This window comes from Pseudomonas sp. JH-2, from assembly GCF_036231725.1.
Lineage (GTDB): Bacteria > Pseudomonadota > Gammaproteobacteria > Pseudomonadales > Pseudomonadaceae > Pseudomonas > Pseudomonas delhiensis.
Window position 1 is genome coordinate 1 of record NZ_JAZAQP010000032.1, and the last position, 55,441, is coordinate 55,441.

A 55,441-nucleotide genomic window follows, 5' to 3' on the forward strand; every position below is an offset into this window, starting at 1 on the left:
CATGCCGGACATCCCGGTGGCACGGCCAACGGCGGATAACCGCGAACGGTTATTCGCCCTACGGCATGGGAGGGCTTGGCGTAGGGCAGAGAGGGGGCTCGCGTTCCCCACGCTTTTCGCAAAAAACCTTTGCTGATTCGGCTATTTCGTTAGCTGGCTAATTAAGTGAATCTGACTCCGCCTTGATGCAAGTCAAACAACGGAGAAGAACGATGAGCGTAGTTGTCACCGAGCGCGACGAAGACCACAAATCCCGCGAATTCCGCGCCCTCGGCCGGCGCTGCTGGGACGTGCACCAGCAGGGCCTGCTGGTCGGCGTGTTCTACAGCGAGCAGGAAGCCCATGCCTACCGCGAGCGCCTGGAGCAGGACGAGGTGCGACGCCACGCCCAGGCGGCGGAGCGCTTCTGAGGGCCGGCGGGGCCAGGCGTGAGTCCGGCCCCGCCGCCCGGCTCAGAAGTAGTAGCCGATGTTCAGGTTGGTGCGGAAGTACCAGTCGTTGCTGCCCGAGGAGGTGGTCGAGGTCCAGCCCGTGCCGTTCTCCGCGCCGCCCCAGGGGTTGGCGTTGCGCGCCCAGGTGAAGTCCAGCCAGGCCATCACCGGCAGGGCGAAGAACTGGATGCCGGCGGTGTACATCTGCGAGTCGTCCCAGCCGCTCTTGTCCTTCCACAGCCGGCTGTAGTCGTTGTACAGCTTCACCTTCTTCACCGGCCCCAGCCAGGGCGTGGCGACGTCGTAGCCGACGTTGAGCCCGCCAATGCTGCCCTTGGCCGCGATCAGGAAGGCCGGCGTCAGGCCGTTGCCGCCCATGAGCACGGCATCGTCGCTGACGCCGCTGGGGTTCTTCGGGTCGTACTCGTAGCGGATCGCCTGGGTCGAGATCGTCCAGGGCCCGTTCTTGAATACCCCGAGGGCGCCGGCGGCCCAGAAGCTGCCGTTGTCGTCGGTGGTGGCGTTGTACAACCGCGAGGCGGCCAGCGAGGCGCCCAGCTCGTTGTTCCAGTCGCCGGCCTGGAAGCTGCGCGCCAGGCGCAGGTTGACCTGGTCGCGCTTCTCGTTGTCCTGGCGGCCGTGCAGCGCCGGGATGGCGTTGTCCTTGAGGTCCGCGTAGCGCCCGACTTCCGGGGCGTAGCGGATGCTCGAAGGCAGCATCCGCGGGTAGTAGGCGGCCTGGAAGTCCCAGTTGCTGTCCTTGTAGCCGTACTTCAGGCCGGTGCCGGTGTTGACGCCGAAGCCGAGGAAGAACGGGATGTGGTAGCTCCAGCCGAACTGCGGGTAGGGCAGCAGGCCGAAGGGCCTGGCCGGGGCGCCCACCTGCAGGTCGGAGCGCTCGTCGAAGCGGTAGCCGAGGTAGGCGCGGTCCACCGCGCGCTTGTTGCGGTCCTGGAACCAGTAGCCGGCATCGACGCTGAACTGCTCGTAGCGGCCCTGCACGTCCAGGCGGAAGGTGTCGAACAGCCAACGCGCCGGGCGGTTGATGCTGCTGTCCCAGTCCTCGTAGCGGTAGTTGGCGCGCAGGGCGCCGCCGATGTCCAGGCTGGCGTCGCCGTCCTCGCTGCGCCAGGAAATGTGCGGGAAGGGCTTGTCCTTCATGCCCTGGCTGATGGTCGGCGCCGGGCCGGGCTCGGTGGCGAACAGCAGGGGAGCGTACGCCAGCGCGAATGCGGCCAGCAGGGTAGGTCTCGACATGGAAGCATCACCTCGGAAAAGGCGGCCCCGGAAGTGGGTCCTGGCGGACCGCACGCAGCTTCGCGAAGGCCGGTTGTCTTGTTTCTTGTATGAATCAACGTTTCAATTTCCAGCTCGAGGAAGGGAGCAGTTTCCATGCCATGGACGAATGGCTGTTTTTCTTAATATTTCCTTTATCTATCAATGTGTTACTTGTGAAACACGGGCGTTTTGACCACCCGTGAAACGGCCCGGAATCGGTGTTACACGGATGCACAGGCGCGGGGCGCTGGGGCCGAATCTGGTGCGTTGGGAAACGCTGGAGGAAACGAAAACGGCAGCCATGGGCTGCCGTTTCGTGCAGGGCGGGGAGGGCTACAGGTCGAGGACCAGCCGTCGGCTGCGGCAGCCCGAGACGCAGACCATCATCGACTGGTTGGCCGCGCGCTCGGCCTTGGTCAGCACGCCGTCGCGGTGGTCCACCTCGCCTTCCAGCACCTTCACCTCGCAGGAGCCGCAGACGCCTTCGCGGCAGCTGTAGTCGAGGTCGCAGCCCTGTTCCAGCAGGGCGTCCAGCAGCACCATGCCGGCTTCCATGCGCAGGTGCTTGCCGCTCTTGCGCAGCTCTACCTCGTAGCTGTCCAGCGCATCGTCCGCGGCGGCCTGCTCGACGGCGGCGAAGCGCTCGATGTGCGCGTTGGGGTAGCCCAGGGCCTCGCAGGTGCGTTCGAAGGCGTCGAGCATGGGCGTGGGGCCGCAGCAGTAGAAGTGCGCGTCGGCGGGGCGGCCGGCCAGGTAGGTGGCCAGGTCCGGCGGCACGCCTTTCTCGTCGTCGAAGTGCAGCTGCAGCCGGGCGTCGAGGCTGCGCAGCTCCTCCAGCAGCGCGGCCTCGCGGCGCGAGCGGGCGCAGTAGATCAGCTCGGCGGAGCGGCCGAGGGCGAGCAACTGGCGGAACATGCAGTAGATCGGCGTGATGCCGATGCCGCCGGCCACCAGCACGCTGTGGCTGGCGCTGGCGTCCAGGGCGAAGTTGTTGCGCGGCGCCGAGATCTGCAGCTGGGTGCCGACCCGCAGGTTGTCGTGCACCCAGCGCGAGCCGCCGCGGCTGTTGCGGTCGCGCAGGATGCCGACCACGTAGCGCCCCTGGTCGCTGGGCGAGTTGAGCAGCGAGTAGCTGCGCACCAGGCCGTTGGGCAGGTGCAGGTCGATGTGCGAGCCGGCCTCGAACGGCGGGAAGCGGGTGTCGCCCCAGGGGCGCAGTTCCACGCTCATGATGCCTTCGGCCTCGTGGCGCAGGGTGTGCACCAGCGCCGGGATGGTTGCGTTGCTCATGGCAGTACCTCGGCGGTGCGCAGATCGACGTCCAGGCGCGCGCTGGCCTCGATCTCGACGCGCAGTTCGGGGAACACCAGGCCGCTGACCTCCACCAGGGTGGAGGTGGGGTAGCAGGCCTGGCCGGCGAAGAAGTCGCGGCGGGCGCGGCCGACCTCGTCCTTGGCGGCGATGTCGGTGAGGTACACGTTCAGCCGGTAGAGGTTGCCGACGTGGCCGCCGGCGGCCTCGACCAGCGCCTTGCACTTGCCCAGCACCAGCAGCGTCTGCTCGTAGGCGCCCAATGCTTCGCCGCGCTCGGCGGCCTGGCGGGTGGCGGGATGCCCGGTCATGCCGGACATCACCACTTCGTTGCCGATGCGCAGGGCGTTGGACCAGCTGGCGCCGGCCGGCTCCGCCAGCGCCTCGGCCTTCACGTGGACGACTTCGCTCATAGCTGGCGGGCCTCGATCAGCTCCAGCTGTTCCTTGGCCTTGCTCTTGAGGTAGCGGCGGATGCGCACCACGCCCAGGTCGTGCTGGTAGAGGTTCTCGCGCTGGTTGGCGTCCGGCTCCATGTGCTCTAGCAGCACCCGGTCCTGCTCCAGCACCGCCCAGTGGCGCGCCTCCAGGCGGTTCTTGTAGAGGAAGCGCCAGGTGTCGCGCTGCCAGCCGGTGAGCGGGCGGCAGCGCCAGTGGAACACCGCGCACAGCTGCGGGCTGCTCGGCGTGTAGCTGCCGACGATGGTGAAGTTGCCGCCCGGGCCGCCGGTCTTCGGGTAGGGGATTTCCAGGCGCAGCCAGTGGCAGCCGTTGTCGACGAACTCGGTCCAGTCGAAGTTCACCCCGCGCTGGCCTTCCTTCTCGAAGAAGAAGCCCTGCTCGGTGTCGCGGGTGACGAACTTGGCGCTGGCCGCGCCTTCGCTCATGGAGTGGGACATCTTGTGCAGGTAGGTGCCGTGCATCGGGTCCATGACGTTGTCGATGACGTAGCGGTAGTCGCCGCGCCATTCGGTGTAGCAGATGAAGCTGCTCCATTCGGGCGAGGTCAGCTGCTCGGGCAGCACCAGTTCCGGCGGGTTCTCCAGGTGCGGGTCGGCGGCGTTGTAGAGGAAGATCGCGCCGGCCGCCTCGCGAACGTGGAACATGCGCGTCGGGCGGCTGCCCTCGAGCTTGCAGCCGGGGCTGCCGGGGACCTTGGTGACGGTGCCGTCGCAGCGCACCTCGACGCCGTGGTAGGGGCACTGCAGGCGGTCGCCCAGCACCGGGCCGAGGGACAGCGGCGCACCGCGGTGCGGGCAGTGGTCCTCGAGGGCGTGGACGCTGCCGTCGTTGTCGCGCCAGAGGGCGATCTTGTAGCCCAGGCGGCGGACGGACAGCGGCTTGTCGCCGAGCAGTTGTGAAGGGAGGACGGGGAACCAGAGGTTCTTCAGGCCATTGGCCAGGATCTTCTCGACAGGATCGACGGTCAGCTGTGCGGTCATTTTTCTCGTTCCTCGCCCGTTATTCGCCCAGGCGGGCCATCAGGGTCTTGTAGGCGTCTTCGGTCCACTCGCCGCTGGTCAGCGGGCACGGCGGGCCGGCCAGGTTCAGGTGCTCCAGCAGGCTCGGCAGGTCGTGCCTGCCGGCGGCGTAGGCGCGCTCGATGGAGTCGCCCAGCAGGTCCTCGAAGGGCGTGCTCGGGCGGCTGCGCGACTGGTGCGTCTCGTTGTAGGGCTCGGTCATTTCATTGGCCTCCATTGCGGACCCGTTCGCGGATGCTTTCGCGCACCGGGACGAAGTCGTAGGTCGGGTAGCATTCGGTGCGGAACACGCCCCAGGCGGAGCGCTCCAGTTCGACGTTGACGCGCGGCAGCAGCGCCGGCGGCAGGCGCAGGGTGACGATCTGGCCCAGGCCCATGGCCACGGTCCAGGAGACGATCTCCACGCCTTCGCCGGGGAAGCGTTCCCACCACGCCATCTTTTTCATGTGGGCCTGGATGTCCTCCAGGTTCTTCGACTGGTCGTGGCGCAGCAGCACGGTGAGCAGCAGGGTTTCGCTCATGCTCGTTTCTCAGGCCGCGTGGTCGACGGGGATGGCCCAGGCGTCGTAGCCGTAGACCCAGTCGGCGTTGCCGCCGGCCTTGAGCCACTGGTTGCCGCGCGAGCCGATCTGGATCTGGCTGGTACGCTCCAGGCGGGCGTCCTGGTAGGCCTTGAGCGCCGCCGAGACGCCGGCCGGGGCGCTGACACCGGCGAGCATGCGGCCGAGCACCACGGCGTCCTCGATGGCCTGGCCGGCGCCCTGGGCCATGAACGGCATCATCGGGTGGCAGGCGTCGCCGAGCAGCACCAGGTTGTCGCGGGTCCAGTAGGGCAGCGGGTCGCGTTCGTACAGCGCGGTCTTCAGGACTTCGTCGCAGGCTTCCAGCAGGGCGCGGGCGTGCGGGTGGTAGTGGGCGTAGCTTTCGCGCAGTTCCTCGACGCTGCCCTGGGTGGTCCAGCTTTCCAGGTGCCAGCTGTCCTGGGCTGTGGTGGCGAAGATGAAGATGTCGCGGCCGCGGTTGAGCGGGAAGGTGACGATCTGGCTCTGCGGATTGGGCCCCCACCACTTGGTGAAGGCCTGGATGTGAGGCACCTGGGCGACCTTCACCGCCGGCACCACGGCGCGGTAGGCGACCACCCCGGTGAAGCGCGGGTGTTCCTCGCCGAACAGCGCGCTGCGCACCACCGAGTGGATGCCGTCGGCGCCGATCAGCACGTCGACGCGGTCCTGGCCGCCGTCGGCGAACTCGATGTGCACGCCATCTGCCGCCTGGCGCACCGACTGCGCGCGGTGGGCGAAGCGCACGCGCTCCAGGGGGAAGGCCTCGGCCAGGGCGGCCAGCAGGTCGGCGCGGTGGATGGTCAGCTGCGGCGCGCCGTATTTGCGCTCGGCGGCGTCGGCCATTTCCAGGCGCGAGGTTTCCTCGCCGCTGTCCCAGGTGCGGCTGATGCGGTGGGTGGGGCGCGCCGCGCTGGCGCGCACCGCTTCGCCGACGCCCAGGCCGTCGATGGCCTTGACCGCGTTGGGCGTGAGGTTGATGTCGGCGCCGACGCGCAGGAACGCCTTGGCCTGTTCGTAGACGATGACGTCATGCCCGGCGCGCAGCAGGGCGATGGCGGCGCACAGGCCGCCGATGCCGGCGCCGAGCACGCCGATCTTCAGCTTGGACATGGGCTTTCTCCTCAGCTCTTGTTCTTTTCGGTCAGGAATTTGCCTTGCGGGCCTTCGGCGCCTTTCTGCCGCCGGGTGACGCCGTCGAGGCCGCCGGCGATGGCCCATTCGGCGAACACCGTGGGGCCGGGTTCGAAGCTGCGCGGCTGCCAGGCGCCGGTCAGCTGGTCCTCGTCGGCGTAGTACTCCACCAGCGCCCCGGCGGGGTTCTTGAAGTACCAGAAGAACGCCGAGGACACCGGGTGGCGGCCCGGGCCGATCTCGGTGTCCCAGCCGCAGCGGGCGATGTGCATGCCGCCGCCGAACACCTCGTTGATGTCGCGCACGGTGAAGGCGACGTGGTTCAGCCCGGCGCGCGGCGCCGGCAGCTGGAGCATGAACAGGTCGTGGTGGCCGCCTTCCTCGGCGGTGCGCAGGAAGGCGCCGCGGCCGGGGTAGCGGTCCGAGGTCTGGAAGCCGAAGGCCTCGCGGTAGAAGGCCTCGCAGGCGTTGACGTCCTTGACGAAGAACACCACGTGGCCGACCTCCACCGGGGTGGCGCGCTCGTAGACCGGGCTGGGCCTGTTGATCCGCGCCTTGCTGTTCCAGGTGTTGTGCGCGCCGCATTCCTCCAGCAGCAGCTCGCGCTTGCGGGTGACCTGCAGGCGGATCGCCAGGCCGTTGGGGTCGGTGCAGCCGATGCGCCCGCCGCTCTCGACGAAGCCCGGCGCCGAGGCGATGCGGCCGGCGTAGCGCGCCAGGTCGTCGGCGCTTTCGACGCCCCAGACCACTTCGCGCACCGTCGAGCCGGGCTCGATGGCTGGCGGCAGGCCGGGCTTGTCCAGGTCGGCGAGCACCACGCGGCAGCCGTTGAGGGTTTCGAAGACCACTTCATCGGGCTGCTCGCCGACCAGGGCCAGGCCCCAGTCCTCGAAGAAGCGCCGGCAGCGTGGCAGGTCTTCCACGCCGTAGGTGATCTCGTCGATGCCAAGTACGCTCATGCTGTCGCTCCGGCCCAGGCGATGGGCTGCTGGTTGAGGCCCCAGTACAGGGCTTTCTGCTCCATGTACTGGAGGATGCCCAGGCGCCCCTTCTCACGCCCCAGGCCACTGTCGTTCCAGCCACCGAAGGGGGTGGCGATGGAGAATTGCTTGTAGGTGTTGATCCACACGGTGCCGGCCTGCACGGCGCGGCCCAGGCGCCAGGCGCGCTGGAAGTCGCGGGTCCAGATGCCGGCGGCGAGGGCGTAGACGCTGTCGTTGGCCTCTTCGATGAGCTGGCGCTCGTCGTCGAACGGCAGGGTCGTCAGCACCGGGCCGAAGACTTCCTCCTGGCACAGGCGCGCGCTGTTGCGCAGGCCGTCGATGATGGTCGGGGTGTAGAACCAGCCACGCTCGAAGGCGCTGCCCTGCGGGCGGCAACCGCCGGCGAGCAGGCGCCCGCCCTCGGACAGGCCGAGGTCGACGTAGCGCTCGACGCTCTCGCGGTGGCGCTCGCTGATCAGTGGCCCCATCTGCGTGGCCTCGTCGGCCGGGTCGCCGATGCGCAGGCGCTCGGCGCCTTCGACCAGGCGCTGCAGGAAGGGTTCGTACAGCGGCCGGGCGACGAACAGCCGCGAGCCGGCGATGCAGGATTCCCCCGAGCTGCTGAAGATGCCGTAGAGCACCCCGGCCACGGCGTGGTCGAGGTCGGCGTCGTCCAGGACGATGGTCGGCGACTTGCCGCCCAGCTCCATGGACACCGGCATCATCTTGTCCGCGGCGATGCGCGCGATGTGCTTGCCGGTGCGGGTGCCGCCGGTGAAGGACACGCGCTTGACCAGCGGGTGGCGGGTGATGGCGTCGCCGATCAGCGAGCCCTTGCCCGGCAGCACGCTGAGCAGCCCGGCCGGTACCCCGGCCTGGATGCACAGGCGCGCCAGGGCCAGGGCCGCCAGCGGGGTGATCTCCGCCGGCTTGATCAGCACCGCGTTGCCGGCGGCCAGGGCCGGCGCCAGCTTCTGCGCCTCGGAGGCTATCGGCGAGTTCCACGGGGTGATGGCGGCGACCACGCCCATGGGCTCGTACACGCTCATGCTCAGGAAGTCGCCGCGCGAGGGGGTGATGCTTTCCTCCAGTGTCTCGCAGGCACCGGCGAAGAACTGGAAGGTGGCGGCGGCGCTGGCGACCAGGGCGCGGGTCTCGCGGATCGGCTTGCCGTTGTCCAGGCGCTGCAGTTGCGCCAGTTCCTCGGCGTGCTCGCGGATCAGCTGCGCCACGCGGTACAGCACCGCGGCGCGTTCGTGGGGCTTGCGCTGCGCCCAGCCGCTGTGGAGGAAGGCGCGCTGGGCGCCCTGGATGGCTTCCTCCACGTCGGCCAGGCCGGCGGCGTGCAGGTGCGCGACCACCGAGCCGTCGGCCGGGTAGTGGCTGGCGTAGAGGTCGCCGCTGCCCAGGCGCCACTGGCCGGCGATGCAGATGGGTTGGATGGCGTCGAGATCGAGCATGGCGCTGTCCTCAGATGGAAACGGCGTGGGCGTGGTTGCCCAGCGCGCGGACGATGCTGAGCACGGTCAGCATCGAGGTCTTGGGGTTGGCCGCCAGCGGCTTGCCGCGCAGGGTCATCTCGAATTCGCCGAAGGCGCCGCGGGCCTGGTAGTGGTGCACGTTCTCCTCGCTGGTGGGGTCGGCGATCAGGCGCACGCGGGTGGCGTCCAGGCCCAGGCCGGCCAGCGACAGGGTGGCGGCGACGTTGGCGTTCTTCGGGTAGCGCGAGGAGGCCTCGCGGGCGCTGCCTTCGAAGATCACCGTGGGTTCGGTGAGGCCGTCGAGATCGAAGCGCTCGTCGGCCGGCGTGCCCTTCCAGGCGCGGCTCGGCTTGCGTCCGCTGTAGATCACCGAGTCCAGCCCGGCGACCTTGGCCGCGGCCAGCGCGTCGATGCCGCCGATGGCCCCGGAGAGCAGTTCCACCCGGGTGCCGCCACGCCGCGCGGCGTCTTCCAGGCGCGCGGCCAGGCCGTCCTCGGAGAGCGCGCCGATGGACACCAGCAGGCACGGGATGCCGCGTTCCAGGGCCGGGATCACGTGCTCGGCCAGGGCCGCGTGGCCGGCGCATTCCACCAGCAGGTCGGGGCGCCGGGCGTAGTCCAGCGCCTCGCCGACGCGGGCCTGCGCGGCGATGCCGGCCAGGCGCTGGCGCGCCTGGTCGAGGTGGCCGGCGGGGACCACCACCTGGTCGAGCGCCAGGTCGCGGTCGTCCTTGAGCAGTTCCAGCACGCTGAGGCCTATGGCGCCGCAGCCGATCATGGCGATGTGCAGCATGGCGGGGTCCTCAGGCCGTGGCCTTCTGGTGGCGGGTTTCCATGTTCGGCGGGCCGGCGAAGGCCTTGGCGAAGTTGCCCACCGCGCACATGTCCACTTCCAGCAGGAAGGGGCCGTCGCTGGCATGGGCGCTTTCCAGCACGCCGGCGAAGTCCTTGAGGTCGTTGATGCGCGCGTGGCGCAGGCCCACCGACTCGGCCAGGCGCGCGTAGTCCGGGGTATGCAGGTCGACGTAGCAGTGGCGGCCGCCGTACACGGCGTCCTGGATGTTGCGGATGACGCCGTAGCGCTGGTCGTTCATCAGCAGGATCACCACCTTGGCCTTCTCCTGTACCAGGGTGGCGATCTCGCCCAGGTTGAGGATGAAGCCGCCGTCGCCGCAGAGGGCGAAGACCTTGCGCTGCGGGGCGTTCTGCGCCGCCGCGATGGCCGCGCCTATGCCCATGGCCAGGCCTTGGCCGATGCCGCCGCCGAGGGCATGGATGCCGGCCTGGGGGTGGAACAGGTGGATCAGGCGGTTGCCCCAGATGCTGTTGGACAGGGTCACGTCGCGCACCCAGGTGAAGTCGCGGCCGGTCATGCCCTGCAGCTGTTCGACCATCGAGGCGTAGGGGCCCAGCTCGTCCATCAGTTGCGCGCGGGAACGTTCGCGAATCCCGCGCAGCTCGTCGCGGAAGCCGGGCTCGACCTGCAGCCGCCCCTCCAGGCGCTCGGCCAGGCCGGCGAGGGCCAGCGCCGAGTCGCCGCAGATGAACAGCTCGCTGTTGTAGCAGCGGCCCTCGATGGCCGGGTTGGCGTCGATGCGGTAGGTCACCTGGGGCAGCTTCAGGGCGTACTTGAAGGTCTCGTTGCTGCGCAGCCGCGAACCGGCCACCAGCAGCGCGTCGCAGCCCTGCAGGAAGGCTTCCACCTGCTTGTTCTGGGAGAAGGCGCCGAGGCAGCGCGGGTCGTCCTCGTTGACCACGCCGCGGCCCTGGGTCGAGGTGATGACACCGATGCCCAGGTCCATCAGGCGCTTCACCTCGCGCCCGGCGTGGCGGGCGCCGCCGCCGAGCCAGAGCATCGGCCGGCGTGCGCCGGCCAGGCGCTCGGCGACGCGGTCCAGGGCCTCGGCGGTGGGCACGGCGACCGGCACCGGCAGCGGCGCCAGGTCTTCGGGCATGGGGATATGGGCGGACTGGATGTCGATCGGGATCTCCACGCTGACCGGCCCGGCCGGCGCGCTCAGGGCGGTCTGCACGGCGAGCTTGAGGGTGCTCAGGGCTGTCTCGGCGCTGCGCACGCGGAAGGCCGCCTTGGACACCGCCTTGAGCATGGCCAACTGGTCGCGGGCCTCGTGGATGTAGGCCAGGTCCTGGTCCAGGTAGGGCGTCTCGATCTGCCCGGTCAGGTGCAGCAGCGGGGTGCCGGCGGTAAGGGCCTCGACCAGGGCGCCGGCGGCATTGCCGGCGGCGGTGCCGGTGGAGGTCAGGCACACGCCCAGGCTGCCGTTGGCGCGGGCGTAGGCGTCGGCCATGTTGGTGGCGCCGGCCTCGCCGCGGGCCATGACGAAGCGGAGGTTGCCGCGGCTGGCGAAGGCGTCGAGGATCGGCATGTTGTGGATCGAGATCACCCCGAAGGCGGCCTTGACCCCGCACTGCTCGAGGAAGGCGGCGATGACGGCGCCCACGGTGACCGGGTTTTCGTTACGCATGGCGGGACAGGCCTCCGGATACATCGATGTGGCTGCCGGTGGTGTAGGCCGACAGCGGTGAAACGAGGAACAGCAGGGCGTTGGCGGCTTCGCGCGGCAGGCCCAGGCGGCCGAGGGGAATCTGCTTCTGGCGGGCCAGTTGCGCGGTCCACTGCGCCCAGTCCAGCTCGCGCTGCTCGCGGGCCTCGAAGCGCCGGCGCCACTGGCCGGACTCCACCAGGCCGATGAGGATGCCGTTGACGCGGATGCCCTTGGGCGCGAACTCGCAGGCCAGCGAGCGCACCAGGTTCTTCAGCCCGGCGCGGGCCGCCGAGGTGCAGACCATGTGCGGCTCCGGCTGGCTGGCGAGCAGCGAGTTGGTGCAGACGATGGCGGCGTCGGGCTGGCCTTCCAGTTGTTCGAGGAAGGCGCGCACCGGGTGGATCACCGAGAAGAACTTCAGCTCCAGCTCCTCGCGCCAGGCTTCGTCGCTGGTCTGCGCGAAGGTGGAGACGCGGCCCTGCCCGGCGTTGCACACCAGCATGCTGGCGGCGCCCAGTTGTGCCTGGCAGCGCGCGGCGAAGTCGCGCACCTGGCCGGCGTCGAGCACGTCGCAGGTGGCGGTCAGCAGGCGCGCCTCGGGGAAGCGCTGGCGCAGCCCGGCCTCGGCCTGTGCCAGGCGCTCGCCGTCGCGGCCGCAGAAGGCCACCGCGGCGCCGGCTTCCAGCAGCAGTTCGACGGTGGCCAGGCCGATGCCGGAGCTGCCGCCGGTGACCACGGCGACGCGGCCGCTGAGGTCGCACAGGCTCATGGGTGGACCCTCTGCAGCGACAGCACGTTGGGGTTGGGCATGTGCCCGAGCAGGCCGGAGAGTTCCTCGGCGCTGTTGCGCACCTGGCGCACCAGCGGCTCCAGCAGGTGCTCGGCGATGCGCGTGGCGGGGATGGTCACGCCCATGGCGGCGCAGACCCGCCCGGTGTGGTCGCGCACCGGCGCGGCGACGGTGGAGATGCTCGCCTCGAAGAAGCCTTCGCTGAGGGCGTAGCCGCGCAGGCGGTCGTTCTGCACCAGGTCGAAGAGTTCCTCGGCGTTGCGCGGGGTGCCCTCGGAGAAGCGTTCCAGCTGTTTCTCCGGGTACAGCTCGCGCAGCGCGGCGAGGTCCAGGTCCTCCAGGAGGATGCGCCCCAGCACCGTGGCGTGGGCCGGCAGGCGGGTGCCGACGTTGACCGCGCTGGTGAGGATCGACGGCGGCGAGATCTTCGCCACGTAGACGATGTTGCGCCCGTCGCGTACCACCAGGTTGCAGGAGTAGCCGATGGCGTCGCACAGGCGCCGCAGGATCGGCTGGCCCAGTTCGGTGAGTTCCAGCGAGGCCAGGTACTCGAAGCCCAGGCGCAGCACCGCCATGCCCAGGCGGTATTCGTTGCCGCTGCGGGTGACGAAGCCCAGGGCCTCGAGGGTGGCCAGCAGGCGGAAGATGGTGGTGCGCGGCAACTGCAGGCGGCGCGCCAGCTCCGGGGCGGTGAGGGTGCGGTCGTGGCGGGTGAACTCGCCCAGCAGCGTCAGGCCGCGCTCCAGCCCCGGAACCATGTAGCGTTCCTGGGGTTCGTTGAGGGTGTCGGTACTCATGGTTTCAGTCCTTGGCAGTGCTCGATAAGCCGGGCAAGCAGCCCGGCCAGGGCTTCGGGGCATTCGATGGGGCTGGCGTGGCCGGCCCCGGGTACGAGCTGGAAGGGCGCCGCCAGCGCTTCGGCGACTTCGCGGCAGGCGGCGGGCGGGGTGATGCCGTCCTCGCTGCCGCACAGCACCTCGCTGGGCACGGGCGGGCGGCCCAGGCGCAGCAGGTCGTCGCCGCACAGCAGCTCCACCGCCTGGCGGTAGCCGTGGGGCCTGAGCCGCGCCATGTTCCAGCGCACCCAGGCCAGCGCCGCGGCGTCCGGGTTGGCGCCGAGCATGGCCGGCGCACGGCGCTCGGCGAGGCCGGCGATGCCTTCGCTGGCCAGCCCGGCGAGGCGCCGGCTGCGTACCGCCTCGCCTTCGTCCGGGCGTGCGCCGTAGCCGCGCGCGGGGCTGAGCAGCACCAGGCGGGCCACGCGCTGCGGCTCGGCATTGGCCAGGGCCAGGGCGGCCATCGCGCCCAGGGAATGGCCGAGCAGCAGGCAACGCCGCACGCCCAGCGCATCCAGCAGTTCGCGCAGGCGGCCCATGTAGGCTTCCGCCCGCGGCGCGGCTTCGGCCAGCGGCGTCGACTCGCCGTAGCCGGGGGCGTCCCAGGCGATGATCCGCGCGCGGTCCTTCAGGCGTTGCGCCAGCGGCAGCCAGGAGGCCGCGCCGGAGCCGATGCCGTGCAGCAGCACCAGCGCCGGTGCGTCGGTTGCGCCGGCCTCGCGCACAGCGGCGACGGTTTCGCCGTGGCGCACCAGGCGCTGCGGGAAGTCGCGTTCCAGGTCGGCCTGCCAGGCGGCCGCCGCGGTCATCGCCGTCATCGTCCGGCCCTCAGCGCTTGATGCTGGCCAGCGGATGCTGCGGCGGGTAGGTCGGGGTGACCGGCTTCTTCGCCCCGAGCATCACGCACATCAGCGCGTCCTCGTCGCCGATGTTGATTTCCTCGCGGTACACGCCCGGCGGCACCGAGATCACGTCGCGGTCGCCGAGGATGGTCTCGAAGCGCTCGCCGTCCTTCTCCAGGATCACCTTGAGCTTGCCGCGCAGGACGAAGAACACTTCCTCCACGTCGACGTGCAGGTGCGGCGGGCCTTCATGGCCGGCCGGGATGACCATGGTGGAGAAGGTGAAGTGCTCGGACGGGATGGTGTTGTTGTCGGCGCTGACGCCGGTGCCGCCGGTGCCGATGTAGCGCATCTGCGCACGGCGGTACTTGGGGTCGTAGTCGGCCTGGAACTTCAGCGCGTTCCAGTCGTACTGGCGGGTGGAATAGCGGGCGATGCGCGAGTTGCACCACTGCTCGAAGCTGGCGTCGGCGGGGCGGTCCCAGGTGCGGGGCTGTTGTTGCGCGTTGAGATCGGTCATCGGTTTTTCTCCTCAGAGCATGACGAACCCGCCGTTGACCGGCAGGGTCTGGCCAGTGACGAAGCGGGACAGGTCGGACAGGGCGAAGAGCACGGCGCCGGTCACGTCCTCCGGCAGCTGCGCGCGGGAAATGGCGCGCTGCCGGCGGTACAGCTCGTGGCGCTCGGCGGGGACGTAGGCGGTGGCCTCGACTTCCACCAGGCCGGGGGCGATGGCGTTGACGGTGATGCCGTCGGCGCCCAGTTCCCGCGCCAGGCTGCGGGTCATGGCGATGAGCGCGCCCTTGCTGGCGGTGTAGGCGAGCAGGTTGGGCGCGCCCCACAGCGGGGTGTCGGAGGCCAGGTTGACGACGGCGCCACGGCCGCTTTCGCGCAGCGCCGGCAGGCAGGCGTTGGTCATCAGCCAGGCGCCGCGCACGTTGACCTGCATGACCAGGTCCCAGGTGGCGATGTCCAGCGCTTGCGCGGGCTTGCCGCCGGAGTGGGTCACCGCGGCGTTGTTGACCAGGCCGTCGAGGCCGCCGAGGCGTTCCACGGCCCGGGCCACGCAGGTGGAAATGGATTGCGGCTCGCGCAGGTCGAGGGCCAGGCCGTCGATCGCAAGGCCCTGTTCGCGCAGGCTGGCGGCGGCCGCCTGGACCTCGGCGTCGCGGACGTCGGCGATCGCCACCCGGGCGCCGGCCCGTGCCGCGGCCTCGGCGAAGGCCAGGCCGAGGCCGCCGGCGCCGCCGGTGACGAGGATGCGGCGGCCTTGCAGGAGGGTATCGGTGCTCATGTTCGCGTCCTCAGGCCGTGGCCAGGTTGGCCTTGGGCAGGTAGTGGAGGACGCGCTTCTCGGCCCAGACCACGGCGGCATAGGCGAGCACGCCGATGACGGTCAGCGCGACTATGGTGACGAACACCCCGGCGGTGTTGCCCTGGCCCTCGGCGTCCACCAGCAGGAAGCCCAGGCCCTTGTTGCCGCCCACCAGTTCGCCGACGGTGACGCCGATGACCGCCAGGGTGGAGGCGATGCGCAGGCCGGAGAACAGGGCGCTCATGGCCGAGGGGAACTCCACCAGGCGGAACAGCTGCCAGCGGGTGGCGCTGAGGGCGCGCACCAGGTTGATCATGTCCGGGTCGACGGTGCGGATCGCCGAGAGCACGTTGATCATCACCGGGAAGAACACGATGAGGATGGCGATGAGGATCTTCGGGTACACGGTGTAGCCCAGCCACATCACGAACAGTGGGGCGAAGGCCACCTTGGGGGCGATCTGCAGCGCCAGGATGTAGGGCGAGAGCATGGCCTCGGCGGCCGGCGACAGGCCCAGGGCGACGCCGATGACGATGCCCAGCAGGGCGCCCAGGGCGAAGCCGACGATGATCTCCAGGGTGGTGATCAGGGTGTGCTCCAGCAGGTTGCCGGTCTGCCACATGGCCACTGCTTCCCGGGCCACGCGGGTGAGGTTGGGCAGGACGAACTCGGGCATGCCGAGCAGGCCGGGGCCCCATTGCCAGAGGGCGAGGAACAGCACCAGCAGCACCAGGCTGCCGGCGCTCGAACGGGAAAGCGTCATGTCGGACTCCGGGGGATCACTGTTGCGCCAGGCGGGCGGCGTTGGCCTCGACGAAGCGGTTGGTATAGAGCTCGGCCAGCGGGGTGGCGCGCGGCACGATCTTCTCCTCGACGTAGAAGCGGGCGACGCTGGCCAGGCGCTGCTCGTCGATCTGCCCGGGGACCGCCTGGCCCGGGTACACGTGCTCGTCGTAGAGCTGGAAGATGCGCTCCAGCGAGGCTTCCTTGCCCTTGTAGGCCGGTACCGCGGCGGCGAAGGTGGCGGCGGCGCCCCTGGGGTCGGCCATGATGTCGGCCATGCCCCTGAGGGTGGCGCTGACCACGCTCTGGACCACCTCCGGGTGGTTGGCGATGGCGTCGTCGGAGGCGAGGATGGCCTGGGCCATGCTCTCGAACACCTGGTCCTGGGGCAGCAGCTTCGCCTTCAATCCGGCGTCCTCGGCGTTGACCACCCAGTCCGGCACCCCGGCCATGGCCTGGGCCTTGCCGGCGGAGAACAGCTGCCAGACGCCGGCCGGGCCGGCGGCCTGGATGTCCACGTCGTCGCGCCCCAGGCCGGCCTTGCGCAGCGAGGCGAGCAGGGCGTAGTAGGTGGTGTCGGAGTAGGACATCACCGTCATGGTCTTGCCCTTGAGCGCCTTCACCGAGTCGATGCCGCTGTCGCCACGGGCCGCCAGCAGGGTCACGCCGCCGCCGCCGAGCACCGCCACGGCCTTCACCGGCACGCCGTTGGCGCGCACCACGATGGGCGTGTCGCCGATGGCGCCGCCGACCAGGGCGTTGCCCGAGCCGATCTGCTTGGCCACGTCGACGCCGCCCTTGCCGGCGAGGAAGGTCACCTTGAGGTTCTCCCGGGCGTAGTAGCCCTTCTGCTGGGCGATGATCCAGGGCGCGAAGGCCGGCGAGCTGGGCGGCGCCGGCAGCAGGTAGGTGACTTCGGTGGGCGCGGCGCTGGCACCGAAGGCGCAGAGGGCGAGCAGCGGCCCGGCGAGGCGGGAGAGCAGGGTCTTGCGCATGAGTGGGTCCTCGTGCGGGGGTCAGTGGAGGGGGTCGTCGCCGACTTTCAGCAGGTCCATCAGGCGCCCGACCAGGGGGCCGGCGCCGGGCAGCTTGCGGCGTTCCAGGGGGTTGTCGCGGTGCGGCAGGTCGACCTCGATTTCCTCGATGATGCTGCCGGGGCGGGCGCTCATGACCAGGATGCGGTCGGAGAGGGCGATGGCTTCCATCAGGTCGTGGGTGATGAACAGCGCGGTCTTGCGCTGCTCGTAGAGCGTCTGCGCCAGGTCCTGCTGGAGAATCATCTTGGTCTGGGCGTCGAGGGCCGAGAACGGCTCGTCTAGGAACAGCACCTGCGGGTCGATGGCCAGGGTGCGGGCCAGGGCCGCGCGCTGGCGCATGCCGCCGGAGAGCTGGAACGGGTAGTGGTCGCCGAAGCCGGCCAGGTGGCATTTCTCGATCAGCCGCTCGGCCACCGGCCGCCGCCGCGCCGCCGGCACGCCCTGGATCTCCAGGCCCAGCTCGACGTTGCGGCGGATGCTGCGCCAGGGCATCAGCAGGTCCTTCTGCAGCATGAAGGCGACCTTGGCCACCGGCTTGACGACGCGCTCGCCGCCGACGAACACGGCGCCCTCGCTCGGCGTGTAGAGCCCGCTGCCCATGTTCAGCAGGGTGCTCTTGCCGCAGCCGGACGGGCCGATGATGGACACCACCTCGCCCTTGCGGATGCTGAAATTGAGCCCGCGCACGGCGAAGGGCGCATCGCGCTCGCCCTTCTTGGGGAAGCACTTGCCGACGTTCTCGAAGACGATCTCCACGTCGGCCGGCCGCGCACCTTCCCGGGCCTGCAAGGCGGGGTTTCCCGGTTCGACGACGGCGTACAGCTCTTGGGTGGCAGCCATGTAATTCATCTCACCTTGTTTCATATACGGTGCGTTGATTTATGCATGAACAATGCCACGTGATTTTTCTTTCGAAGAGCTTTGTTTATTCCTTATTAATCAAATAGTTGTGCGTTCCTGGTGTGAAACGCCTGCTTGTTTCACCGGTGGAATGGTTTTTACGAAGCATTGGGAAATTTCTGCACAGCGAGGTAGCAGATTGGCTGCGGGTGCTACCTATCAGTGCGCCATCAGGGGGCGCGGCGGGAGAGGCGGCTGGTAGCGCGAGGGGATTTTGCAGGAGCGAGCTTGCTCGCGAACCGCTCCCGCAGCGGGGCCCGTTCGCGAGCAAGCTCGCTCCTACGAGGGAATGCCTGCCCGCGGGGCGGGCGGCGTGGGGTCAGAACTGGTAGTTGACCGTGGCGGTGACGTTGCGCTTCTCGCCGAAGTAGCAGTAGTCGAGGTTGTAGCAGGAGGCCACGTAGTCCTTGTCCAGCAGGTTGTTGGCGTTGAGGCTGACGTCCAGGCCCTTCATGCCGAGCTTGCCGAGGTCGTAGCCGATGCGGGCGTCGACCAGGGTGTAGTCGGGCACGCGCAGGGTGTTTTCCTTGTCCGCCCAGGTCTCGCCGACGTAGCGGGCGCCGCCGCCGATGCTCAGGCCGTCCAGCGGGCCGGCGTCGAAGGCGTAGTCGGCCCAGATGGAGGCCATGTGCTTGGGCGCCTGGTTCGGGGTGTGGCCCTGGTTGCCATCCAGCGACTTGGTGTAGGTGATGTCGGTGTAGGTGTAGCTGCCGAGCAGCTTCAGGTTCCGCGTCGCCTGGATGTGCGCTTCCAGCTCCAGGCCCTGGGAGCGGATCTCGCCCACCGAGGTGTAGAAGTTGTCCTGCGGCTCCTTGGTCGCCACGTTCTCCTGGGTGATGTGGAACAGCGAGGCGGTGTACAGGCTGGCGCTGCCCGGCGGCTGGTACTTCAGGCCCAGTTCCCACTGCTTGCCCTCGGTGGGCTCCAGCGGGGTGCCGTCCTGGTCGGAGTAGGCGTTGGGGTTGAACGACTCGGAGTAGCTGACGTAGGGCGCCACGCCGTTGTCGAACAGGTAGAGCACGCCGGCGCGGCCGGTGAATTTCTTCCAGTCGTCGTCGGCCTTGCTGCCGGTGCTGCGGTTCTTGTCTTCCACCGTCACCCAGTCCTGGCGCATGCCCAGGGAGAAGCGCCAGTGGTCCAGATCGATCAGGTCCTGGGCGTAGACGCCGGTCTGTTCCAGGCGGCGGGTGTGGTTGTCGTCCGGGTAGTAGCTGATGGCGCTGTCGCCGTACACCGGGTCGAAGGCGTCGATGGGGGCCACCGAGCCCGAGGACCAGTCCACCGAGGTGTGCCGGCGCTGGTAGTCCAGGCCCATCAGCAGGGTGTGGCGGGCCGCGCCGGTGGCGAATTCGGCCTGGGCCATGTTGTCGATGATGTAGGCCTCCAGGCGCTCGCGGGCGCCGGAGAAGTAGCGCGTCAGTTCGTTGCTGTCCGGCGCGGTCCAGCCGTAGCCGTAGACCTGCGCCAGGCTCACGTCGGACTGCAGGTAGCGGAAGTTCTGCCGCGCCGACCAGACGTCGTCGATGCGGTGTTCCAGCTGGTAGCCGAACATGCGCTGGGTGCGGTCGAAGTCGTCGACGTCGGGTTCGCCGTCGAAGAACTCGCGGTCGATCTTGCGGCCGTTGTGGTGGTACAGCGCGCCGTCGGCCGGCACGCCGCTGTGGTAGCCGCCGTTGGGGTCGTGCTGCAGGTAGCCCTGGAGGGTCAGGGTGGTGTCGTCGCTGAAGTCGATGGCCAGGCTCGGGGCGATGGCGTAGCGCTCTTCCCTGGTGTGGTCGAACTGGGTGTCGGCGCCCTTGCCCAGGCCGACCAGGCGGTAGGCGATGCGCTTCTCGTCGTCCAGCGGGCCGCTGAAGTCGAAGCCCAGTTCCTTCTGCTGCATGTTGCCGACGCTGGCGGTGACCTGGTGGTAGTCCTCGTACAGCGGCTTCTTGCTGGTCAGCGCCACCAGGCCGCCGGGCAGGCTGCGGCCGTAGAGCACCGAGGACGGGCCTTTGAGCACGTCGATGCGTTCGAGGAAGTACGGGTCGATCTGCATCGAGCTGAAGGTGCCGCTGTCGCCCATGGCCTTGAGGCCGTCCAGGTAGATGTTGTCCACGCTGTTGTCGGCGAAGCCGCGCATGACGATGTAGTCGTAGCGGTTGGAGGCGCCGACCTGGCCGGTGAAGATGCCCGGGGTATAGCGGATGGCCTGCTGCACGGTCTTCGAGCCCTGGTCGTCGATCTGCTCGCGGGTCACCACCGAGACGCTCTGGCTGGTTTCCAGCAGGGCCTTGGAGGTCTTGGTGGCGATCTGGCTGTGGGTGGCCAGGTAGCCGTCCTCGCTGCCCAGCGCGTTGCCCAGGGCGAACACGCTGGTGGCGGGCAGGGCCAGGGCGTCCTTGGGCCCGGCGGCGCGCAGCACGTAGCTGCCGTTGCCCTGGTCCTCGGCCTGCAGCGGTGTGTCGGCGAGCAGGCGGGCCAGGCCCTGGTCCACCGAGTAGGTGCCGTTGAGGCCTTCGGACTGCAGGCCGGCGGTCTGCTGCGGGGTGGTGGAGAGGGTGATGCCGGCTTCGCGGGCGAAGCTGTTGAGCACCTCGCCCAGGGGGCCGGCAGGAATGGCGTAGGCGCGGCTGCGGGTGATGCTGGCGGCGTCGGCGGCCCAGCTGGTCAGGGGCAGGGCGCTGCCCAGGGCGGCGCAGAGCAGGGCGCCGCGCACGGCGATGGAGAGGCGGCTGGCGGGGGAGTTCGGGGCGGGAGATCGGGCCGGGACTGCACGCATGGAGAGGTATCCGTCAGGGCGGGAAATGGGAGGGTTTATCTCCATGCCGGGCCAGCGTGGAAAACCCGACAAAAATAATTCTCATCCGCGAAAAATGTTTCCGATGGCGCCCATGCGGCTCTTCGTAGGAGCGAGCTTGCTCGCGAATGGAGTTTCCAGGTGGCTTAGGTGTTTTGGTTTGACCCCGCCCCCTCTCCCCAGCCCTCGGCTGCGCGCCTCGCCCTGAAGGGAGAGGGGGCTAGTCCGTGCCGAGAGAGGTGATGGTTTCAGCCGGAAACCTTCGGTGCTGCCGGCTAACTCCGAAATCCCCGAACACACCGAACGGTCCCCTCTCCCTTCAGGGAGAGGGTTAGGGAGAGGGCGCTCTCATGCCAGGCGCCGACACGACCGGGAAACTCCGTTCGCGAGCAAGCTCGCTCCTACAGGGGAGTCCGGTTCAGGTGCGGGCCTCGACGGTCACCCACCAGTCGCTGCGGCGCATGACCCGTACCGGCAGGGTGCGCGGCAGCAGGTCGAGCAGCTTGTCGGTGTCGTCCAGGCGGAACACGCCGGACAGGCGCAGGTCGGCCACCAGCGGGTCGCAGCCGAGGTGGCCGTGGCGGTAGCGGGCGACCTCGGCGAGGAAGTCGGCCAGGCGCATGTCGCGGCTGACGATCAGGCCCTCGGCCCAGGCGCTGCTGTCCATGCCGGTGGCGGCCAGGGGCGTGGCGCCGTCGGCGTCGACGCGGTAGCGCTGGCCGGCCTCGGCCACCGTGCGGGCCTGGCCGAGGCGGCGCGGGGCGATGGCCACGGCGCCCTGTTGCACGCTGAGCAGGCTGTCGTGGGCATCCTGGCGCAGCACGAAGCAGGTGCCCAGGGCTTCGAACAGGCCGTCGCGGTTGCGCACACGCAGCGGCCGGGCGGGGTCCTTGGCGGTGCTGACGAGGATTTCGCCGCGCTGCAGGACCAGCAGGCGCTGTTGCGGGGCGAAGAAGACGTCGACGGCGGTGTCGGTGTTCAGCAGCAGTTTGCTGCCGTCGGCCAGGACGAAGCGCTTGCGCTCGCCGACGCCGCTGGCGTAGTCGGCGCTCCAGCGCTGCCAGGGGCCCAGGTCGCGGCTCAGCCACAGCGCGGAGCCGCCCAGGGCGACCAGCGACAGCAGCTTCAGGGCCTGGCGCCGCTGCAGGCGCTGGCTACCCTTCTCCAGCGTCTCCAGGGCCACGCGGCTGCCCGGCACGCTCTGCAGGCCGCTGCGCAGCTCCTGGTTCAGCGACTGCACGCGCTGCCAGGCCAGTTCATGCTCGGCGCGCTGGGCGCGCCAGTGGGCGCAGGCTTCCTGCAGCAGCGGGTCGGCGCCGCCGGACAGGCGCAGCATCCACTGGATAGCCTGCTTGACCACCCGGGCGTCGGGCTGCAGTTCGGCGCTGGCGTTCATTCGGCGTAGCGCGCCTGGTAGCAGTGGAACAGCGCCTCGGCCACGTAGCGCTCCACCGAGCGCACGGAGACGCCGAGCCGTTCGGCGACCTGCGCATGGGGCAGGCCTTCGCACTGGGCCAGGAGGAAGGCGCTGCGCACCTTGGGCTTCAGGCCGTCGAGCAGGCGAGCGATGCTTTCCAGCAGTTGCAGGAGCATTTCGCGGGTTTCCGCCGAGGGCGCTTCCGCTTCCGGCAGGTGGGCGATGGATTCCAGGTAGGCGCGCTCCAGCTCCTCGCGGCGCCAGTGGTCGATCACCAGGCCGCGGGCGATGGTGCGCAGGAAGGCGCGCGGGGTGCGCAGCTCCAGCAGCTCCTGCTTGAGCAGCAGGCGCAGGAAGGTGTCCTGGGCCAGGTCGGCGGCGTCCGCGGCGTTGCCCAGGCGGCTGCGCAGCCAACCGTGCAGCCAGCCGTGGTGGTCGCTGTACAGCCGGTCGATGTCGAGGGTGGAGGAGGCCATGGCGGCGCCGGAAAGATGAAGAATGATAATCCGTCGCATTTTCATCAACGCGCTGGCCATTTGCAAGCGGGGCCGAACTTCCAGGGACGTAGGGCGGATAACCGTCCGCGGTTATCCGCCGATACACCTGCCTCAGCGATACCAGCGCGGCGTGTACACCCAGTCGCCGCCGCCGGCGCGGGGGAAGCGGCGGGTGAGCGACGAGCCGATGATCACCAGGGTGCGCATGTCCACCATCTCCGGCTGCAGTTCGCCGAGGGTGAGGCTGCGCAGCGCCTCGGCCGGGCGGCCGATGTCGCGGCCGAGCACCACCAGGGTTTCCGCCGCGCGGTGCTGGCGGACGATCTCCAGGGCACGGCCCAGCTGCCAGGGGCGGGCCCTGGAGATGGGGTTGTAGAAGGCCATGGCCAGGTCGGCGGCGCCGGCGTGGTCGAGGCGCTTTTCGATTACGTCCCAGGGCTTGAGGTTGTCCGACAGCGAGATCAGGCAGAAGTCGTGGCCCAGCGGCGCGCCGGCTTTGGCCGCGGCAGCCAGGGCGGCGGAGACCCCGGGCAGCACCTCCAGCTCGACGTTGTGCCACTCGGCATCGGCGCTTTCGTGCAGGGCCTCGATGACCGCCGCGGCCATGGCGAACACCCCCGGGTCGCCGGACGACACCACTACCACGCGCCGGCCGCCGGCCGCCAGCTCGAAGGCATGGCGGGCGCGTTGCATCTCTTCGCGGTTGTCGCTGCAGTGGCGCACCTGGTCGGCGCGCAACGGCTCGGCCATCTTCACGTAGGTCTCGTAGCCGAGCAGGTCCTGGGCTTCGTCCAGGGCGCGGCGCACGGCCGGGGTCATGTGCTCGGCGGCGCCGGGGCCGAGGCCGATCACGCTCAGGCGCCCGCGCGGGCGGCCGATGGCGGCGGCCTGCGCGGGGGATTCGGCGAGGCGCAGGTGGATGCCCTCGTGCGCGCCATGCACGGGTGGCAGTGGCTCACCGGCGACGAAGCGCAGCGGCACCCCGAGGGCCCGGGCGGCTTCCGCCAGGCGCGCGTCGGCCATGTGCCGGCGCGGGGCGAGCAGGGCAGCAAGGGCGGCCGGGGCCAGGTGGGCGTGCGCCAATGCCTTGTGGACAAGTGCGGCGAGGTCGTCGACCGGCGCCTGCACTTCGGCCAGGACCTGGCGCGGGTGGATCAGCAATTCGTCGCGCTGTGCCGGGCGTGCCTCGCAGGTCACCCGCACGCGGCGCCGGGCATCCTCGGCCAGCGGCAGGCGCGCCGCGGCCAGCCAGGGGGCGTCGCCTTCGATGCGCAGGCTCTCGCCGCCGAGCAGGTCGGCGACGAAGCGCTTGCCCTGCTCGATGTCGGCCAGGGCATAGCCTTGCGGCGGCTCCAGCAGGCAGGCGCCGAAGCGCAGCTCGCCGCTGGTGGTGATGGCCGGCGCCACCTCCAGCGCGGCGGCGATCTCGCGGGCCAGGCGGTTGACCCCGGCCAGGCCGCCGAGCAGCGGCACCACCGCGCTGCCGTCCTCGGCCACGGCCAGCACCGGCGGCTCGGCGCCTTTTTCCTGCAGCGCCGGGGCCAGGCTGCGGATGACGATGCCCGCGGCGCACAGGGCGATGATCGGCGTGCCGGTGCGGTAGAGCGCACGCAGGGTGTCGCCGAAATCCTGGTAGGGCTCGTCGGCGCCCTCGACGCGACCCTGCAGGCCGTGGATGCGCGCCTGTGGATAAAGCGCCTGCACGCGCCGGGCGGTGGCCAGGGCGTTGGCACCGAGGATGACGATGGCGGGGGAGGCGTTCATCAACCGCGCCACCTCTGCCCGGGGATCACCACCATGGAGAAATAGGGCGAAGCCATCGGGTCCACCTCGTCCAGCGGCACGATGCGCTGCTCGCGCATGGTCGCCCGCTCCACGTAGTGCGCGCCGTCGTCGCGGCCCAGCGCGCGGAGCACGCGGCGGACCTTGTCGAAGTTGCGCCCGAGCTTCATCACCACCGCCGCGTCGGCGCTGGCCAGGCGCTGCTTCAGCTCGTCTTCCGGCAGTACGCCGGAGAGCACCGAGAGGCTCTGGTTGCGGTACACCAGCGGTACGCCGAGCACCGCCGCGCTGCCCAGCATGGAGCACACGCCGGGCACCACTTCGCTCGGGTAGCGTTCGGCCAGGCGGTCGTGCAGGTACATGTAGGAGCCGTAGAAGAAGGGGTCGCCCTCGCAGATCACCGCGACGTCGCGGCCGGCGTCCAGGTGCCGGGCCACCTGCTCGGCGGCGGTGTCGTAGAAGTCGCTGATGACGGTCTCGTAGGTCAGCGGCGGCTCCAGCTTCTCGGTGGTCACCGGGTACACCAGCGGCAGGCGCTCCTGGGCCTGCCCCAGGTGCTGCTCGATGATGCCGAAGGCGTTGCCGCCCTGGCCCGCGTGGTGCTTGGCCTTGGCCACGAAATAGGCGACCACGGGGGCCGACTGCAGCAGGCGCAGGGCCTTGAGGGTGATCAGCTCGGGGTCGCCGGGGCCGACGCCCAGGCCGAGCAGGCGGCCGCCCATCATTCCACCTCCGTGGCCAGGGCGTTCACCGCGGCGGCGGCCATGGCGCTGCCGCCGCGGCGGCCGCGGACGATCACGTAGGGCACGCCGCGGCTGTCGGCGGCCAGCAGCTCCTTGGATTCGGCGGCGCCGACGAAGCCCACCGGGAAGCCGAGGATCAGCGCCGGTTTCGGCGCGCCGGCGTCGAGCATTTCCAGCAGGTAGAACAGCGCGGTGGGGGCGTTGCCGATCACCACCACGCTGCCTTCCAGGTGCTGGCGCCAGTGCTCCAGGGCCACCGCCGAGCGGGTGTTGCCCAGCTCGCGGGCCAGGGCCGGGACGTCCGCCTCGTTGAGGGTGCAGATGACTTCGTTGTGCGCCGGCAGGCGCGCGCGGGTGATGCCCTCGGCGACCATGCGCGCGTCGCAGAGGATCGGCGCGCCGGCCGCCAGGGCCGCGCGGCCGGCGCTGCCGGCGCCGGCGGAGAAGCGCAGGTCCTGCACCACGTCGACCATGCCGCAGGCGTGGATCACCCGCACGGCGAGCTTCTCCAGGTCGGCGGGGATGGCCGAGAGGTCGGCCTCGGCGCGGATGGTGGCGAAGGACTGGCGGTAGATCGCCTGGCCGTCGCGGATGTAGTCAAGCATCGGGGAAGACTCCGGGGTCGCGCAGCCGGTCGGCCGCGGCGTCGAGGGACAGGTCGCGCGCCAGCGGCTGGCCGAAGCCGGCGTGGCCGGGGGCGCGGCGGTAGAGGTCGTAGCGGCCGTCGGCGACGGCCAGCAGGGTCAGGGGCGCCACGTGGGCGGCGGCGCAGGAACGCGGGCAGCCGCACAGGTGCACGCTGGGCGGCAGCGGCGCGCCCAGGCGTTCGGCCAGGCGCAGGGCGTCGGCCTTGGTGTCGGCCAGGCCGCGGGCGCAGCCGCTGGAGCCGCTGCAGGCGACCAGCCGGGACAGCGGCTGTTCGGCCGAGGTGATCAGGCCCAGGCTGTCGAGTGCGGCGAGCACGGCGCTGGCCCGCGCAGCCGGTACGTTGGGCAGCAGCAGGCCCTGCCAGGGTGTCAGGCGCAGGCCGCCGTCGCCTTCGCACTCGGCGAGGCCGGCCAGTTCGCGCAGCAGCCCGGCGTGCAGGCGGCCGAGGACGAAGCCGGCGCCGACGCTGCACAGGCCGCTCTGGCGCTGCGGGCGGATACCCAGATGGGCGAAGGGCGCGACGGCGGGGCGACGCCAGTCGGCCACGTCCTGTTGCAGCGGCAGGTCGAGGCGCGCCAGCAGGTCCTCGGCGGGAAGGCTTGTCAGCAACTGGCGCATGCGCGAGACGCCTTCGCCGGCCAGGTCGAGGAACAGGTTCAGCAGCGCCTCGACCAGGGCCGGCACCTGTTCGCTGGCGATGGCGGCGAGCGCGGGTCTGTCCTGCGCGCGCACTGGCGGGCAGCCGGCCAGGCCGAAGGCGAAGCGCCCGGCGTCCATGGCCGACAGCCAGATGTCGTGGGGGTGTTCCAGCATCGCCAGGCCCTCGCCGCCATCCAGCTGCAGGGCGAACTTGGGCGACAGGCCGTGGAAGCGCGGGTTGTCCTGCAGCAGGTCGAGCAGCATGGCGGCCAGCGGCGAGACGTCCAGGGCCTGGGCCGGGTCGAGGCCGGCGGCGGGGCTCAGCAGCAGGTTGCGCACGTCATCGGCGGCGGCGACCCGCGGGCCCAGCCCGGCCTGCAGCAGCTCGGTGGACAGCGCCGTGCCGGCGCCTTCGTGCACGCCGCGGATCTGCAGGTTGGCGCGGTTGGTCGCCTCCAGCACGCCGTCGGCATGGCGCTCGGCGGCACGGGCGATGGCCCTGGCACCGGTGGCGTCGAGGCGCCCGCCGGGCAGCTTGATGCGGCAGATGCCGCCATCGCCGGAGGCGACCACGCGCAACAGCCCCGGGCAGGGCGACGGGCGGATTTCGACAGGGGGGACGGGCGGCTGGCTCGGCACAGGGTCACCATGGCTGGGTCGCGGTGACCTTGCGGATCGCCCCACATATGGGAAGACCTACAACATCGATACACCCCGCTCGATGCTTGCACGCGCGACTGGTCCCGTCGGCAGGTCTCCTGGCTGGCAGGTCGTCGCCCGACGCGGCCTTCCCGGTCTCCCAGTGGCCAATGACGCGTGGACTCGCTGCTTACAGTTGCGGGGGCAGCCGCGCTTGGATGGCTCCTGCGCGTTCCCTCTTCGGCCCTGATGGGCACCGACGAAGGCTGTATTATGCCCGCTTTGCCCGACCCCTTGAAAACCCTGCCCGTCGGAACGCCGGCGGCGCGGTGTCGCAACCTGCGAGGACTTCCCATGACGCCCTGGCTGACCATCGTCGGCATCGGCGAGGACGGCTACCCCGGCCTCGGCAAGACCGCCCGCCGCGCCCTGCTGGCGGCCAGCGAAGTGTTCGGCGGCGAGCGCCAGCTGGACCTGCTGCCGCCGTGCATCGGCGCGCAGCGCACGCGCTGGCCGAGCCCCTTCGACATGGCCCCGCTGCTGGCGCGGCGCGGCACCCCGACCTGCGTGCTGGCCAGTGGCGACCCGCTGTTCTTCGGCGTGGGCGCGAGCCTGGCGCGGCAACTGCCGGCGGCGGAAATGCGCGTGCTGCCGGCGCCGTCCTCGGTGAGCCTGGCCGCGGCGCGGCTGGGCTGGGTGCTGCAGGAAGTCGAGCTGCTGTCGTTGGTGGGCCGGCCGCTGGCGGCGCTGAACCTGCGCCTGCACCCGGGGCGCCGGCTGCTGGTGCTGAGCGCCGATGGGCGCAGCCCGGCGGCGGTCGCCGCGCTGTTGCGCGAACGCGGTTTCGCGCCGAGCCGGCTGAGCGTGCTGGAGCACTTGGGCGGCGAGCGCGAGCGGCGCATCGACGGCCTGGCCGCCGACTGGTCGCTGGAGGAGGCCGCCGCGCTCAACGTGCTGGCCATCGATTGCGTGGCTGGCGCCGATGCCCGGCGCCTGCCGCTGACCCCCGGCCTGGCCGACGACGCCTACCGCCACGATGGCCAGCTGACCAAGCGCGACGTGCGCGCCGTGACTCTCGCGCGCCTGGCCCCGGAGCCGGGTGAACTGCTCTGGGACGTCGGCGCCGGCTGCGGCTCCATCGGCATCGAGTGGATGCGCGCGCACCCCGCGTGCCGGGCCATCGCCATCGAGGCCGACGAGGGCCGCCTCGGGCACATCGCCCACAACCGCGACGCCCTCGGCGTGCCCGGCCTGCAACTGGTGGCCGGGCACGCGCCCCAGGCCCTGGAAGGCCTGGAGGCGCCGGACGCCATCTTCATCGGCGGCGGCGTCACCGTGCCCGGCGTGCTGGCGCTGTGCTGGGACAACCTCAAGCCCGGCGGGCGCCTGCTGGCCAATGCCGTGACCCTGCAGAGCGAGGCGGCCCTGGTCGCCTGGCGCGAGCGCCACGGCGGCGAGCTGGTGCGCCTGCAGGTGGCCCAGGCGCAGCCCCTGGGTGGCTTCGACACCTGGCGCTCGGCCCTGCCGATCACCCTGCTGGCGGTGCGCAAGCCGTGAGCGGCAAGCGCATCCTGCTGCTGGGCGGCATCGGCGAGGCCCTCGCCATCGCCCGCCGCCTCGGCCCTCGCCACCTGTACAGCCTGGCCGGCCTGGGCAAGGTGCCCGACGACCTCGCCTGCCAGGTGCGCGTGGGCGGCTACGGCGGCGCCGAGGGCCTGGCGGCGTTCATCACCGCGCAGGGCTATGACCTGTTGCTCGACGCCACCCATCCCTATGCCGCGCAGATCAGCCACAACGCCATCCGCGCGGCGCAGTTGGCCGGCGTACCCTGCTGGGCCCTGCGCCGTCCCGGCTGGCAGCCCGGGCCTGGTGACGACTGGCGCGAGGTGGAAGGCTGGGCGCAACTGATCGTGGCGCTGGCGCCGTTCCGCCGGCCGCTGTTCACCCTGGGGCGCGAGCCGCTGGAACACCTCGGCGAAATTCCCGAACATCAGTTCTGGACCCTGCGCTGCCTGCAGAGCCTGCCAGGCACCGAGCGCGCCGAGGTACTGGGCGCCCGTGGGCCCTTCAGCCTGGAGGGCGAGCGCGAGCTGTTCGCGCGCCTGGACACCGACGTGCTGGTGAGCAAGAACAGCGGCAGCCAGGCCACCGAGCCGAAGCTGCAGGTGGCGCGCGAGCGGGGGGTGCCGGTGTTGATCCTGGCGCGGCCGGAATTGCCCGAGGTGGATCGGCAGTTCGATAGCGTCGAGGTGCTATGGGCAGCGCTGGAGCCGCTTCTGTAGGGCCGGGTTCGCGAGCAAGCTCGCTCCTACGAAAAGCACAGGTGCATCGCCTGTAGGAGCGAGCTTGCTCGCGAACCGCTCGCCGACACATTGCCGAAGCTGGAGCTGTACGAGGTGGATCGATAGCGCCGATTGGCGCATGAGAGCCCCTCTCCCCAACCCTCTCCCGCAAGCGGGAGAGGGGCCGTTCGGCGTGGGCGGGTTGTCCGGCGTCAGCCGGCGCGATCGACGTGGCGGGGGCGCCGGCGTATAACCGCGAACGGTCATGCGCACGACGCGAACAGGGAGTGGCGGAATGTTGCGAATCCTCGGCAAGGCCTCATCGATCAACGTGCGCAAGGTGCTGTGGACCTGCGCCGAGCTGCAGCTTCCCTACCATAGGGAAGACTGGGGCAGCGGCTTTCGCGCCACGGACGCGCCCGAATTCCTCGCCCTCAATCCCAATGCGCTGGTGCCGGTGCTGGTGGACGGCGACTTCGTGCTATGGGAGAGCAACGCCATCTGCAGCTACCTGGCCAGCCAGTACCCGCGCGACGACCTGCTGCCTTCCGCGCCCCGCGAGCGGGCGCGGGTGGAGCAGTGGATGGGCTGGCAGGCCACCGAGCTGAACAATGCCTGGCGCTACGTGTTCATGGCGCGGGTGCGCAACAGCCCGGCGCATGCCGATGCCGCGGCCCTGGCCGCCGGTGAGCGCGAGTGGGTGCGGCACATGCAAATCCTCGACGCCCAATTGGAGAAGACCGGCGCCTACGTCGCTGGCACAGCCTTCAGCCTGGCCGACATCGTCCTCGGGTTGTCCGTGCAGCGCTGGTTCATGACGCCGCTGCCGCGCCCCGAGCTGCCCGCGGTAGCTGCCTACTACGAGCTGCTGAGCCGGCGACCTGGCTATCGCGAGCATGGCTGCAACGGGCTGCCCTAGGTTTCGACGAAGAACTCGTTCGGCCCACCCGCGTCTTCCCATGCATTCTGGGCCCTTTGCATGGTGGCTTGCAGCTGTCCCTGGCTGCGGTAGTCGTAGCGGTTGGTATGGAAGAAGACGGCGATGAAGTCTTCGCCATACTCACGCGTCTGCACTGGAATCTCCAGCAGCAGTACACCATTGCCATTCTCGTCGCGCGCACTGTCCAGTGTTGCGGCCAGTCGTCGGCCTTCGCTGCGCATCACTGCGGGCAGCATCAACAGCTGATGCTTGCATAACAGTTCGGATATTTCCCCGGTATCAGTTTCCCGGTAGAGAATCGCTACTGTCGTCATGATGGTCTTCCTGGGCGCTGGAATATGTAGGTTTACGAGGGTAGCTGGGTCTTCCAGGGAAGTTCGCTGATGTGCCGGTAATCCGCTTCCAGTTCCGCGGCCAGGTGTTGCGCACGGCCGAGGCGCACGGGGCCGCTCTCGATGTCCACCAGCAGGCTGGCGCAGGGCAGGGGCGCCAGGGGCGGGCAGTCGCTCAGGCGGCCGTCGGTGACGATCAGCAGGCGCTGGCGTTCGCCGGGCTTGTGGCGCTGGCGCTTGTCCAGCCAACCGCGGGCCTGGGCCAGGGCCTCGGGCAGCGGCGTGCCGCCGCCGGCGCCCAGGTCGCGCAGCCAGTCGCGCAGTTGCGCCGAAGCCTTCTGCCCCTGCCACAGCCAGCGCGGCTGCTGCCCCGCGGCATGCAGCACGGCCAGGCGCGCGCGTTGCCGGTAGGCCAGCTCGAAGACCTCCGCCAGCAGGCCCTTGGCCTGGCCCAGGGCGCCATGCCGGCGGGTGCTGGCCGAGGCGTCGACGATTACCAGCCAGAGTTCACGGGGTTTGGCGCTGCGGGCGCGCAGCACCAACTGGTCACGCCGTTGCGGGCGCCCGCGCAGCAAGGTGGCCGGCCAGTCGATGCGCGAGTGCGTACCCTGCCGGCGGGCGCCGCTGCGGCCGCCGGCGGACTGGCCGGGTGTGGGGCTGGCATCCGCGCCTGGGGCCGGGCGCGGGCGGATGCTCAGGGCTTTTTTGGCCAGCGCGGCAGTTCGCGGGCGGCGCCGGCGGGCACGGCGCGGGGCGGCAGTTCGCCCCACTGGCCTTCGTTCTGTGTGCCTTGTTCGGGTTGGTTGGCGGCAGGGGCCTGAGGCGCCTGCGGCTGCGCCGGTGGTGGCGGCGCATGGCGGCGGCGGTGGGCGAGGGCGAAGGGCTCCAGGGCGTCGATATCCTCCTTCTCGATGCGCTCGGCGCCGCGCCAGGCGGCATGGGCGCGGGCGCCGCGCAGCCAGACGATGTCGGCGCGCAGGCCGTCCACCCCGGCGGCGTAGCAGCGCTCGGCGATGGCCTGCAGCGCGGCGTCGTCCAGGGGAATGCCGGGCAGGCGCCGGCGGGCCTGGGCGCAGCGCTGGCGCAGGGCGTCCTGCTCGGCCTGCCAGTGGCCGAGGAAGGCCTGTGGGTCGGCGTCGAAGGCCAGGCGGCGGCGGACGATCTCGGCGCGCTCGGCCGGCGCCGGCGTGCCGCCCAGCTCGACCTTCAGGCCGAAGCGGTCAAGCAGCTGCGGGCGCAGCTCGCCTTCCTCGGGGTTCATGGTGCCGATCAGCACGAAGCGCGCCGGGTGGCTGTGGGACAGGCCGTCGCGCTCGACGTGGTTGACGCCGCTGGCGGCCACGTCCAGCAGCAGGTCCACCAGGTGGTCGGGCAGCAGGTTGACCTCGTCGACGTAGAGCACGCCGCCGTCGGCATTGGCCAGGATGCCCGGGGAGAAGCGCACGCGGCCCTCGCCCAGGGCGGCGTCTAGGTCGAGGGTGCCGACGATGCGTTCCTCGCTGGCGCCCAGGGGCAGGGTGACGAAGCGCCCGCCGTCGAGCAGGTCGGCCACGCCGCGGGCCAGGGTCGACTTGGCCATGCCGCGCGGGCCCTCGATCAGCACCCCACCGATGGCTGGGTCGATGGCGGCCAGGCACAGCGCCAGTTTCAGGTCGTCGGCGGCGACCACGGCGGCCAGGGGGAAGTGCGGTTGCATGGGGCGTTACCTGCGGCGTGCCTGGGTGGGCTTGAACGGCGAATGGTAGCGAAGCCGGCGCGGGCGAGCGAGGCGCCATCGATGAAGGCGATAGGAAAGGATGATTGAAAGCCCGGCGCCGATACGGTAGCTTGGCCGACATCTTGTGGAGATAACCATGCCGTCCAGCCTGTCCATCCAGTCCCTCGCCCGCCCCGGTGCCCTTGGCTCCGCGGTCGTTCGCGCGCAGGTGCTGGCCGCTGCCGCCGGTTATTTCTTCTATGGGTATTGGTTTAGCCACAGGCGCGCCTGATACCCCACAGGCGCCCTAGCAAGCAGGGTCGCCAACCAGACAGCTTCACGAAACCCCGGTCGGCAACCCGACCGGGGTTTTTGTTTTTCCGGCCCACAAGGCCAAAGCACTTCAACCAGAGGATCGAAACATGACCGCCTACACCACCTACCGCTATTACCGCACCTCCGACTGGCGATTTAGCAGCCGTACCGCTGCCACACCCGAACACCTCAGTCGAACACTCAGATAGCGCCGCGCGCGGCCACGACCGCGCCGGCCAAGGATGCCAGTCCATGAATTCCTCCGTTTCCGCCCTGATCCGCAACGACCTGCCGCAGTCCGCCGAAGTCCTCGAACTGCCGCGCCCCAGCCTCCGCCGCCGCGAACAGCCGCTGCCGAGCCCCGCCGAACTGCGCCAGCGCCTGCCGCTTTCCGCCGCCCTGGCCGAACGCGTACAGCACGACCGCCAGGCCATCCGCGCCATCCTCGACGGCCGCGACCCGCGCCTGCTGGTGGTGGTCGGCCCCTGTTCCCTGCACGACGCCGATTCCGCCCTCGACTACGCCGAGCGCCTCGCCGCCCTGGCCCCCGAAGTGAGCGACCAACTGCTGCTGGTGATGCGCGCCTACGTCGAGAAGCCGCGCACCACCATCGGCTGGAAGGGCCTGGTGTACGACCCGCACCTGGACGGCAGCGGTGACATGGCCGAGGGCCTGGCGCTGTCGCGGCGGCTGATGCTGGGCATGCTCGAACGCGGCCTGCCGGTGGCCACCGAACTGCTTCAGCCGCTGGTGGCCGGCTACCTCGACGACCTGCTGGGCTGGGCGGCCATCGGCGCGCGTACCAGCGAGTCGCAGGTGCACCGCGAGATGGTCAGCGGCCTGGATCTGCCGGTGGGCTTCAAGAACGGCACCGACGGCAGCCTGGGCATCGCCTGCGACGCCATGCGCTCGGCGGCACACCCGCACCAGCATTTCGGCATCGACGGCCTGGGCCGCCCGGCGCTGGTGCAGACCCTCGGCAACCCGGACACCCACCTGGTGCTGCGTGGCGGCCACGGCGGCCCCAACTACGACGTGGCCAGCGTGCGCGCGGCCCGCGAGGGGCTGGAGAAGCAGGGCATCCCGGCGCGGATCATGGTCGACTGCAGCCACGCCAACAGCAGCAAGGACCCGCTGCGCCAGCCGGCGGTGCTGGCCAGCGTGCTCGACCAGCGCCTGGGTGGCGATGCGTCGCTGCGCGGGGTGATGCTGGAGAGCCACCTGTTCGACGGCTGCCAGCCGCTGAAGGGCGAGCTGCGCTACGGGGTTTCCATCACCGATGGCTGCCTGGGGTGGAGTGGGACCGAGGCGTTGTTGCTGGATGCGGCGCGGCGGTTGCGGCGGGGGTAATCGTAACGGTGGTGGGCTCGGCGTAGGGCGTATAACGCTCCGCGTTATACGCCGTTTATCCGACGTTTCCGTGTGCTCCGGGGGCCGTCACGGAGCCGCTGTCTTGGGGCGCTTCGGGTTCGACCGGGAAGCCGGGCATGAGGTGGGTGTAGCGGCGTATAACCGCGAACGGTTATACGCCCTACGTTACTGGGTGCCTGTAGGCGCGAGCTTGCTCGCGAAGGGAGTTTCCCGGCCATGCCGGTGCCAGGGATGAGAGCGCCCTCTCCCTAACCCTCTCCCTGAAGGGAGAGGGGACCGTTCGGAGTGCGTGGGTATTTCGGAGCTAGCCGGCTAGTACGAAGTTGCCGGCTGACGCCAAATCCATTCTCGGCACGGACAAGCCCCCTCTCCCTGAAGGGAGAGGGGGCTATTCGGAGTGCTCGGGTATTTCGGAGCTAGCCGGCTAGTACGAAGTTGCCGGCTGACGCCAAATCCATTCTCGGCACGGACTAGCCCCCTCTCCCTTCAGGGAGAGGGTTGGGGAGAGGGGACGGAGCCAAACCTAGACACCTAAGCCACTTGGAAACTCCGTTCGCGAGCAAGCTCGCTCCTACGAAGAGCCTCAGCGTCACTGCTCCTCGCTATCCACCAGGATGTTCTCCAGCGCCTCACGATACTCCCCAGGCTCCTGCCAAAGCCCCCGCTGCTGCGCTTCCAGCAGGCGCTCGGCCATGTCCCGCAGGGCTTCGGGGTTGTGCCGCTGGATGAACTCGCGGGTGTCGTCGTCCAGCAGGTAGGCGTCGGCCAGTAGCTGGTACTGGTGGTCTTCCACCAGTTCGCTGGTGGCGTCGAAGGCGAACAGGTAGTCCACGGTCGCTGCCATCTCGAAGGCGCCCTTGTAGCCGTGGCGCTTCATCCCGGCGATCCATTTCGGGTTCACCGCGCGGGCGCGCAGCACGCGGCCGAGTTCTTCCTTCAGCGTGCGGATGCGCGGGTTGTCCGGCTGGCTGTGGTCGCCGTGGTAGCTGGCCACGCGGCGCTCCTGGATGACCTCGGCGGCGGCCAGCATGCCGCCCTGGAACTGGTAGTAGTCGTTGGAATCGAGGATGTCGTGCTCGCGGTTGTCCTGGTTGTGCAGCACCGCCTGCAGGCCGTCCAGGCGCCGGGCGAAGCGCTCGCGGGCCGGGGTGCCGTCGTCGCCGGCGCCGTAGGCGTAGCCGCCCCAGTTCAGGTAGGCCGCGGCGAGGTCGGCGCGGTTCTCCCAGCTGCGTTCCTCGATCACCCCCTGCACGCCGGCGCCATAGGCGCCGGGCTGGGCGCCGAAGATGCGCCAGCCGGCCTGGCGCCGGGCTTCTTCCGCCGCCACACCGTTGGCCTGCAACTGGGCGCTTTCGGCGCGTACGCGGGTGGCCAGCGGGTTCATGTCGTCCGGCTCGTCCAGCGCCGCCACCGCCTGCACCGCCGCGTCGAACAGGCGGATGAGGTTGGCGAAGGCGTCGCGGAAGAACCCGGAGACGCGCAGGGTCACGTCCACCCGCGGGCGGTCGAGCAGGCTCAGCGGCAGGATCTCGAAGTCTTCCACGCGCTGGCTGCCGGCCTGCCACACCGGGCGCACGCCCATCAGCGCCAGGGCCTGGGCGATGTCGTCGCCGCCGCTGCGCATGGTCGCCGTGCCCCATACCGAGAGGCCGAGCTGGCGCAGGTGGTCGCCGTGGTCCTGCAGGTGCCTTTCCAGCAGGCGGCTGGCGGACTGGAAGCCGAGGCGGTAGGCGGTGGGCGTGGGTAGGTTGCGCACGTCGACGGTGAAGAAGTTGCGCCCGGTGGGCAGCACGTCCAGCCGCCCGCGGCTGGGCGCGCCGCTGGGGCCGGCGGGGACGAAGCGGCCGTTCAGCCCGGCCAGCAACTGGCCGATCTCGTTGGCGCCGCAGGCGTCGAGCAGCGGCGCCACGTTCTCGCGCAGTTGCTGGAGGACTAGCGCACTGGCTGCGCCGGGGCCGTCGAGGCCGTCCTCGATCAGGCGCAGGGCGAGCAGTTCCAGGCGTTCGCGGGTGTCGCCGTTGCTGCGCCAGGGTTCGTCGCTGACGGCCAGCAACAGCTCGGGGCGCGGGCCGTCCCAGGGCTCGGCGAAGTTGCTGTCCAGCGGGTCGCGGCCCAGGCGCAGGTCCTCGGCCAGGGCGCGCAGCAGGCTGGCGTTGCCGCCCTTGCCATCGCCGCGGGGGATGCGCACCAGCGACAGCAGGGTGTCGCGGCGCAGCTGGCCCACCGGCGATTCGCCGAACACGTGCAGGCCGTCGCGAATCTGCGATTCCTTGAGGTCGCAGAGGTAGGCGTCCAGCTGCGGCAGCCAGCTGTCCTCGTCGTCGTTCAGTTGCAGGCCCAGCTCGCGGTCGAGGGCGGCGGCGCGCACGGCGTCGAGGATTTCCCCGCGCAGTTGCACGGCGCGGCGCGGGTCCAGCAGCGAGGCGTCGTAGTACTCGTCGGCCAGCCGCTCCAGGTCGCGCAGCGGGCCGTAGTTCTCGGCGCGGGTCAGCGGCGGCATCAGGTGGTCGATGATCAGCGCCTGGCTGCGGCGCTTGGCCTGGGCGCCCTCGCCGGGGTCGTTGACGATGAACGGGTAGAGGTTCGGCAGTGGGCCGAGGATCGCGTCCGGCCAGCATTCCTCGGACAGGCCCACGCCCTTGCCCGGCAGCCATTCGAGGTTGCCGTGCTTGCCGACGTGGATCACCGCGTCGGCGCCGAAGGCCTCGCGCAGCCAGAAATAGAAGGCCAGGTAGCCGTGCGGCGGGACCAGCGCCGGGTCGTGGTAGATGGCCGCCGGGTCGAGCTGGTAGCCGCGCGCCGGCTGGATGCCGACGAAGGCCAGGCCCAGGCGCAGGCCGGCGACCATCATCCGCCCGCCACGGCACATCGGGTCCTGCTCGGGCTCGCCCCAGCGCTCGCGCACGGCGCGCTGGTTGGCTTCGGGCAGGCGCGCGAAGCAGGCCAGGTAGTCGGCCAGCGCCAGGCTCTGGGCGCAGGGGCGCAGGTCGAGGTTGTCGAGGTCGTTGCTCACCCCGCCGAGCAGGCTGTGGATAAGCGCGTCGCCGCTGTCCGGCAGGCCGGCCACCGGGTAGCCCGAGGCTTCCAGCGCGCGCAGGATGTTCAGCGCCGCCGCCGGCGTATCCAGGCCGACGCCGTTGCCGATGCGCCCGTCGCGGGTCGGGTAGTTGGCCAGGATCAGCGCCACGCGCTTGTCGGCGTTGGCCTTGCGCGCCAGGAGGACCCAGCGCCGCGCCAGCTCGGCGACGAAGTCCATGCCCGGGCGGTGCGCCAGGTAGCAGACCACGTCGCTCTGGCTGCGCTCGCTGCGCCAGGCCAGGCCCTTGAAGCTGATCGGCCGGGTGATCAGGCGGCCGTCCAGCTCCGGCAGCGCCACGTGCATGGCCAGGTCGCGCGGGCCCAGGCCCTGGGCGTTGGCGCGCCACTGCTCGATGTTGTCCAGCGAGCAGATGGCCTGCAGCACCGGCACGTCGCGGCGGAACGGGCGGGCCTGGGGCGCCTCCGGGTTGGACTGGGCGAAGCCGGTGGTGTTGATGATCAGCTCGGCGCAGGCGGCGTCCAGCAGTGCCTCGACCTGCTCCAGGCAGGCCGCTTCCTTGAGGCTGGCCACGGCGATCGGCAGGGGGTTGAGGCCTTGGGCCCCCAGGCGCTCGCAGAAGACATCGATGAAACCGGTGTTCGCCGCCTGCAGGTGGGTGCGGTAGAACAGCAGCGCCGCCACCGGCCAGTCGGGGTTCCACTCGGCCTGCCAGTGGCAGAGCCCGGCGCTGGCGTGCCGGGGATGGTGCAGCGCCACGCGGGGCAGGGCGCGCGGTTCCTCCCAGGGGTAGGCGCGGCCCAGGTAGCGGCTGGCCAGGTTGGCGAAGAACTGCCGGGCGTTGTCCAGGCCGCCCTGGCGCAGGTACTGCCAGAGGCGCTCGGCCTCGGCGGCTGGAACCGTGCACAGCGCGGTCAGTTCGGGGTCGGGCTTGTCGTCGCCGGGGACCAGGACCAGGGTGGCGCCGCGCTCGGCCAGGGCCACCAGTTGCTCGATGCCGTAGCGCCAGTAGCCGACGCCGCCGTGCACCGAGATCAGGATGACTTTCGCGTGCCGCAGCACCTCGTCGACGTAGAGGTCCACCGAGGCGTGGTTCTGCAGCTGCATGGGGTTGGCCAGGCGCAGGCTCGGGTAGTCCGCCGGCAGCTCGCGGGCGGCCTCGGCGAGCAGCGCCAGGTGCGAATCGCCGCTGCAGAGGATGACCAGCTCGGCGGGCGTCTGGGCCAGGTGGGCGATGCCGTCGTCGGGGACGAAGCCGCCGGGTTGGGTGCGCAGCAGGTGCATGGTACGGCCTTGGTCGAGGGCTGTGCGTAGGAGCGAGCTTGCTCGCGAACAAACCCGCTGCGGGGCCATTCGCGAGCAAGCTCGCTCCTACGAAGGGCGTCAGGTCAGTGCGGTGCGCAGTTCGTTGGCGATGCTGGCCTGGTCCAGTTCCTGGCCGATCACCACCAGGCGGGTGGCGCGGTTTTCGTCGCTCAGCCACTTGCGGTCGAAGTGTTTGTCGAAGCGCTTGCCGACGCCCTGCACCAGCAGGCGCATGGGCTTGCCGGGGATGGCCGCGAAGCCCTTGATGCGCAGCACCGCGTGGCGCTCCACCAGTTGCTCGAGGGCGTCGAGCAGGGCGCGCTCTTCCACTTCCGGCAGGTCGACGTGGAAGGAGTCGAACTCGTCGTGGTCGTGGTCCTCGTGCCCTTCATGGTCGTGGTGGGTCGAGCGGCTGTCGATGTGCAGCTCGGCCTCGGCGTTCAGCCCCAGCAGCACCGACAGCGGCAGCTGGCCGGCGCTGGCCTCGATGATCTTCACCGCCGGCGGCAGTTCCTCGGCGACGTGGGTGCGCACTTGCGCGAGGGTGTCGGCGTCGAGCAGGTCGGCCTTGTTCAGCACCACCAGGTCGGCGCTGGCCAACTGGTCTTCGAAGAGTTCGTGCAGCGGCGACTCGTGGTCCAGGTTCGGGTCCTGCCTGCGTTGCTCGTCCACCTGCTCGGGATGCGCGGCGAAGGTGCCGGCGGCCACCGCCGGGCTGTCGACCACGGTGATCACCGCATCCACCGTGCAGGCGTTGCGGATTTCCGGCCACTGGAAGGCCTGCACCAGGGGTTTGGGCAGGGCCAGGCCGCTGGTCTCGATGAGGATCTGGTCGAGCTCGCCGCGGCGCGCCACCAGCTCGCGCATCACCGGGAAGAACTCTTCCTGCACAGTGCAGCACAGGCAGCCGTTGGCCAGTTCGAAGACGCGGCCCATGGCCTCTTCTTCGCTGCAGCCGATGGAGCATTGCTTGAGGATTTCGCCGTCGATGCCCAGTTCGCCGAACTCGTTGACGATCACCGCGATGCGGCGGCCTTCGGCGTTGTCGAGCATGTGCCGGAGCAGGGTGGTTTTGCCGGCGCCGAGGAAGCCGGTGACGATGGTGACGGGGAGCTTGGCCAGGGTTTGCATGGTCGCCTCTGCGCTGCGATGGCGGGAGGCAGAGGCGCGCGCACGGAGGTTCCGCGCGTCGGAAGCCGCCACCGGATCACCCCGCCCGGTTGTGGTAATGCTGGTTCGAGGCAGGTCTCCTGGCTCACGATCCGGCTTGCGCCTGGCCTTCGCCTTCCCGCCCGTGGGCAGTGGCATTCGAAGGGGTTTGGATCGTTCACAGTTGCGGGGGCAGCCGTGGCCTTGACCACGTTCCCTCTTAGCTCCGGCGCCGGGCCGGAGAACCTCGAAGCGGCAAAGGCTACGCAGTGCCCGGCGGGTGGTCAATCGCCGCCGGGCCGGTTGACGCTCTGCCTGGGCCGTGCTGTGCTGCCCGGCGATTGCCCGAGGAAGGATCGCCCGCGTGATACTGGTTGCCGGACTGGGGTGCCGCCGTGGCTGCGGCGCCGACGAACTGCTCGCCCTGCTGCGCGCCTGCCTGCGCGAGGCCGGCCTCGATGAGGCGGCTCTGAATGCCCTGGCCAGCAGCGAGGCCAAGGCCCTGGAAGGTGGCCTGCGCGACCTGTCGCGGCAACTTCGTCTGCCCCTGGAACTGCTGGATGCGCAGCGCCTGGTGCCTTACGAGCAGCGCCTGACTTCCACTTCCGAGCGGGCTCGCCAGGTCACCGGCAGCGCTGGCGTGGCTGAGGCTGCCGCCCTGGCACTGGCCGAAGCGCTGGCTGAAGGCCCGGCGCGGCTGGTCGTGCCCAAGCGGCGCAGCGCCAACGCTACTTGCGCGCTGGCCATGGCTCCCTACGGGCTGGGGTAGACTTGCGCCTTTCCCGATCCGAAGCGAAACGCCCATGACGGTCTATTTCATCGGCGCCGGCCCCGGCGATCCCGAGCTCATCACGGTCAAGGGCCAGCGCCTGCTGCGCAGCTGCCCGGTGATCCTCTACGCCGGCTCGCTGGTGCCCGAGGCGGTGCTCGAAGGGCACAGCGCCGAGGTGGTGGTGAACACCGCCGAGCTGCATCTGGAGCAGATAGTCGCGCTGCTGGCGGAGGCCCACGCGAAAGGCCAGGACGTGGCCCGCGTGCATTCCGGCGACCCTTCGCTGTACGGCGCCATCGGTGAGCAGATCCAGCACCTGCGCCGGCTCGGCATCCCCTACGAGATCGTCCCCGGGGTCACCGCCACCGCCGCCTGCGCCGCGCTGCTGGGCTGCGAGCTAACGCTGCCGGACGTGTCGCAGACGCTGATCCTCACCCGCTACGCCAGCCGCACGAAGATGCCCGAGGGGGAATCCCTGGGCGACCTGGCGCGGCACCGGGCGAGCATGGCCATCCACCTGGGCGTGGGGCAGTTGGAGAAGATAGTCGCGGAGCTGTTGCCGCACTACGGCGCGGACTGCCCGATCGCGGTGATCCACCGCGCCAGTTGGCCGGATCAGGACCAGGTCAGCGGCACCCTCGGCGACATCCTGCCGAAGGCTCGGGCCAAGGGGTTCAAGCGGACGGCGCTGATCCTGGTCGGGCGGGTGCTGGCGGCGGAGGGGTTTGGGGAGTCGTCGTTGTATAGCGCGGGGCATGGGCATCTTTACCGGCCGGGCTGACGGCAGATGGCTGGGGGTTGTTTGTAGGAGCGAGCTTGCTCGCGAATGGTGCTTGCCGGATGCATCGGTGCATCAGGTCGACTCCGCTCCCTCTCCCCAGCCCTCGGCTGCGCGCCCCGCCCTGAAGGGAGAGGGAGCTTGTCCGTGCCGAGAGGAGGCCCGGTTTTAGCCGGCAATCTCTGTGTTAGCCGGCTGACTCCAGAACATCAGCGTCTGCCCAACGGTCCCCTCTCCCTTCAGGGAGAGGGTTAGGGAGAGGGGCTCTCGAACCCGCCACCCACCATCAAGCCATCCAGTCATCCGACCCGCGCCCGGGCAGGCCGTGGCGGATGTACCAGCGCACGCCCAGGTGCAGGCCCAGGGCGGTGCCCACTGTCAGCAGGATCGTCAGGGTTTCCGCATCCATGGTCGCTGTCCTTCGTCCGGGGTCTGGTCTGACAGCGTATGCCTGCGGCGATCTGTCGCACAGATACAGATCGTGTCCGAATGTACGGAGCAGCGCTACAGCGACTGGATGATCCGCCCGAGGGTTTCCATGGCCTTTTCGCTGCGTGGCGTCCAGGGGTGGCCGTAGTTCAGCCGCAGGCAGTTGCGGAAGCCGCGGGTGGCGGAGAAGATCGGCCCCGGGGCGATGCTGATGCCCTGGGCGTGGGCCAGCTGGAACAGCTTCAGGGCGTCGACCCGCTCGGGCAGCTCCAGCCAGAGGAAGTAGCCGCCGCTGGGGCGGGTCACCCGCGTCGCTTCGGGGAAGTGCCGGGCCACCGCGGCGAGCATGGCGTGCTGCTGGCTTTCCAGGGCGTGGCGCAGCTTGCGCAGGTGGCGGTCGTAGCCGCCGTGCTGCAGGTAGTCGGCGATGGCCGCCTGGGCCGGCACCGAGGCCGACAGGCTGGTCATCAGCTTGAGCCGCTCGACCTGCGCGTGGAAGCGCCCGCCGGCCACCCAGCCGACGCGGTAGCCCGGCGCCAGGCTCTTGGAGAAGCTGCCGCAGTGCATCACCAGGCCCTCGGCGTCGTAGGCCTTCACCGGCTTGGGCGCCTGCTGGGCGAAGTACAGCTCGGCGTAGACGTCGTCCTCGATCAGCGGCACCTGGTGCCGGGCCAGCAGGCCGGCGAGGGCGCGCTTGCGGTCCTCGCCCATGCTCGCGCCCAGCGGGTTCTGGAAGTTGCTCATGAACCAGCAGGCCTTGATCGGCAGGCGCTCCAGGCTGTCGGCCAGCACCTGCAGGTCGATGCCCTCGCGCGGGTGCACGGGGATTTCCACGGCCTTGAGCTTGAGCCGCTCCAATACCTGCAGGGTGGCGTAGAAGGCCGGCGCCTCGATGGCCACCAGGTCGCCGGGCTGAGTGACCACCTGCAGGCACAGGTTCAGCGCCTCCAGCGCGCCGTTGGTCACGACCAGTTCTTCCACCGGCAGCGGCGTGCCGTTGACCATGTAGCGCAGGGCGATCTGCCGGCGCAGGGCATGGCTGCCCGGTGTCATGTCGGCCACCGCGGCGCGCGGCTCCATGTCGCGCACGGCGTGGGCCATGGAGCGTGCCAGGCGCGGCAGGGGGAACAGTTCCGGGGCCGGGAAGGCCGAGCCGAAGGGCACGGTGTCCGGGTCCTTGATCGAGCCGAGCACCGAGAACACCAGCTCGCTGACGTCCACCTCGGTGGTCTGCGCCGCGTGACGGGCGATCTCCGGTTCGGCCAGGGCGCGGCGCACGTGCTCGCGGACGAAGTAGCCGGAGCGCGCGCGGGCCACGATCAGGCCGCGATCCTCCAGCAGGTAGTAGGCCTGGAACACGGTGGAGGCGCTGACCCCGTAGGTGCGGCTGGCGTGCCGCACCGAGGGCACCTTCTGCCCGGGGGCGAGCACCCCGCTGCGGATCAGTTCGGCGATCTCGTCGGCGAATTTCTCGTAGCGCTTCATCTTGTCCCGGGGGCCGTTGGGGAGCTCCCACTCTAGGCGTTGCGCGGCGCCGCCGCCATGCCGCGGGGCCATCGCTCAGCGCCTCGGCGCGACGAAGGTGCTGGCCGCCTCGACCTGCTCGCCGCCCTGCTGCGCCGTCACGCGGAAGTGCAGGGGCACAGGCCCGCCGCTGCCGCCCGGTTCGAGGCGCGCCACCGAGACGGCGAAGTCGCGGATCTCGCCCGGCTCCAGGCGCTGGTCGAGGGCGCCCTGCAGGCGATAGCCGCCGGCCTCGGCCAGGTTCAGGCGGTAGCGCTGCGGCTGCTGGGTCTTGTTGATCAGCTTGAGGTTGTAGACGTTCTCGATCAGGCCTTCGGCGTTCTCGCGGAACAGGCCGCGGTCGCGGGCCACGTCCAGGGCGACCAGCGGGCGCGCCTGCAGGGCCCAGGCGAAGGCGCCGAACATGGCCAGCAGCACCGCCGCATAGCCGACCAGGCGCGGCCGCAGCAGGTGGGTGCGGCCGCCTTCCAGGGCGCGCTCGGAGGTGTAGCGCACCAGGCCGCGGGCGTAGCCCATGCGGTCCATCACCGTGTCGCAGGCGTCCACGCAGGCGGCGCAGCCGATGCAGGCGATCTGCAGGCCGTCGCGGATGTCGATGCCGGTGGGGCAGACCTGCACGCACTGCTGGCAGTCGATGCAGTCGCCCAGGCCGAGGGTCCTGGGCTCGGCGTCCTTGCGCCGCGCCCCGCGGGATTCGCCGCGGGCGGCGTCGTAGGAAATGATCAGGGTGTCCTTGTCAAACATCACGCTCTGGAAGCGCGAGTAGGGGCACATGTGGATGCACACCTGCTCGCGCAGCCAGCCGGCGTTGGCGTAGGTGGCGGCGGCGAAGAAGGCCACCCAGAAGGCGCTTTCCAGGTCCAGGTTCAGGGTGAAGAGGTCCGCCACCAGCGGGCGCACCGGGGTGAAGTAGCCGACGAAGGTCAGCGCCGTGGCCAGGCTGACCAGAAGCCAGAGCCCGTGCTTGGCGCCCTTGCGCAGGTACTTGGCGGCGCTGGCCGGGGCCTTGTCCAGCTTCATGCGCTGGTTGCGGTCGCCCTCGGTGACCTGCTCGGCCCACATGAAGATCCAGGTCCACACGCTCTGCGGGCAGGTGTAGCCGCACCACACGCGGCCGGCCAGCACGGTGATGAAGAACAGGCCGAAGGCGGCGATGATCAGTAGCGCCGAGAGCAGGATCAGGTCCTGCGGCCAGAAGGTCGCGCCGAAGATGTAGAACTTGCGCTCGGGCAGGTCCCAGAGCACCGCCTGGCGGCCGTTCCACTGCAGCCACAGGGTGCCGAAGAACAGCGCGAACAGCAGCGCGCCGCCGAGCCGCCGCAGGTCGCGGAAGCGCCCGCTGAAACGCTTGGTGTAGACCGTCGGGGTGACCGCCGAGAGCGGCCTGGACGGCGGGGTGAAGGCGTGCGGGGCGGCGATCTCGACGATCTTCGCGGGGATTCTCTGGCTCATTGTCGTGGCCCATCAGGCTTGGGATGCGCCGCGACTATAGGAAGCGCCCTGGGCACGAAACAGATTCAGGTTGCCCGCGAAAAACCGGATCAGATGCGCCGCGCCAGGCGTGGCCTGCGCTGTGGCGGTGGCGCGCGGCACGCGGTCGCAGGGCGGTCCAGGCCGCGCGGGCAAGGCGTCTGATCCGGTTTTTTGTGGCGGATCTGCCGCTGTTTCGCGACACGACCGCCGGCCATAGTGGCGCCATCACCAGCGGTGGCCCGACGCAGGCCGCCGCAGCAGCCTTGTGAGGTGCCCCCGGCGATGTACCGATACGACGATTACGACCATGCCCTGGTGCGCGAGCGCGTGGCGCAATTCCGCGACCAGGTGGCGCGGCGGCTGTGCGGCGAGCTGAGCGAGGAGGAGTTCCTGCCGCTGCGCCTGCAGAACGGCCTGTACCTGCAGAAGCACGCCTACATGCTGCGCGTGGCGATCCCCTACGGCACCCTGGCGAGCCGCCAGCTGCGCGTGCTGGCGCAGATCGCCCGGGACTTCGACCGCGGCTACGGCCACTTCACCACGCGGCAGAACATCCAGTTCAACTGGATCGAACTGGAGCAGGTGCCGGACATCCTCGAACAGCTGGCCGAGGTGGAGATGCACGCCATCCAGACCTCCGGCAACTGCGTGCGCAACATCACCACCGAGGCCTTCGCCGGCGTCGCCGCCGACGAGCTGCTGGACCCGCGGCCGCTGGCCGAGATCCTCCGCCAGTGGTCGACGGTGAACCCGGAATTCCTGTTCCTGCCGCGCAAGTTCAAGATCGCCCTGTGCGCCGCCGAGGAAGACCGCGCGGCGGTGATGATGCACGACATCGGCCTCTACCTTTACCGCGACGCTGCCGGCGAGCTGCGCCTGCGGGTGATGGTCGGCGGTGGACTGGGGCGCACGCCGATCCTCTCCCAGCCGATCCGCGAGGACCTGCCCTGGCAGCACCTGCTGTCCTACGTCGAGGCCATCCTGCGGGTGTACAACCGCCACGGCCGCCGCGACAACAAGTACAAGGCGCGCATCAAGATCCTGGTCAAGGCGCTGGGCATCGAGGCCTTCGCCCACGAGGTGGAGGAGGAGTGGCTGCACATCCGCGATGGCGAGGCGCAGTTGACCCTGGAGGAATACCAGCGCGTCGCCGCCGCCTTCGAGCCGCCGCATTACGCGCAGGCCGCCGCCGACGAACTGGCCTACGGCAGCGCCCTGGCCGCCGATGCCGCCTTCGCCCGCTGGGCCTCGCGCAACGTGCGCCCGCACAAGGTGCCGGGCTATGCCTCGGTGGTGCTGTCGACCAAGCCCGGCGCCGCCGCGCCGCCCGGTGACGTGAGCGCCGGGCAGATGGAACGGGTCGCCGACTGGGCCGAGCGCTTCGGCTTCGGCGAGGTGCGCGTGGCCCACGAGCAGAACCTGGTGTTGCCGGACGTGCGCAAGGCCGACCTGCACGCGCTCTGGCGCGAAGCCTGCGAGGCGGGGCTGGGCACGCCCAACCAGGGCCTGCTGAGCGACGTCATCGCCTGCCCCGGCGGCGACTACTGCGCGCTGGCCAACGCCAAGTCGATCCCCATCGCCCAGGGCATCCAGCAGCGTTTCGAGGACCTGGACTACCTGCACGACCTGGGCGAGCTGAGCCTGAACATCTCCGGCTGCATGAACGCCTGCGGCCACCACCACATCGGCAACATCGGCATCCTCGGCGTCGACAAGAACGGCAGCGAGTGGTACCAGGTCACCCTCGGCGGCGCCCAGGGCAAGCGCGCCGCGCTGGGCCGGGTGATAGGCCCGTCGTTCAGCGCCGCCGAGGTGCCGGCGGTGATCGAGCGCATCGTCCACACCTACGTGGAACGGCGCGGGGCCGGCGAGAGTTTCGTCGAGACCGTCGAGCGCATCGGCCTGGAGCCGTTCAAGGCGCGGGTCTACGCCCAGGCGCAGGTGCCGGCATGAACAACCTGATCCGCCTGGGCGGCGAGGGCGCCTGGCACGACCGCGACGACGCCTGGACGCTGCTGCGCGAGGTGCCCGAGACGCTGCCCGAGGGCGACCTCATCCTGCCGCTGGAGGCCTGGCTCACCCGTAGGAGCGAGCTTGCTCGCGAACAAACATCGGAGCCGGGCGCTTCGCGAGCAAGCTCGCTCCTACAGGAAAGCGGGGTGTGGCTGGGGCCGGATGACGATCCGCAGAGGCTGGTTGGCCAGCTGGACAAGCTGCCGCTCATCGCCATCGACTTCCCCAGTTTCCGCGACGGCCGTGGCTACAGCCTGGCCTACCTGCTGCGCCGGCGCCTGGGCTGGCGCGGCGAGCTGCGGGCGGTGGGCGATGTGCTGCGCGATCAACTGGCGCACCTGCGCCAGTGCGGTTTCGACGCTTTCGCGGTGCGCCAGGACAAGTCGGTTGAGGACGCGCTCAAGGGCCTGGCCGGCCTGAGCGTGCTCTACGGGCGCTCGGCGATCGAGCCGCGGCCGCTGTTCCGCCGGCGCTGAAAAGCGGCCCGCTTTCGGGGGGTAAGGCCGCGCCGCGCGTGGCGCCGTGCTTGACGCTGTTCCGGTGCGCAGGAAAAATGCCGGCAAAGCGTCGGCGAAACGCCGCCGGCCGTGGCCCACGATTCGAGTGACCCCCTGAAGATGCGTATGCGCCTGATGCTGTTGGGTGGCGGTAATGCCCTGGGACAGGCGCTGATCCGCCTGGGAGCCGAGGAAGACATCGGCTTCCTCGCCCCGCGCCCGCCCGAGCAGGGCTGGGATGCCTCCAGCCTGACCCTGCTGCTGGACGAGACCCGCCCCGACGCGGTGATCAACCTCGCCTACTACCACGACTGGTTCCAGGCCGAGCAGGTCGACGACGCCCGCCTGGCCGCCCAGGAACGCGCCGTGGAGCGCCTGGCCGAACTCTGCCAGCACTACGAGATCCTCCTGCTGCAGCCTTCCAGCTACCGGGTGTTCGACGGCGCCCGCGCCACCGCCTACAGCGAGAAGGACGAGCCGCTGCCCCTGGGCCGCCGCGGCCAGGCGCTGTGGCGCATGGAGCAGTGGGTCCGCGCCACCTGTCCGCGCCACGTGCTGCTGCGTTTCGGCTGGCTGCTGGACGACAGCCCGGGCGGCAGCCTGGACCGCTTCCTCAGCCGCGCCCTGGGCGAGGAGGAGCTGTACCTGGCGGACGACCGCCGCGGCAACCCCACCCCGGTGGACGACGCCGCGCGGGTGATCCTCTCGGTGCTCAAGCAGCTGGACTGCCAGGCGCCGCTGTGGGGCACCTACCATTACGGCGGCCTCGAGGCCACCACCACCCTGGCCCTGGGCCAGGTGATCATCGCCGAGGCCCGGACCCTCACCGGCCAGGCCCTGCGCGACCCCGTCGCCCAGGCCCACGCGGCGCGCCCGGATGCCAGCGAGGAACCGCAGCACGCGGTGCTCGCCTGCAAGAAGATCCTCCACACCTTCGGCATCAAGCCGCGCGCCTGGCGCGCCGCGCTGCCGACCCTACTGGACCGTTACTACCGTCATGGCTGACATCTCCCCCACCTGCGCCCGGCCCGTCCTCATCACCGGCGGCGCCGGCTTCATCGGCTCGCACCTGGCCGACGCGCTGCTGGCGCGCGGCTACCACGTGCGCGTGCTGGACAACCTGTCCACCGGCAAGCGCGAGAACCTCGACGCGGCCGTGGAGCTGCTGGTCGGCGACGTCGCCGACGCGGCGCTGGTCCGCCGTGCCCTGGACGGCTGCCAGGCGGTGGTGCACCTGGCCGCGGTGGCCTCGGTGCAGGCCTCGGTGGACGACCCGGTGGCCACCCACCAGAGCAACTTCATCGGTACCCTGAACCTCTGCGAGGCGCTGCGCGGAGCCGGCATCCGGCGCGTGCTGTACGCCTCCAGCGCCGCCGTCTACGGCCAGAACGGCCAGGGCACGGCGATAGTCGAGGACCTGCCGAAGGCACCGCTGACGCCCTATGCCGCGGACAAGCTGGCCGGCGAGTACTACCTCGACTTCTACCGCCGCCAGCATGGCCTGGAGCCGGCGGTATTCCGCTTCTTCAACGTCTACGGCCCGCGCCAGGACCCGTCCTCGCCCTATTCCGGGGTGATCAGCATCTTCACCCAGCGGGCCCTGAACGGGCAGCCGATCACCGTGTTCGGCGACGGCGAGCAGACCCGTGACTTCATCTACGTCGCCGACCTGGTGCAACTGCTGGTGCAGGCGCTGGAGGCGCGGCAGGTGCCGGAAGGGGCGGTCAACGTCGGGCTGAACCAGGTGACCAGCCTGAACCAGCTGCTCGGCGAGATCGGTGCGCTGGTCGGCAGCCTGCCGCCGGTGAGCCACGCCGAGGCGCGCCCCGGCGACATCCGCCATTCCCGCGCCGACAACGGCCGCCTGCTGGCGCACTACCGCCTGGAGCGGCCGACGCCGATCGGCGAGGGCCTGGCGCGCCTGCTCGGGCGCTGATCACCACCAGGGCTTGTTCAGCGCCAGGTAGAAGATGCCGCCCAGGCATGCCAGGGCCAGGGCGCTGAGCAGCGCCTTGGGCCCGCGCGCGGCGCTGCGCATGGCGAAGGCGGCGAGCACGATGTAGCCCAGCAGCAGCCCCAGCTTGGCCTGCAGCCACAGCGGCAGCGGCCAGGGCATGGCCAGGTGCACCAGGCCCAGGGCGCTGAGCAGCAGCAGGCTGTCCACCAGGTGCGGCGCCCAGCGCTGCCAGCCGGCCAGGCGCCGGCCCAGCCAGTTCAGCCCCAGGCGCCAGAGGAACAGCAGGCTGCTGAGGATCGCCAGGGTGATGTGCAGGTGCTTCAGCCAGAGGTACATGGGCGGCTCACTTGTATTCGGTGGTGTAGAGCACGACGAACTCGAAGGGCCCCGGCCGGACCTCGGCGCCCGCCAGCAGCTCGGCCTCGAAGGTGGTGTCGAAGCCCAGCGAACGCGGCGAGCGCACCACGTGCTCGACGGGCTGGTTGAAGACTACGTACCGCTCGTTCTGCAGGTCCTTGATCTTCAGCAGCAAACCGGCGGATTCGTGGAGCAGCGCGGTGTTGCCGTCGAGGAGCTGGCCGTTGGCCGGTGACAGCGTGGTGTGGATGACCGCGCCGCCGTCGCACTGCCAATGAAAGTCGAAACGCCGCTGCAGGGGCAACTGGTTCTTGCTGAAACTGCCGAAATCGACCCGCGTCGGCACATCGGTCATCTCGCAGGTGGTGGGCAGGAAGGTCAGGGCGACGCCCGGGAAGGGGTCGATGGGGTAGGCCGGCGGCGTGTTGTTCCAGCGCGAGCCGACGAACAGCGCCGGCTCGCGGAAGTTGATCGAGTACACCCCCGGGGTGTCGATCGGGCCGTTCTTCAGCACCTCGATGAAGCTGTTGGACAGCGAGCCGCTGACGCATTCGCTGGGGCCCAGGCTGCGGTCGCCGACGATGCCCAGTTGGATGCGCTCGGCCACCCCGCCCACCTGTTTGACGCCGACGCCGTCCTTGCCCGAGGGAATCACCCGGTAGACCAGGCCGTTGAGGTTGGTGGCGAAGTCGTTGCCCTGCATGTGGCTGGCCTCGCTGGCCACGCCCAGCACGATGTAGCGCCCGGCGTCCCCGGCCAGGTACTCCTGCAGGCGGCAGGCGTAGTCCAGGGACAGGTTCAGGGTGCCCAGCACGCTGCCCACCGGCAGGCCGGCGCTGATGTAGGTCTCGCCGTCGTAGGTGAACTGCTGGTTGGTGAAGTAGCACTGGTTGGGCTCCACCGGGCATTCGTCGGCCCGGGCCGGGAGCGCCTGCAGCAGGCAGGCGGCCAGGGCGAGGCCGTGGAGCAGGGTGGCGGGGCGGCGGATCATGCTTCCTCCTTGCGGGGCTGGCCGCTGGCGGCCTGGCAGTCGACCGGGATGGCCCGGTAGGTGTCTTGCTTGTCCTTCTTCGCGGGCATGGCGTAAGTGAAGCTGCATTGCTGCTCGTCCGCCTCGCCCCAGGATACCCGGTAGCTGTCGCGGCCCTTTTCCAGGTACAGGTAGACCAGGTTGTCCTGGCCGACGTAGGCCAGCACCTCGCCGTTGCCGCCGACCTCGGCGCCGAAGGGCACTTCCAGGCCGCCGGCGCGGCGCAGCTCGAGCAGCACCGAGATGCCGCTGCGGGTACGGTAGGGCACCCGCACGATGGCGCCGTAGCGCGGCGCGGTCTTCTGGATGTTCTCGCGGATCTCGACGTCGTCGATGGCGCTCTTGGCGTCCAGCACTATCTCGTTGTGGCGGTAGGGCGTCAGCCCGGTGAGCAGGGCCTTGCCGTCGCCGTCCAGGTGAACGCGGCCGCGCGGCAGCAGGGCGCCCGCCGCGCCTTCGGCCTCGACTATGGCCATGGTCTCGCCCTGGTTCGGCGACAGCGCCACGCCGCCGGAATAGGCGACCAGGCTGCCGCGCGCGGACAGGGACTCGCGGCTGAAGCCGTCGCCCCGCGCCAGGCTGGCGCCCAGCGAGCTGGCGGCGGTGCGCAGGTTGAGGTTGCCGCCATAGGACTGGCTGTTGCCGCCCTCGGCCTGGCTGTCGTTGCCGTACAGGTTGTAGTTCCACTGGCCCTGTTCGCCGGCGATGCCGCTGAGGCTGGTCTGCAGCGAGCGGTTGCGCGCGTCCTGCAGCGACAGGGTGCTGCTCAGGCGCGGCGCGCCGGCCTCGCGGCCCAGCGGGACGCTGACGCTCAGCAGGTACTGGTTGTCGTAGCCGTCGACGCTCTGGAAGCGCGTCGCCGACAGGCCCAGGCTGCCCCAGCCGAAGGTCCGGCTGAAGCCGCCGCTGAAGGTCAGGCTGCGGTTCTCCCCGGTCCAGTAGGTCTGCCCCACGCCGGACAGGTACAGGCTGCCGCCGCCCAGCGCCTGGCTGAGGTTGAGCTGGACGCGGTCGCGCTCGCGGAACAGGTTGGCGTTGTCGGTGTCCAGGGCGTCGGCCGCGGCGGCCAGCCCCAGGTAGCCCTTGTCCGAGCGGCGGTAGGACAGTTGCAGGTGGGTGCCGCCGAAGCTCTTGTTGTAGGCCAGGCGGTAGCTTTCGCCATTGTCGGGCATGCCCTGGCCGGCGGCTTCGCCGGGCAGCGCGTCGAAGCGCGAGACGGTGGCGTCCACCGAGAAGGCGCCCAGCGAGGTGTTCAGCGCGGCGCCGATCAGCGAGGCCATGTAGCTGTCGGCGAGCACCGCGCCGGAATAGGCGCTGAGGTTGTTGCTCAGGCCCCGGCGGTAGCCGCCCTGGACGAATTTCAGCGGGTTGCCGACGTCCTCGCCGCGGTAGCTGCCCGAGGCGACCTGGTAGCGCGAGGCGCCGGGCCTGAGCAGTTCGGCGGCGTAGGAGTAGGGCACGCTGAAGGTCTTCTCGCGGCCGTCGGCCTCGATCACCGTGACCTGCAGGTCCTCGGTGTAGCCGGTGTTGTACAGGTCGTCGATGACGAAGGGGCCGGGCGGGACGCTGACCTGGTGGATCAGTTGCTGGCCCTGGTGGATCTTCACGGTGGCGTTGCTGTCGGCGATGCCGCGCACCACCGGGGCGAAGCCGCGCTCGCTCTCCGGCAGCATGCGTTCGTCGCTCTCCAGCTGCACGCCGGTGAAGGGGATGCTGTCGAACATCTCGCCGGCGGTGAAGTGCTGGCCGAGGGTCAGCTGCGAGGAAAGCCCGGTGAGGTCGCGCTGGGCGTAGTTGTTCAGCGTGCGGTAGTGGCTGCCCTGGCGGGTGGTGTCGCTATGGCTGAAGCTGGCGTTGTGGCGCAGGCGCCAGTCCAGCAGGTTGAGGCCGCCGTTGAGGCCCAGGAACAGGTCGTTGCGGGTGTCCTGGCTGTTGCTGGAGCGGTCGAGGTTGCCGGTGTAGCTGAGGAAGCCGGCGTTGATCCCCGAATCCCAGCTCGACGGCGGCGCGTAGTTGCGCGGGCGCTGCTTCACGTAGGCCTGGGGCAGGGTGAGGTGGATGGCCCCGCTGGCGCCGTCCAGGTCCACGCGGCTTTGCGGGACGCGTTCGAGCAGGTCGATGCAGTCGCCGCCGGCGGGCTCGGCGTCGGGAGCGGGCCGGGGCAGCAGCACGCCCCACTGTTCCAGCTGCTCCGGCCCGAAGCAGTAGACCTGGCGCTGCTCGGCGGTGTGCACGATGCGCACTTCCTGCTGGCCGAAGTACACCTTGTTCAGCGTCAGGTCCAGCGAGTAGGTGCCCGGCGGCAGCGCCGAGGGGTTCTTCTCGAACCCGGAAACGTCGGTGCTCATGCCCAGCGTCTCCAGCAGGCCGCGGTCGAAATGCACCTCGCCGGGGCCTTCGGCGGCCAGCGCCGGGGCCGGCAGCAGGGCGCAGCAGAGCCCTCCCAGGCAGCCGAGGCGCAGGGTGCGGGACAGTATCGAAGGGAACACGATGGACCTCGCGCAGGAGGGTTACTCGACGGTGGCTTCGGTCTCGATCAGGCCGCCGAAATCGTTGATCCAGGTGTAGCGGAGCTTGGCGCCGGCCCTGGCCCAGGCCGCCGCGTCCGCGGGCAGGGGAATGCCGTAGCTGCCCTTGGCCGGGACCATCTCCAGGTCGTCGTTGGCGTATTGCCTGGCCCCCGAGCGCAGGTGCAGGCGGGCCAGGGACACCGAGTAGGGCAGGTCGTTGACCGCGCGCAGGACGCGCTTGCCGCCTTCGGCGGCGATGCGCCACTTCAGCTGCTGCGCCGCGTCGGCGGCCGCGCCCTTGAGTGCCGCGGGGCGGTAGAACAGCTTGAGCTGCGAACGGAAGGCCACCTGCAGCTTGCCCGCGCTGTTGCCGCTGGCGGCCGCGCCGGCCTTGTCCGGGCTGCTGGAGGGCACTTCCAGGACGTTCAGCCAGAACACCGACTCGCGGTCCTGGGGCAGCGTCCGGTCGATATTGGCGATGCGCAGCAGCAGGCCCTTGTCCGGGTCCACCCGCGATACCGGCGGCGTGACGATGAAGGGCGAGCGCCCCGGGCTGCCGGCGCCGGGCGTGCCCTTGCCGTTGTCCACCCAGGCCTTGATCAGCGAGGGTGTCTTGCCGGTGTTGCGGATATTGACGGTGATGTCCCGCTCGGTGGCCGGATAGACCACGCGGGTGCCGGTGATGACGATGCTGGCGTTGGCCTGCAGGGCCAGCAGGCAAATACCGATCAGCAGAACTAAGTGGGTAGCGGAGCGCATCTTGGTCAACCTCCTTCTCCATATAAAGAAGGACTTTCGGTGGAGTCTAGGCGGGGCCGGGGTACTGGCAAGTTCCATCTGGCAAAGTTGCCGGTAGAACTTGTAAGTGCGGTTATTTATTCAATCCGCGTATGGACTTCTGTGGATATGTTCATGCGCGTGATGGATAGGCCGGGTGCATCCCCCGATGGGGAGGGGGATGCACCCCGGGCGGCCGTCAGTCGTAACGGATGGAGTACAGCAGGGCGGTGTCGGCGGTACCGGCCGATACCAACTCCGAGGTCTGGACATAACGGGCGTAGTAGGCGAACTCCAGCGGGCCGGCCTCTTCGAGGAGCTTGCTGGCGTTGTTGTCATTGGTACGCAGGTCGATGGCTTCCAGCTCCTCGTTGGCGATCTGCAGCTCGATGCCGGACATGCTCAGGGCTTCGCCGTTGAAGGTGAGGTTGCCGGTGCCCGGGTTGATGTTGGCCGAGCCGAAATCGACCTTGTAGGTCTGGCCGACGGAGCAGCCGTTGAGGGTGATGGTGAAGCGCTGCTCGCCGGCGGTGGAGCCGACGGTGTCGAATTCGCCGGTGGAGATCGACGGCAGGTTGATGGAGGCATCGGCGCCGCCGCCGTTCACGCTGACGTCGCAGGTGTCTTCCAGGACGTGGCCGGTGAAGCTGATCTGGCCGCCGGTTGCCGCCTGGGCGCCGCCGGCCACCAGGGCCAGCAAGACGGTTGCGGGAAGAGTGAGTTTTTTCATGGCGTTTTCCTTGTGTTGCAGGTTTTTCGGTAGGTGAATTCTCCTTGCTTCCTGAGTTTTCGAATATTAGGAATCTTCTGATGCGCTGTAGGCCAATTCTTATGAGTTGGGTAGGCATCGGATAAAGTGGGGTATTTATTTAAAGAAAATAGATCGGGAAGTTTCCGGGTAAGGAAGTTCCCATAATGCCGGTCTTGATATTTCGATCAGTTCCTGGTGAAAGGCGGAAATGAAAAAGCCCCCGGCAATTGCCGAGGGCTTTTTCTTGCGATCTTCCGACTTAGAACCTGTAGCCGAAGCCGATCATGTAGACCCAGGGGTCGACGTCGACGTTGACCTTGGTCTTCTGCACGCCCAGGCCGCTGGGACCGTCGACGCTGGCCTTGGTGTCGATGTCCATGTACCACACGGCGACGTTGACCAGGGCGTGTTCATTGAGCATGTAGTCCATGCCCAGTTCCGCGGCCAGGCCCCAGGAGTCCTGCAGCTTCAGGTTGCTGAAGCCCTGGTCCTTGCGGTTGCTGGCGAGGTCTTCGTCGAAGAAGGTGGTGTAGTTCACGCCCAGGCCGCCGTAGGGCTGGAAGGCGGAGTTGGTGCCGCCCATGGGGTAGTACTGCAGCAGCACGGTCGGCGGCAGCTGCTTGATGTCGGCCAGCTTGCCGTCCAGGCCGGTGAGGCCGGTGGCGCGGTTCAGCCCCTTGACGTCGACCTGGTGGTTGAACGGGGTGGCAGCGACCAACTCGACGCCGATCTTGTCGGTGAGCAGGTAGCTGAAGGTCAGGCCCAGCTGGGTGTCGCTGTCGACAGTGGCCTTGGTGCCACCGACCTTGCCGCCGTCGAGCTTGATGTCGCTGCTGCTGTCGTTCGGGGCAACGGTGGCGAAGCCGCCGCGGACGATGAAGTCACCGGCCTTGTGGCCCTGGATTTCCGCAGCCTGTACGGCGAACGGCGTGGCGACGGCGGCGGCGAGCAGGGAGGCGGTGAGCCAGGACTTGCGCATGATGGTGATGCTCCATGATTTTGGAATAAGCGTTGGTGAACATCATGGTAGACGGCGCTAAGCGGTCCTTCTTGATTCAGCTCAATAAAGCCCCCCTGAGCCGTAGGGGTAATGCCTGCGGCGGATGGTCGCAGGCTACTCGCCTTCGTATTCGTACGGTGTCACTTCGTCGGCCTTGAGCTGGTAGCCGGCCTGGGCCAGGTCGCTGTCGATGTGCTTCACCTGCAGGCGCCCGGTCACCCAGTAGGGCTGGTACAGCTCGTCCATCTTCACGCCGCGGGCCTGGTGCACGTAGACGATCTGGTTGGAGGGCGGCGGCGGCACGTGGATGCAGGCGCCGTAGTAGGGCACCAGG

Annotated in this window: 52 protein-coding genes and 2 riboswitches (1 of these 54 cut by a window edge); of the genes, 11 read left to right on the plus strand and 41 right to left on the minus strand. The window is 69.9% G+C overall.

Features of this window, described 5'->3' with window-relative positions; genetic code table 11:
- Positions 1-212: 212 nt before the first annotated feature.
- A complete protein-coding gene (locus tag VV867_RS20450; RefSeq protein ID WP_109936725.1) occupies positions 213-410 on the plus strand; it encodes a hypothetical protein in 198 nt (65 codons plus the stop codon).
- Between the two features lie 42 nt (positions 411-452).
- Here VV867_RS20450 and VV867_RS20455 read toward each other — a convergent pair whose 3' ends face one another.
- From VV867_RS20455 to cobG, 26 genes are all read right to left on the minus strand, one after another.
- The gene (locus VV867_RS20455) at positions 453-1,688 is read right to left on the minus strand and encodes a hypothetical protein (protein WP_328567409.1); all 1,236 of its coding nucleotides are present in this window, start codon (positions 1,686-1,688) and stop codon (positions 453-455) included.
- Positions 1,689-2,042: 354 nt separating this feature from the next.
- A complete protein-coding gene (locus tag VV867_RS20460; RefSeq protein ID WP_109936723.1) occupies positions 2,043-2,999 on the minus strand; it encodes a PDR/VanB family oxidoreductase in 957 nt (318 codons plus the stop codon).
- On the minus strand, positions 2,996-3,433 hold the full coding sequence (locus tag VV867_RS20465) for a RidA family protein (RefSeq protein ID WP_328567410.1): 438 nt from the start codon (positions 3,431-3,433) through the stop codon (positions 2,996-2,998). The genes VV867_RS20460 and VV867_RS20465 overlap by 4 nt, the downstream gene beginning before the upstream one ends.
- The gene (locus tag VV867_RS20470) at positions 3,430-4,461 is read right to left on the minus strand and encodes an aromatic ring-hydroxylating dioxygenase subunit alpha (protein WP_328567411.1); all 1,032 of its coding nucleotides are present in this window, start codon (positions 4,459-4,461) and stop codon (positions 3,430-3,432) included. The genes VV867_RS20465 and VV867_RS20470 overlap by 4 nt, the downstream gene beginning before the upstream one ends.
- Before the next feature lie 19 nt (positions 4,462-4,480).
- Positions 4,481-4,702: a recombinase-like helix-turn-helix domain-containing protein gene (locus VV867_RS20475; protein WP_074985997.1), complete on the minus strand. Its 222-nt coding sequence runs from the start codon at positions 4,700-4,702 to the stop codon at positions 4,481-4,483.
- 1 nt (position 4,703) lies between these two features.
- Positions 4,704-5,021, minus strand: a complete 318-nt coding sequence (locus VV867_RS20480) for a hypothetical protein (protein WP_275627791.1) — start codon at positions 5,019-5,021, stop codon at positions 4,704-4,706.
- Positions 5,022-5,030: 9 nt separating this feature from the next.
- The gene (locus tag VV867_RS20485) at positions 5,031-6,173 is read right to left on the minus strand and encodes an FAD-dependent monooxygenase (protein ID WP_275627790.1); all 1,143 of its coding nucleotides are present in this window, start codon (positions 6,171-6,173) and stop codon (positions 5,031-5,033) included.
- An 11-nt stretch (positions 6,174-6,184) separates the two neighbouring features.
- A complete protein-coding gene (locus tag VV867_RS20490; RefSeq protein ID WP_275627789.1) occupies positions 6,185-7,153 on the minus strand; it encodes a VOC family protein in 969 nt (322 codons plus the stop codon).
- A complete protein-coding gene (locus VV867_RS20495; protein ID WP_275627788.1) occupies positions 7,150-8,637 on the minus strand; it encodes an aldehyde dehydrogenase in 1,488 nt (495 codons plus the stop codon). The genes VV867_RS20490 and VV867_RS20495 overlap by 4 nt, the downstream gene beginning before the upstream one ends.
- Before the next feature lie 10 nt (positions 8,638-8,647).
- Complete coding sequence (locus VV867_RS20500) at positions 8,648-9,451, minus strand: aspartate dehydrogenase (protein ID WP_109936715.1); 804 nt, start codon at positions 9,449-9,451, stop codon at positions 8,648-8,650.
- 10 nt (positions 9,452-9,461) lie between these two features.
- Positions 9,462-11,144 (minus strand): thiamine pyrophosphate-binding protein, encoded by a 1,683-nt coding sequence (locus tag VV867_RS20505; RefSeq protein WP_109936714.1) that lies wholly within the window; start codon positions 11,142-11,144, stop codon positions 9,462-9,464.
- Complete coding sequence (locus VV867_RS20510) at positions 11,137-11,934, minus strand: SDR family oxidoreductase (RefSeq protein WP_275627787.1); 798 nt, start codon at positions 11,932-11,934, stop codon at positions 11,137-11,139. The genes VV867_RS20505 and VV867_RS20510 overlap by 8 nt, the downstream gene beginning before the upstream one ends.
- A complete protein-coding gene (locus tag VV867_RS20515; RefSeq protein ID WP_089393418.1) occupies positions 11,931-12,752 on the minus strand; it encodes an IclR family transcriptional regulator in 822 nt (273 codons plus the stop codon). The genes VV867_RS20510 and VV867_RS20515 overlap by 4 nt, the downstream gene beginning before the upstream one ends.
- Positions 12,749-13,609, minus strand: a complete 861-nt coding sequence (locus tag VV867_RS20520) for an alpha/beta fold hydrolase (protein ID WP_275627786.1) — start codon at positions 13,607-13,609, stop codon at positions 12,749-12,751. The genes VV867_RS20515 and VV867_RS20520 overlap by 4 nt, the downstream gene beginning before the upstream one ends.
- A 10-nt stretch (positions 13,610-13,619) precedes the next feature.
- Positions 13,620-14,153, minus strand: a complete 534-nt coding sequence (locus VV867_RS20525; protein ID WP_109936711.1) for a cupin domain-containing protein — start codon at positions 14,151-14,153, stop codon at positions 13,620-13,622.
- 12 nt (positions 14,154-14,165) lie between these two features.
- Positions 14,166-14,927 (minus strand): SDR family oxidoreductase, encoded by a 762-nt coding sequence (locus tag VV867_RS20530; protein WP_328567412.1) that lies wholly within the window; start codon positions 14,925-14,927, stop codon positions 14,166-14,168.
- A 10-nt stretch (positions 14,928-14,937) separates the two neighbouring features.
- On the minus strand, positions 14,938-15,711 hold the full coding sequence (locus VV867_RS20535; RefSeq protein ID WP_109936709.1) for an ABC transporter permease: 774 nt from the start codon (positions 15,709-15,711) through the stop codon (positions 14,938-14,940).
- Between the two features lie 16 nt (positions 15,712-15,727).
- Entirely contained in the window at positions 15,728-16,726 is a 999-nt protein-coding gene (locus VV867_RS20540; RefSeq protein ID WP_328567413.1) for an ABC transporter substrate-binding protein, read from the minus strand.
- Between the two features lie 21 nt (positions 16,727-16,747).
- Positions 16,748-17,608: an ABC transporter ATP-binding protein gene (locus VV867_RS20545; protein WP_275627784.1), complete on the minus strand. Its 861-nt coding sequence runs from the start codon at positions 17,606-17,608 to the stop codon at positions 16,748-16,750.
- 379 nt (positions 17,609-17,987) lie between these two features.
- Positions 17,988-20,429 (minus strand): TonB-dependent siderophore receptor, encoded by a 2,442-nt coding sequence (locus tag VV867_RS20550; RefSeq protein WP_442965044.1) that lies wholly within the window; start codon positions 20,427-20,429, stop codon positions 17,988-17,990.
- Positions 20,430-20,865: 436 nt separating this feature from the next.
- Positions 20,866-21,843, minus strand: coding sequence for a FecR family protein (locus VV867_RS20555; RefSeq protein ID WP_328567415.1), 978 nt, complete (start codon positions 21,841-21,843; stop codon positions 20,866-20,868).
- The gene (locus VV867_RS20560; protein ID WP_109936705.1) at positions 21,840-22,340 is read right to left on the minus strand and encodes a sigma-70 family RNA polymerase sigma factor; all 501 of its coding nucleotides are present in this window, start codon (positions 22,338-22,340) and stop codon (positions 21,840-21,842) included. The genes VV867_RS20555 and VV867_RS20560 overlap by 4 nt, the downstream gene beginning before the upstream one ends.
- A 132-nt stretch (positions 22,341-22,472) precedes the next feature.
- A complete protein-coding gene (gene cobJ / locus VV867_RS20565) occupies positions 22,473-24,125 on the minus strand; it encodes a precorrin-3B C(17)-methyltransferase (RefSeq protein ID WP_328567416.1) in 1,653 nt (550 codons plus the stop codon).
- Positions 24,125-24,865, minus strand: a complete 741-nt coding sequence (locus VV867_RS20570) for a precorrin-2 C(20)-methyltransferase (protein ID WP_371921131.1) — start codon at positions 24,863-24,865, stop codon at positions 24,125-24,127. The genes cobJ and VV867_RS20570 overlap by 1 nt, the downstream gene beginning before the upstream one ends.
- Positions 24,865-25,491, minus strand: a complete 627-nt coding sequence (locus VV867_RS20575) for a precorrin-8X methylmutase (RefSeq protein ID WP_275627779.1) — start codon at positions 25,489-25,491, stop codon at positions 24,865-24,867. The genes VV867_RS20570 and VV867_RS20575 overlap by 1 nt, the downstream gene beginning before the upstream one ends.
- Positions 25,484-26,812, minus strand: coding sequence for a precorrin-3B synthase (cobG, locus tag VV867_RS20580; RefSeq protein WP_328567417.1), 1,329 nt, complete (start codon positions 26,810-26,812; stop codon positions 25,484-25,486). The genes VV867_RS20575 and cobG overlap by 8 nt, the downstream gene beginning before the upstream one ends.
- A gap of 92 nt (positions 26,813-26,904) precedes the next feature.
- A riboswitch (cobalamin riboswitch) is annotated at positions 26,905-27,088 on the minus strand.
- A 78-nt stretch (positions 27,089-27,166) separates the two neighbouring features.
- On the opposite strand from cobG, the gene cbiE reads away from it, so the two are divergent.
- From cbiE to VV867_RS20595, 3 genes are all read left to right on the plus strand, one after another.
- Entirely contained in the window at positions 27,167-28,369 is a 1,203-nt protein-coding gene (gene cbiE, locus VV867_RS20585; RefSeq protein ID WP_328567418.1) for a precorrin-6y C5,15-methyltransferase (decarboxylating) subunit CbiE, read from the plus strand.
- Positions 28,366-29,094, plus strand: a complete 729-nt coding sequence (locus tag VV867_RS20590) for a cobalt-precorrin-6A reductase (protein ID WP_328567419.1) — start codon at positions 28,366-28,368, stop codon at positions 29,092-29,094. The genes cbiE and VV867_RS20590 overlap by 4 nt, the downstream gene beginning before the upstream one ends.
- Before the next feature lie 295 nt (positions 29,095-29,389).
- Complete coding sequence (locus tag VV867_RS20595; protein ID WP_275627775.1) at positions 29,390-30,013, plus strand: glutathione S-transferase family protein; 624 nt, start codon at positions 29,390-29,392, stop codon at positions 30,011-30,013.
- Here the strand turns inward: VV867_RS20595 and VV867_RS20600 are convergent.
- The 3 genes from VV867_RS20600 to VV867_RS20610 are packed head-to-tail and all read right to left on the minus strand — an operon-like array spanning position 30,010 to position 32,062.
- Positions 30,010-30,348 (minus strand): hypothetical protein, encoded by a 339-nt coding sequence (locus tag VV867_RS20600; protein WP_275627774.1) that lies wholly within the window; start codon positions 30,346-30,348, stop codon positions 30,010-30,012. The genes VV867_RS20595 and VV867_RS20600 overlap by 4 nt on opposite strands.
- 32 nt (positions 30,349-30,380) lie before the next feature.
- On the minus strand, positions 30,381-31,079 hold the full coding sequence (locus VV867_RS20605) for a vWA domain-containing protein (protein WP_425343517.1): 699 nt from the start codon (positions 31,077-31,079) through the stop codon (positions 30,381-30,383).
- On the minus strand, positions 31,061-32,062 hold the full coding sequence (locus tag VV867_RS20610) for an ATP-binding protein (RefSeq protein WP_109933795.1): 1,002 nt from the start codon (positions 32,060-32,062) through the stop codon (positions 31,061-31,063). Before VV867_RS20610 ends, VV867_RS20605 begins: the two co-directional genes overlap by 19 nt.
- Positions 32,063-32,629: 567 nt before the next feature.
- Here VV867_RS20610 and VV867_RS20615 point away from each other — a divergent pair.
- On the plus strand, positions 32,630-33,727 hold the full coding sequence (locus tag VV867_RS20615; protein WP_275627771.1) for a 3-deoxy-7-phosphoheptulonate synthase: 1,098 nt from the start codon (positions 32,630-32,632) through the stop codon (positions 33,725-33,727).
- A 610-nt stretch (positions 33,728-34,337) separates the two neighbouring features.
- Here VV867_RS20615 and cobN read toward each other — a convergent pair.
- Entirely contained in the window at positions 34,338-38,069 is a 3,732-nt protein-coding gene (gene cobN / locus VV867_RS20620) for a cobaltochelatase subunit CobN (protein ID WP_328567421.1), read from the minus strand.
- Positions 38,070-38,168: 99 nt separating this feature from the next.
- Entirely contained in the window at positions 38,169-39,221 is a 1,053-nt protein-coding gene (gene cobW, locus VV867_RS20625) for a cobalamin biosynthesis protein CobW (RefSeq protein ID WP_328567422.1), read from the minus strand.
- A gap of 92 nt (positions 39,222-39,313) precedes the next feature.
- Positions 39,314-39,504, minus strand: a riboswitch (cobalamin riboswitch).
- Positions 39,505-39,603: 99 nt separating this feature from the next.
- Here cobW and VV867_RS20630 point away from each other — a divergent pair.
- Both VV867_RS20630 and cobM read left to right on the plus strand, forming a co-directional pair.
- Complete coding sequence (locus VV867_RS20630; RefSeq protein ID WP_328567423.1) at positions 39,604-40,008, plus strand: cobalamin biosynthesis protein; 405 nt, start codon at positions 39,604-39,606, stop codon at positions 40,006-40,008.
- A gap of 34 nt (positions 40,009-40,042) precedes the next feature.
- The gene (gene cobM / locus VV867_RS20635; RefSeq protein ID WP_275627768.1) at positions 40,043-40,792 is read left to right on the plus strand and encodes a precorrin-4 C(11)-methyltransferase; all 750 of its coding nucleotides are present in this window, start codon (positions 40,043-40,045) and stop codon (positions 40,790-40,792) included.
- A gap of 283 nt (positions 40,793-41,075) precedes the next feature.
- Here cobM and VV867_RS20640 read toward each other — a convergent pair whose 3' ends face one another.
- From VV867_RS20640 to ccoG, 3 genes are all read right to left on the minus strand, one after another.
- The gene (locus VV867_RS20640; RefSeq protein ID WP_256595844.1) at positions 41,076-41,198 is read right to left on the minus strand and encodes a hypothetical protein; all 123 of its coding nucleotides are present in this window, start codon (positions 41,196-41,198) and stop codon (positions 41,076-41,078) included.
- Positions 41,199-41,293: 95 nt separating this feature from the next.
- On the minus strand, positions 41,294-42,703 hold the full coding sequence (gene mapR / locus VV867_RS20645; RefSeq protein ID WP_328567424.1) for a GntR family transcriptional regulator MpaR: 1,410 nt from the start codon (positions 42,701-42,703) through the stop codon (positions 41,294-41,296).
- A gap of 75 nt (positions 42,704-42,778) precedes the next feature.
- Entirely contained in the window at positions 42,779-44,194 is a 1,416-nt protein-coding gene (ccoG, locus tag VV867_RS20650) for a cytochrome c oxidase accessory protein CcoG (RefSeq protein ID WP_328567425.1), read from the minus strand.
- A 303-nt stretch (positions 44,195-44,497) separates the two neighbouring features.
- Between ccoG and VV867_RS20655 the strand changes: the two genes are divergently transcribed.
- The 4 genes from VV867_RS20655 (at position 44,498) to VV867_RS20670 (ending at position 48,661) form a co-directional block, all read left to right on the plus strand.
- Positions 44,498-46,168, plus strand: a complete 1,671-nt coding sequence (locus VV867_RS20655; RefSeq protein ID WP_328567426.1) for a nitrite/sulfite reductase — start codon at positions 44,498-44,500, stop codon at positions 46,166-46,168.
- The gene (locus tag VV867_RS20660) at positions 46,165-46,704 is read left to right on the plus strand and encodes a DUF934 domain-containing protein (protein WP_328567427.1); all 540 of its coding nucleotides are present in this window, start codon (positions 46,165-46,167) and stop codon (positions 46,702-46,704) included. The genes VV867_RS20655 and VV867_RS20660 overlap by 4 nt, the downstream gene beginning before the upstream one ends.
- Before the next feature lie 141 nt (positions 46,705-46,845).
- Positions 46,846-47,730 (plus strand): sugar nucleotide-binding protein, encoded by an 885-nt coding sequence (locus VV867_RS20665; protein ID WP_109933787.1) that lies wholly within the window; start codon positions 46,846-46,848, stop codon positions 47,728-47,730.
- On the plus strand, positions 47,723-48,661 hold the full coding sequence (locus VV867_RS20670; RefSeq protein WP_328567428.1) for an NAD-dependent epimerase/dehydratase family protein: 939 nt from the start codon (positions 47,723-47,725) through the stop codon (positions 48,659-48,661). The genes VV867_RS20665 and VV867_RS20670 overlap by 8 nt, the downstream gene beginning before the upstream one ends.
- Here the strand turns inward: VV867_RS20670 and VV867_RS20675 are convergent, their stop codons facing one another.
- The 7 genes from VV867_RS20675 to VV867_RS20705 form a co-directional block, all read right to left on the minus strand.
- Positions 48,662-49,018, minus strand: coding sequence for a SirB2 family protein (locus tag VV867_RS20675; protein WP_089393391.1), 357 nt, complete (start codon positions 49,016-49,018; stop codon positions 48,662-48,664).
- A gap of 7 nt (positions 49,019-49,025) precedes the next feature.
- Positions 49,026-50,030 carry a hypothetical protein gene (locus tag VV867_RS20680; protein ID WP_328567429.1) on the minus strand — a complete coding sequence of 335 codons (1,005 nt, stop codon included), beginning with the start codon at positions 50,028-50,030 and terminating at the stop codon, positions 49,026-49,028.
- Positions 50,027-52,558, minus strand: a complete 2,532-nt coding sequence (locus VV867_RS20685) for a fimbria/pilus outer membrane usher protein (RefSeq protein ID WP_328567430.1) — start codon at positions 52,556-52,558, stop codon at positions 50,027-50,029. The genes VV867_RS20680 and VV867_RS20685 overlap by 4 nt, the downstream gene beginning before the upstream one ends.
- Before the next feature lie 21 nt (positions 52,559-52,579).
- Positions 52,580-53,338: a fimbrial biogenesis chaperone gene (locus tag VV867_RS20690; protein WP_328567431.1), complete on the minus strand. Its 759-nt coding sequence runs from the start codon at positions 53,336-53,338 to the stop codon at positions 52,580-52,582.
- Positions 53,339-53,555: 217 nt separating this feature from the next.
- Positions 53,556-54,086 carry a fimbrial protein gene (locus VV867_RS20695; protein ID WP_146219589.1) on the minus strand — a complete coding sequence of 177 codons (531 nt, stop codon included), beginning with the start codon at positions 54,084-54,086 and terminating at the stop codon, positions 53,556-53,558.
- A 280-nt stretch (positions 54,087-54,366) separates the two neighbouring features.
- Positions 54,367-55,086 carry an OmpW family outer membrane protein gene (locus VV867_RS20700; protein ID WP_109933781.1) on the minus strand — a complete coding sequence of 240 codons (720 nt, stop codon included), beginning with the start codon at positions 55,084-55,086 and terminating at the stop codon, positions 54,367-54,369.
- A gap of 135 nt (positions 55,087-55,221) precedes the next feature.
- Positions 55,222-55,441: the final stretch of a DUF3299 domain-containing protein gene (locus VV867_RS20705; RefSeq protein ID WP_109933780.1), read on the minus strand. 308 nt of this gene lie beyond the right edge of the window; the window shows 220 of its 528 coding nt (coding positions 309-528); its start codon lies off the right edge, out of view; the stop codon is at positions 55,222-55,224.

Excerpts from the sequence above, each read along its gene's own strand:
- VV867_RS20450 (WP_109936725.1), top strand. The coding sequence starts at position 213 with ATGAGCGTAGTTGTCACCGAGCGCGACGAAGACCACAAATCCCGCGAA.
- VV867_RS20455 (WP_328567409.1), bottom strand. The coding sequence starts at position 1,688 with ATGTCGAGACCTACCCTGCTGGCCGCATTCGCGCTGGCGTACGCTCCC.
- VV867_RS20460 (WP_109936723.1), bottom strand. The coding sequence starts at position 2,999 with ATGAGCAACGCAACCATCCCGGCGCTGGTGCACACCCTGCGCCACGAG.
- VV867_RS20465 (WP_328567410.1), bottom strand. The coding sequence starts at position 3,433 with ATGAGCGAAGTCGTCCACGTGAAGGCCGAGGCGCTGGCGGAGCCGGCC.
- VV867_RS20470 (WP_328567411.1), bottom strand. The coding sequence starts at position 4,461 with ATGACCGCACAGCTGACCGTCGATCCTGTCGAGAAGATCCTGGCCAAT.
- VV867_RS20475 (WP_074985997.1), bottom strand. The coding sequence starts at position 4,702 with ATGACCGAGCCCTACAACGAGACGCACCAGTCGCGCAGCCGCCCGAGC.
- VV867_RS20480 (WP_275627791.1), bottom strand. The coding sequence starts at position 5,021 with ATGAGCGAAACCCTGCTGCTCACCGTGCTGCTGCGCCACGACCAGTCG.
- VV867_RS20485 (WP_275627790.1), bottom strand. The coding sequence starts at position 6,173 with ATGTCCAAGCTGAAGATCGGCGTGCTCGGCGCCGGCATCGGCGGCCTG.
- VV867_RS20490 (WP_275627789.1), bottom strand. The coding sequence starts at position 7,153 with ATGAGCGTACTTGGCATCGACGAGATCACCTACGGCGTGGAAGACCTG.
- VV867_RS20495 (WP_275627788.1), bottom strand. The coding sequence starts at position 8,637 with ATGCTCGATCTCGACGCCATCCAACCCATCTGCATCGCCGGCCAGTGG.
- VV867_RS20500 (WP_109936715.1), bottom strand. The coding sequence starts at position 9,451 with ATGCTGCACATCGCCATGATCGGCTGCGGCGCCATAGGCCTCAGCGTG.
- VV867_RS20505 (WP_109936714.1), bottom strand. The coding sequence starts at position 11,144 with ATGCGTAACGAAAACCCGGTCACCGTGGGCGCCGTCATCGCCGCCTTC.
- VV867_RS20510 (WP_275627787.1), bottom strand. The coding sequence starts at position 11,934 with ATGAGCCTGTGCGACCTCAGCGGCCGCGTCGCCGTGGTCACCGGCGGC.
- VV867_RS20515 (WP_089393418.1), bottom strand. The coding sequence starts at position 12,752 with ATGAGTACCGACACCCTCAACGAACCCCAGGAACGCTACATGGTTCCG.
- VV867_RS20520 (WP_275627786.1), bottom strand. The coding sequence starts at position 13,609 with ATGACGGCGATGACCGCGGCGGCCGCCTGGCAGGCCGACCTGGAACGC.
- VV867_RS20525 (WP_109936711.1), bottom strand. The coding sequence starts at position 14,153 with ATGACCGATCTCAACGCGCAACAACAGCCCCGCACCTGGGACCGCCCC.
- VV867_RS20530 (WP_328567412.1), bottom strand. The coding sequence starts at position 14,927 with ATGAGCACCGATACCCTCCTGCAAGGCCGCCGCATCCTCGTCACCGGC.
- VV867_RS20535 (WP_109936709.1), bottom strand. The coding sequence starts at position 15,711 with ATGACGCTTTCCCGTTCGAGCGCCGGCAGCCTGGTGCTGCTGGTGCTG.
- VV867_RS20540 (WP_328567413.1), bottom strand. The coding sequence starts at position 16,726 with ATGCGCAAGACCCTGCTCTCCCGCCTCGCCGGGCCGCTGCTCGCCCTC.
- VV867_RS20545 (WP_275627784.1), bottom strand. The coding sequence starts at position 17,608 with ATGGCTGCCACCCAAGAGCTGTACGCCGTCGTCGAACCGGGAAACCCC.
- VV867_RS20550 (WP_442965044.1), bottom strand. The coding sequence starts at position 20,429 with ATGCGTGCAGTCCCGGCCCGATCTCCCGCCCCGAACTCCCCCGCCAGC.
- VV867_RS20555 (WP_328567415.1), bottom strand. The coding sequence starts at position 21,843 with ATGAACGCCAGCGCCGAACTGCAGCCCGACGCCCGGGTGGTCAAGCAG.
- VV867_RS20560 (WP_109936705.1), bottom strand. The coding sequence starts at position 22,340 with ATGGCCTCCTCCACCCTCGACATCGACCGGCTGTACAGCGACCACCAC.
- cobJ (WP_328567416.1), bottom strand. The coding sequence starts at position 24,125 with ATGAACGCCTCCCCCGCCATCGTCATCCTCGGTGCCAACGCCCTGGCC.
- VV867_RS20570 (WP_371921131.1), bottom strand. The coding sequence starts at position 24,865 with ATGGGCGGCCGCCTGCTCGGCCTGGGCGTCGGCCCCGGCGACCCCGAG.
- VV867_RS20575 (WP_275627779.1), bottom strand. The coding sequence starts at position 25,491 with ATGCTTGACTACATCCGCGACGGCCAGGCGATCTACCGCCAGTCCTTC.
- cbiE (WP_328567418.1), top strand. The coding sequence starts at position 27,167 with ATGACGCCCTGGCTGACCATCGTCGGCATCGGCGAGGACGGCTACCCC.
- VV867_RS20595 (WP_275627775.1), top strand. The coding sequence starts at position 29,390 with ATGTTGCGAATCCTCGGCAAGGCCTCATCGATCAACGTGCGCAAGGTG.
- VV867_RS20600 (WP_275627774.1), bottom strand. The coding sequence starts at position 30,348 with ATGACGACAGTAGCGATTCTCTACCGGGAAACTGATACCGGGGAAATA.
- VV867_RS20610 (WP_109933795.1), bottom strand. The coding sequence starts at position 32,062 with ATGCAACCGCACTTCCCCCTGGCCGCCGTGGTCGCCGCCGACGACCTG.
- VV867_RS20615 (WP_275627771.1), top strand. The coding sequence starts at position 32,630 with ATGAATTCCTCCGTTTCCGCCCTGATCCGCAACGACCTGCCGCAGTCC.
- cobN (WP_328567421.1), bottom strand. The coding sequence starts at position 38,069 with ATGCACCTGCTGCGCACCCAACCCGGCGGCTTCGTCCCCGACGACGGC.
- cobW (WP_328567422.1), bottom strand. The coding sequence starts at position 39,221 with ATGCAAACCCTGGCCAAGCTCCCCGTCACCATCGTCACCGGCTTCCTC.
- cobM (WP_275627768.1), top strand. The coding sequence starts at position 40,043 with ATGACGGTCTATTTCATCGGCGCCGGCCCCGGCGATCCCGAGCTCATC.
- VV867_RS20640 (WP_256595844.1), bottom strand. The coding sequence starts at position 41,198 with ATGGATGCGGAAACCCTGACGATCCTGCTGACAGTGGGCACCGCCCTG.
- mapR (WP_328567424.1), bottom strand. The coding sequence starts at position 42,703 with ATGAAGCGCTACGAGAAATTCGCCGACGAGATCGCCGAACTGATCCGC.
- ccoG (WP_328567425.1), bottom strand. The coding sequence starts at position 44,194 with ATGAGCCAGAGAATCCCCGCGAAGATCGTCGAGATCGCCGCCCCGCAC.
- VV867_RS20655 (WP_328567426.1), top strand. The coding sequence starts at position 44,498 with ATGTACCGATACGACGATTACGACCATGCCCTGGTGCGCGAGCGCGTG.
- VV867_RS20660 (WP_328567427.1), top strand. The coding sequence starts at position 46,165 with ATGAACAACCTGATCCGCCTGGGCGGCGAGGGCGCCTGGCACGACCGC.
- VV867_RS20665 (WP_109933787.1), top strand. The coding sequence starts at position 46,846 with ATGCGTATGCGCCTGATGCTGTTGGGTGGCGGTAATGCCCTGGGACAG.
- VV867_RS20670 (WP_328567428.1), top strand. The coding sequence starts at position 47,723 with ATGGCTGACATCTCCCCCACCTGCGCCCGGCCCGTCCTCATCACCGGC.
- VV867_RS20675 (WP_089393391.1), bottom strand. The coding sequence starts at position 49,018 with ATGTACCTCTGGCTGAAGCACCTGCACATCACCCTGGCGATCCTCAGC.
- VV867_RS20680 (WP_328567429.1), bottom strand. The coding sequence starts at position 50,030 with ATGATCCGCCGCCCCGCCACCCTGCTCCACGGCCTCGCCCTGGCCGCC.
- VV867_RS20690 (WP_328567431.1), bottom strand. The coding sequence starts at position 53,338 with ATGCGCTCCGCTACCCACTTAGTTCTGCTGATCGGTATTTGCCTGCTG.
- VV867_RS20695 (WP_146219589.1), bottom strand. The coding sequence starts at position 54,086 with ATGAAAAAACTCACTCTTCCCGCAACCGTCTTGCTGGCCCTGGTGGCC.
- VV867_RS20700 (WP_109933781.1), bottom strand. The coding sequence starts at position 55,086 with ATGCGCAAGTCCTGGCTCACCGCCTCCCTGCTCGCCGCCGCCGTCGCC.